At 71.6% G+C, this 44,801-nt stretch carries 43 protein-coding genes; 25 read left to right on the top strand and 18 right to left on the bottom strand.

Annotation, left to right across the window (positions count from 1 at the left end; translation table 11 throughout):
- The first annotated feature begins 68 nt into the window (after window positions 1–68).
- Window positions 69–1,175 carry a hypothetical protein gene (locus ABD205_RS01195; RefSeq protein ID WP_344041559.1) on the top strand — a complete coding sequence of 369 codons (1,107 nt, stop codon included), beginning with the start codon at window positions 69–71 and terminating at the stop codon, window positions 1,173–1,175.
- Here ABD205_RS01195 and ABD205_RS01190 read toward each other — a convergent pair.
- On the bottom strand, window positions 1,150–2,307 hold the full coding sequence (locus ABD205_RS01190; RefSeq protein ID WP_344041557.1) for a pyridoxal phosphate-dependent aminotransferase: 1,158 nt from the start codon (window positions 2,305–2,307) through the stop codon (window positions 1,150–1,152). The two genes, ABD205_RS01195 and ABD205_RS01190, sit on opposite strands and share 26 nt — an antisense overlap.
- Window positions 2,308–2,324: 17 nt before the next feature.
- Between ABD205_RS01190 and pyrE the strand changes: the two genes are divergently transcribed.
- Window positions 2,325–2,855, top strand: a complete 531-nt coding sequence (pyrE, locus tag ABD205_RS01185; protein WP_344041555.1) for an orotate phosphoribosyltransferase — start codon at window positions 2,325–2,327, stop codon at window positions 2,853–2,855.
- Window positions 2,856–2,861: 6 nt separating this feature from the next.
- Here the strand turns inward: pyrE and ABD205_RS01180 are convergent, their stop codons facing one another.
- Window positions 2,862–3,545: a DedA family protein gene (locus ABD205_RS01180; RefSeq protein WP_344041553.1), complete on the bottom strand. Its 684-nt coding sequence runs from the start codon at window positions 3,543–3,545 to the stop codon at window positions 2,862–2,864.
- Window positions 3,546–3,643: 98 nt separating this feature from the next.
- Between ABD205_RS01180 and ABD205_RS01175 the strand changes: the two genes are divergently transcribed.
- The 3 genes from ABD205_RS01175 (at window position 3,644) to ABD205_RS01165 (ending at window position 4,962) form a co-directional block, all read left to right on the top strand.
- Complete coding sequence (locus ABD205_RS01175; RefSeq protein ID WP_344044439.1) at window positions 3,644–4,291, top strand: TrmH family RNA methyltransferase; 648 nt, start codon at window positions 3,644–3,646, stop codon at window positions 4,289–4,291.
- A gap of 106 nt (window positions 4,292–4,397) precedes the next feature.
- The gene (locus ABD205_RS01170; RefSeq protein ID WP_344041551.1) at window positions 4,398–4,628 is read left to right on the top strand and encodes a ribbon-helix-helix domain-containing protein; all 231 of its coding nucleotides are present in this window, start codon (window positions 4,398–4,400) and stop codon (window positions 4,626–4,628) included.
- On the top strand, window positions 4,615–4,962 hold the full coding sequence (locus tag ABD205_RS01165) for a type II toxin-antitoxin system PemK/MazF family toxin (protein WP_344041549.1): 348 nt from the start codon (window positions 4,615–4,617) through the stop codon (window positions 4,960–4,962). Before ABD205_RS01170 ends, ABD205_RS01165 begins: the two co-directional genes overlap by 14 nt.
- A 4-nt stretch (window positions 4,963–4,966) precedes the next feature.
- Here ABD205_RS01165 and ABD205_RS01160 read toward each other — a convergent pair whose 3' ends face one another.
- Window positions 4,967–5,659: a nucleoside/nucleotide kinase family protein gene (locus tag ABD205_RS01160; RefSeq protein ID WP_344041547.1), complete on the bottom strand. Its 693-nt coding sequence runs from the start codon at window positions 5,657–5,659 to the stop codon at window positions 4,967–4,969.
- A 101-nt stretch (window positions 5,660–5,760) separates the two neighbouring features.
- Here ABD205_RS01160 and ABD205_RS01155 point away from each other — a divergent pair, with 101 nt between their 5' ends.
- On the top strand, window positions 5,761–7,710 hold the full coding sequence (locus ABD205_RS01155) for a discoidin domain-containing protein (protein WP_344041545.1): 1,950 nt from the start codon (window positions 5,761–5,763) through the stop codon (window positions 7,708–7,710).
- Window positions 7,711–7,713: 3 nt separating this feature from the next.
- On the opposite strand, the gene ABD205_RS01150 is transcribed toward ABD205_RS01155, so the two are convergent.
- The 4 genes from ABD205_RS01150 to ABD205_RS01135 form a co-directional block, all read right to left on the bottom strand.
- A complete protein-coding gene (locus ABD205_RS01150; protein WP_344041543.1) occupies window positions 7,714–8,586 on the bottom strand; it encodes a diacylglycerol/lipid kinase family protein in 873 nt (290 codons plus the stop codon).
- Window positions 8,587–8,615: 29 nt separating this feature from the next.
- Entirely contained in the window at window positions 8,616–9,107 is a 492-nt protein-coding gene (locus ABD205_RS01145) for a SigE family RNA polymerase sigma factor (protein ID WP_344041541.1), read from the bottom strand.
- Window positions 9,104–9,712: a hypothetical protein gene (locus ABD205_RS01140; RefSeq protein WP_344041539.1), complete on the bottom strand. Its 609-nt coding sequence runs from the start codon at window positions 9,710–9,712 to the stop codon at window positions 9,104–9,106. Before ABD205_RS01140 ends, ABD205_RS01145 begins: the two co-directional genes overlap by 4 nt.
- Before the next feature lie 95 nt (window positions 9,713–9,807).
- Complete coding sequence (locus tag ABD205_RS01135; RefSeq protein WP_344041537.1) at window positions 9,808–10,545, bottom strand: septum formation family protein; 738 nt, start codon at window positions 10,543–10,545, stop codon at window positions 9,808–9,810.
- Between the two features lie 212 nt (window positions 10,546–10,757).
- Between ABD205_RS01135 and fbaA the strand changes: the two genes are divergently transcribed.
- Entirely contained in the window at window positions 10,758–11,789 is a 1,032-nt protein-coding gene (gene fbaA, locus ABD205_RS01130) for a class II fructose-bisphosphate aldolase (protein WP_344041535.1), read from the top strand.
- A 63-nt stretch (window positions 11,790–11,852) separates the two neighbouring features.
- On the opposite strand, the gene ABD205_RS01125 is transcribed toward fbaA, so the two are convergent.
- On the bottom strand, window positions 11,853–13,364 hold the full coding sequence (locus tag ABD205_RS01125) for a DHA2 family efflux MFS transporter permease subunit (RefSeq protein WP_344041533.1): 1,512 nt from the start codon (window positions 13,362–13,364) through the stop codon (window positions 11,853–11,855).
- A 36-nt stretch (window positions 13,365–13,400) separates the two neighbouring features.
- On the opposite strand from ABD205_RS01125, the gene ABD205_RS01120 reads away from it, so the two are divergent.
- Complete coding sequence (locus tag ABD205_RS01120) at window positions 13,401–13,817, top strand: DUF3151 domain-containing protein (protein ID WP_344041531.1); 417 nt, start codon at window positions 13,401–13,403, stop codon at window positions 13,815–13,817.
- A 4-nt stretch (window positions 13,818–13,821) separates the two neighbouring features.
- On the opposite strand, the gene ABD205_RS01115 is transcribed toward ABD205_RS01120, so the two are convergent.
- The 3 genes from ABD205_RS01115 to lysS all read right to left on the bottom strand — a co-directional run bounded on the left by ABD205_RS01115 (window position 13,822) and on the right by lysS (window position 16,661).
- Window positions 13,822–14,298, bottom strand: coding sequence for a hypothetical protein (locus ABD205_RS01115; protein ID WP_344041529.1), 477 nt, complete (start codon window positions 14,296–14,298; stop codon window positions 13,822–13,824).
- A 19-nt stretch (window positions 14,299–14,317) separates the two neighbouring features.
- A complete protein-coding gene (locus tag ABD205_RS01110) occupies window positions 14,318–14,836 on the bottom strand; it encodes a hypothetical protein (protein ID WP_344041527.1) in 519 nt (172 codons plus the stop codon).
- A gap of 142 nt (window positions 14,837–14,978) precedes the next feature.
- A complete protein-coding gene (gene lysS, locus ABD205_RS01105) occupies window positions 14,979–16,661 on the bottom strand; it encodes a lysine--tRNA ligase (protein ID WP_344041525.1) in 1,683 nt (560 codons plus the stop codon).
- Window positions 16,662–16,768: 107 nt separating this feature from the next.
- Here lysS and ABD205_RS01100 point away from each other — a divergent pair, with 107 nt between their 5' ends.
- The 6 genes from ABD205_RS01100 to ABD205_RS01075 all read left to right on the top strand — a co-directional run bounded on the left by ABD205_RS01100 (window position 16,769) and on the right by ABD205_RS01075 (window position 24,734).
- On the top strand, window positions 16,769–17,743 hold the full coding sequence (locus ABD205_RS01100) for a LuxR C-terminal-related transcriptional regulator (RefSeq protein ID WP_344041523.1): 975 nt from the start codon (window positions 16,769–16,771) through the stop codon (window positions 17,741–17,743).
- 154 nt (window positions 17,744–17,897) lie between these two features.
- Window positions 17,898–19,181, top strand: coding sequence for an adenylosuccinate synthase (locus ABD205_RS01095; protein ID WP_344041521.1), 1,284 nt, complete (start codon window positions 17,898–17,900; stop codon window positions 19,179–19,181).
- 38 nt (window positions 19,182–19,219) lie between these two features.
- A complete protein-coding gene (locus ABD205_RS01090; RefSeq protein ID WP_344041519.1) occupies window positions 19,220–21,106 on the top strand; it encodes a PAS domain S-box protein in 1,887 nt (628 codons plus the stop codon).
- A 151-nt stretch (window positions 21,107–21,257) separates the two neighbouring features.
- A complete protein-coding gene (purD, locus tag ABD205_RS01085; protein ID WP_344041517.1) occupies window positions 21,258–22,562 on the top strand; it encodes a phosphoribosylamine--glycine ligase in 1,305 nt (434 codons plus the stop codon).
- 174 nt (window positions 22,563–22,736) lie between these two features.
- On the top strand, window positions 22,737–24,155 hold the full coding sequence (gene purB, locus ABD205_RS01080) for an adenylosuccinate lyase (protein ID WP_344041515.1): 1,419 nt from the start codon (window positions 22,737–22,739) through the stop codon (window positions 24,153–24,155).
- 78 nt (window positions 24,156–24,233) lie between these two features.
- Window positions 24,234–24,734, top strand: a complete 501-nt coding sequence (locus ABD205_RS01075) for an antibiotic biosynthesis monooxygenase (protein WP_344041513.1) — start codon at window positions 24,234–24,236, stop codon at window positions 24,732–24,734.
- 102 nt (window positions 24,735–24,836) lie between these two features.
- Here the strand turns inward: ABD205_RS01075 and ABD205_RS01070 are convergent, their stop codons facing one another.
- Window positions 24,837–25,382, bottom strand: a complete 546-nt coding sequence (locus ABD205_RS01070) for a DUF421 domain-containing protein (RefSeq protein ID WP_344041511.1) — start codon at window positions 25,380–25,382, stop codon at window positions 24,837–24,839.
- 76 nt (window positions 25,383–25,458) lie between these two features.
- On the opposite strand from ABD205_RS01070, the gene ABD205_RS01065 reads away from it, so the two are divergent.
- Complete coding sequence (locus tag ABD205_RS01065; protein WP_344041509.1) at window positions 25,459–26,346, top strand: hypothetical protein; 888 nt, start codon at window positions 25,459–25,461, stop codon at window positions 26,344–26,346.
- Here the strand turns inward: ABD205_RS01065 and ABD205_RS01060 are convergent.
- Entirely contained in the window at window positions 26,339–27,301 is a 963-nt protein-coding gene (locus ABD205_RS01060) for a sulfotransferase family protein (RefSeq protein ID WP_344041507.1), read from the bottom strand. The genes ABD205_RS01065 and ABD205_RS01060 overlap by 8 nt on opposite strands.
- 85 nt (window positions 27,302–27,386) lie before the next feature.
- Between ABD205_RS01060 and ABD205_RS01055 the strand changes: the two genes are divergently transcribed.
- Window positions 27,387–28,295, top strand: a complete 909-nt coding sequence (locus ABD205_RS01055; RefSeq protein WP_344041505.1) for a phosphoribosylaminoimidazolesuccinocarboxamide synthase — start codon at window positions 27,387–27,389, stop codon at window positions 28,293–28,295.
- 73 nt (window positions 28,296–28,368) lie between these two features.
- Window positions 28,369–29,961, top strand: a complete 1,593-nt coding sequence (locus tag ABD205_RS01050; protein WP_344041503.1) for a long-chain-fatty-acid--CoA ligase — start codon at window positions 28,369–28,371, stop codon at window positions 29,959–29,961.
- Window positions 29,962–30,070: 109 nt separating this feature from the next.
- Here the strand turns inward: ABD205_RS01050 and ABD205_RS01045 are convergent, their stop codons facing one another.
- Window positions 30,071–30,580 carry a YflT domain-containing protein gene (locus tag ABD205_RS01045; RefSeq protein WP_344041501.1) on the bottom strand — a complete coding sequence of 170 codons (510 nt, stop codon included), beginning with the start codon at window positions 30,578–30,580 and terminating at the stop codon, window positions 30,071–30,073.
- Window positions 30,581–30,660: 80 nt separating this feature from the next.
- Between ABD205_RS01045 and purS the strand changes: the two genes are divergently transcribed.
- On the top strand, window positions 30,661–30,903 hold the full coding sequence (gene purS / locus ABD205_RS01040; RefSeq protein WP_344041499.1) for a phosphoribosylformylglycinamidine synthase subunit PurS: 243 nt from the start codon (window positions 30,661–30,663) through the stop codon (window positions 30,901–30,903).
- Window positions 30,900–31,565 carry a phosphoribosylformylglycinamidine synthase subunit PurQ gene (gene purQ / locus ABD205_RS01035; protein WP_344041497.1) on the top strand — a complete coding sequence of 222 codons (666 nt, stop codon included), beginning with the start codon at window positions 30,900–30,902 and terminating at the stop codon, window positions 31,563–31,565. The genes purS and purQ overlap by 4 nt, the downstream gene beginning before the upstream one ends.
- 81 nt (window positions 31,566–31,646) lie before the next feature.
- On the opposite strand, the gene ABD205_RS01030 is transcribed toward purQ, so the two are convergent.
- Both ABD205_RS01030 and ABD205_RS01025 read right to left on the bottom strand, forming a co-directional pair.
- Window positions 31,647–33,113, bottom strand: a complete 1,467-nt coding sequence (locus ABD205_RS01030) for a glycoside hydrolase domain-containing protein (protein ID WP_344041495.1) — start codon at window positions 33,111–33,113, stop codon at window positions 31,647–31,649.
- Between the two features lie 218 nt (window positions 33,114–33,331).
- A complete protein-coding gene (locus ABD205_RS01025; protein ID WP_344041493.1) occupies window positions 33,332–34,786 on the bottom strand; it encodes an MFS transporter in 1,455 nt (484 codons plus the stop codon).
- 144 nt (window positions 34,787–34,930) lie between these two features.
- On the opposite strand from ABD205_RS01025, the gene ABD205_RS01020 reads away from it, so the two are divergent.
- Together ABD205_RS01020 and purL are read left to right on the top strand one after the other, a co-directional pair.
- Window positions 34,931–35,479: a TetR/AcrR family transcriptional regulator gene (locus tag ABD205_RS01020; RefSeq protein WP_344041491.1), complete on the top strand. Its 549-nt coding sequence runs from the start codon at window positions 34,931–34,933 to the stop codon at window positions 35,477–35,479.
- A 60-nt stretch (window positions 35,480–35,539) separates the two neighbouring features.
- On the top strand, window positions 35,540–37,834 hold the full coding sequence (gene purL, locus ABD205_RS01015; protein ID WP_344041489.1) for a phosphoribosylformylglycinamidine synthase subunit PurL: 2,295 nt from the start codon (window positions 35,540–35,542) through the stop codon (window positions 37,832–37,834).
- A gap of 179 nt (window positions 37,835–38,013) precedes the next feature.
- Here purL and ABD205_RS01010 read toward each other — a convergent pair whose 3' ends face one another.
- A complete protein-coding gene (locus ABD205_RS01010; RefSeq protein ID WP_344041487.1) occupies window positions 38,014–39,279 on the bottom strand; it encodes an MFS transporter in 1,266 nt (421 codons plus the stop codon).
- Between the two features lie 82 nt (window positions 39,280–39,361).
- Here ABD205_RS01010 and ABD205_RS01005 point away from each other — a divergent pair, with 82 nt between their 5' ends.
- The 3 genes from ABD205_RS01005 to ABD205_RS00995 all read left to right on the top strand — a co-directional run bounded on the left by ABD205_RS01005 (window position 39,362) and on the right by ABD205_RS00995 (window position 42,775).
- On the top strand, window positions 39,362–39,937 hold the full coding sequence (locus tag ABD205_RS01005; protein WP_344041485.1) for a winged helix-turn-helix domain-containing protein: 576 nt from the start codon (window positions 39,362–39,364) through the stop codon (window positions 39,935–39,937).
- Between the two features lie 9 nt (window positions 39,938–39,946).
- Window positions 39,947–40,303, top strand: a complete 357-nt coding sequence (locus tag ABD205_RS01000) for a sterol carrier family protein (protein WP_344041483.1) — start codon at window positions 39,947–39,949, stop codon at window positions 40,301–40,303.
- A 63-nt stretch (window positions 40,304–40,366) separates the two neighbouring features.
- Window positions 40,367–42,775: a phosphoketolase family protein gene (locus ABD205_RS00995; protein ID WP_344041481.1), complete on the top strand. Its 2,409-nt coding sequence runs from the start codon at window positions 40,367–40,369 to the stop codon at window positions 42,773–42,775.
- Between the two features lie 133 nt (window positions 42,776–42,908).
- Here the strand turns inward: ABD205_RS00995 and ABD205_RS00990 are convergent, their stop codons facing one another.
- Window positions 42,909–44,021: an acetate/propionate family kinase gene (locus ABD205_RS00990; protein ID WP_344041479.1), complete on the bottom strand. Its 1,113-nt coding sequence runs from the start codon at window positions 44,019–44,021 to the stop codon at window positions 42,909–42,911.
- A gap of 35 nt (window positions 44,022–44,056) precedes the next feature.
- On the opposite strand from ABD205_RS00990, the gene ABD205_RS00985 reads away from it, so the two are divergent.
- Window positions 44,057–44,801: M20/M25/M40 family metallo-hydrolase (locus ABD205_RS00985; protein WP_344041478.1), on the top strand; the 745-nt coding region annotated here is incomplete at its 3' end.

The raw sequence follows: 44,801 nt of genomic DNA, 5'->3' as shown, positions 1-44,801 counted from the left end.
ACTCGGCGCCTCCTGACTGCGAGGATGCGCCGACTCGGCGTCAGCCTGTGACCGGCACAATGGCCCCCATGGAATCAGCGCTTCCCCGACCCCGCCAGGTCACGATCGCCGGCTGGATGATCGTGGCCGGGTCGGTGACTGTCGTGCTCACCGTGTTCCAGCAGATCGCGGGGCTGCACAGCATCGACACGCGGGAGACGGTGGAGCGCGTGCTCGCACAGCCACCGTTCGACGGCATCGGGATGAGCGTCGACCAGGTGCTCGAGGTCGTCCGTGTGCTGTCCATGATCGCGGCGGCCTGCGCCACGGCGACCGCGATCCTGGGCTGGCACGTGCTCCAGCGCTCGAAGTCCGCCCGGGTCGCGCTCAGCATCCTGGGCGTCCCGCTCCTCGTCACGGGGATCGGCATCGGCGGCGTCATGTCCACGACCGTCGCCGTCGCCATCGTGCTGCTGTGGCTGCAGCCGGCGCGGGACTGGTTCGACGGCCGCTGGAAGCCGGCGCCCGAGCAGCCGCGCACGCCGATCGCAGGCCGCGCGTCACCTCCGCACGAACCCACGCGCCAGCCGCAACCGCAGCAGCAGCCGCCACCGCGGCAGCAGCCTCAGCAGCCCCCGCCGTACGCCGGCTGGCCGCCGCCGGAGGGCGTCTGGCCGCCGCCCCAGAGCGCGTGGCCGCCGCCCACCACGCAGGCGACCCCGGTCCGTGTCGTGACGCGCAGGCCGCCGGCCGTCCTCGCCGCCTCGGTGCTGACCTGGGTCTGCTCGGTGCTCCTCGGCGGCCTCTTCGTCGTCGGCGCCGTCTGGCTCATCGCCTCGCCCGGCGCCCTCATGGACCAGATGACCCGGCAGAATCCCGAGCTCGTCCGCAACGGCACGATCACCGTCGGGCTGCTGCGCGCGATGCTCGGCGTGATGGCCGGCATGATCGTCCTGTGGGTCGCGGCGGCGTGCGTCCTGGCCTTCTTCGTGCTGCGCGGCGCCCGGTGGGCGCGGACCCTGCTGCTGGTCTCGAGCGGAGCCGCCGGACTGGGCCTGCTGCTGTGCACGCTGGTCAACCCCACGATGCTGGTGCCGCTGATCGGCGCGGTCGCGGTCTTCGCGCTGCTCATGCGCCGCGACGTGGGCGCCTGGTTCCTCAGCCGCGCCGTCAGCGGGCGAGACGGGCGGCGCTGAGCCGCTCGACGGCCTCGGTGAGCACCTCCGGCCGCTTGCAGAAGGTCCACCGCACCAGCTGTCGCCCCGCGTCCGGATGGTCGGCGTAGAACCCCTGCACGGGGATGGCGACGACTCCCGCCCGCTCGGGGAGCGCGAGGCAGAACGCCGTCGCGTCCTCCCAGCCCAGGTGCGTGATGTCGCTGATCGCGAAGTAGGTGCCGTCCGGCGTGCGCGCGGGCAGGCCCGCGTCGGCCAGCCCGGTGAGGAGCAGGTCGCGTCGCGCCTGCAGCGACGCGGCGAGCTCCTTCGGGTAGTCGGCGGCCGAGGTCAGGGCGTACGCCGCCGCCGGCTGCAGCGGTGCCCCCGACGTGAACGTCAGCCACTGCTTGGCCGACAGGAGGGCGCCGACGAGGGCGGCGGGGCCGGTCGCCCAGCCGACCTTCCAGCCGGTGAAGGAGTACGACTTGCCGATCGACGAGATGGTCAGCGTGCGCCCGGCCATCCCGGGCAGCGTCGCCACCGGTGTGTGCTCCACGCCGTAGGTCAGGTGCTCGTACACCTCGTCGGTGATCACCGTCAGGTCGTGCTCGATCGCGACGGCGGCGACGCCGCGCAGCTCGTCGGGGGAGAGCACGGTGCCGGTGGGGTTGTGCGGCGAGTTCAGCAGCACGAACCGGGTGCGCGGCGTGACCGCGGCACGCAGCTCGTCGAGGTCGAGGCGGAAGTCGGGCGCGCGCAGGGTCACCGGTCGTCGTACGGCGCCTGCCATCTGCAGCATCGCGACGTAGGAGTCGTAGTAGGGCTCGAGCACGACGACCTCGTCGCCGGGCTCGACGAGCCCGAGGATCGACGCGGCGATCGCCTCGGTGGCACCGGTCGTCACGACGACCTCGGTGTCCGGGTCCCACGCGAGCCCGTAGTGACGCCGCTGGTGCTCGGCGACCGCCTGGCGCAGAGCTGGTACGCCGGGCCCGGGGGCGTACTGGTTCGCGCCGCCCTGCAGCGCCGCGACCGCCTCGGCGATGACCTCCGGCGGCCCGTCCACGTCGGGGAAGCCCTGGCCGAGGTTGACCGACCCGGTCCTGGCCGCGAGGGCGGACATCGTCGTGAAGATGGTCGGCGGGATGCCCTGCAGGCGCGACACGGTCACGTCGCTAGGTTAGGGCCGTGACCACGGATGCCACGCTCGCTGCCGACATCGACGCCACCTGCCGCCTGCACGGGGAGTTCACGCTCCGCTCGGGCCAGGTCTCCGACACCTACTTCGACAAGTACCTCTTCGAGGCCCAGCCCGCGCTCCTGGACCGCGTCGCCGCGCGGATGGTCGACCTGCTCCCGGAGGGCACCGAGCTGCTCGGCGGCCTGGAGATGGGCGGCATCCCGATCGCCACGATGGTCAGCGCCAGGACCGGCATCCCGGTGATCTTCATCCGCAAGAAGGCCAAGGAGTACGGCACCGCCAAGCTCGCGGAGGGCCCCGACTTCGCCGGCAGGCGCGTGACCCTCATCGAGGACGTCATCACCTCCGGCGGCGCGGTGCGCGACGCCGTCAACGCGCTGCGGCCCGCGGGCGCGATCGTGGACACCGTGGTCTGCGCGATCGACCGGTCGCCGGCGCCGGGCGAGTCGCTGCGCGACGTCGACCTCGAGATCCGCTCGGTGCTCACCCGCGCCGAGCTGGACGCGGTCGGCTCCTGAGGGCGGTCAGCCGACCTGCTGCGGCGCCCGCTCCTTCTTCTTCTTGCGGCGCAGCTCGATGATGATCGGCAGGACCGTGATGAGCAGCAGTCCGATCGTCACGTAGTCGATGTTGTCGCCGAGCCACGGGAACGACCGGCCCAGGTAGAAGCCGAGCAGCGTGATGCTGGAGACCCACATGATGGCGCCCACGGCGCTCCAGACCATGAACTTCGCGCGGTTCATCTGCGTGACGCCGGCGACCAGCGTGATGAACGTGCGGACGAACGGCACGAAGCGGCCGATCACCAGCGCCTTGGACCCGTGCACCTCGAAGAAGTGGGACGTCTGCTCGAGGTACTCGCGCTTGAGCAGCCTGCCGTCGCGCTCGTAGATCCGCGGCCCGAGCTTGCGGCCGATCTCGTAGCCGGCGACGTTGCCCGCGAACGCGGCCACCGTGAACAGGATCACCGCGACCACCAGGTCGACGCCGTGTGCACCGGGGACGATGTCCACCCGGTCGGTGCCGATGAAGAGACCCATCGCGAAGAGCAGGGTGTCTCCGGGCAGGAACGGGAAGAACAGGCCGCACTCGACGAAGACGATCACGAGGCTGAGCCAGAACAGCGCGGAGCCGAACGTGCTGAGCAGCCAGGTGGGGTCCATCCACTTCATGCCGAGCAGGAGCGGCTGGATAAGGTCGAGATGCACGTGCTCACGGTACCTGGCCTACCCTCGTGCGCGTGCGTGAGTACGACGACACGGCGACGGCGGCCGACCCGGGGGCCGTGCGGGCGCCGTACGACCCCATGCCGCACGGGCCAGCCGAGGTCGGCGTCGGACCGTGGCAGGGGGAGTGGCCGGACGACCCGCGCTACGACTCCGAGCTGCTGGCCAACGGCGATCGGCGCAACGTCGTCGACCGCTACCGCTACTGGTCGATGGACGCGATCGTCGCCGATCTCGACGCCCGCAGGCACGGCTTCCACGTCGCCATCGAGAACTGGCAGCACGACTTCAACATCGGCACGATCGTGCGTACGGCGAACGCGTTCCTCGCCGCCGAGGTCCACATCGTCGGCAACCGCCGGTGGAACCGTCGCGGGGCCATGGTCACCGACCGCTACCAGCACGTCCGTCACCACGCGTCGGTGCCGGAGCTCGCCGCCTACCTGCACGAGCGGCCGGGTGGTCCGGTGCGGTTGCTCGGCATCGACAACCTGCCGGGCTCGCTGCACCTGGAGACGACCGAGGTGCCGCGCGACGTCTGCTTCCTGTTCGGGCAGGAGGGGCCGGGGCTCTCCGACGCCGCTCGTGAGGCGTGCGACGGCACGTTCTCCATCGCACAGTTCGGATCGACGCGGTCGATCAACGCCTCCTCGGCCGCCGCGATCGCGATGCACACGTGGATCCGGGAGCACGCCGACCTGTCGTCGGGGGAGGCCTGGCGCGGGTAGGTCGTGGGCGACCCATCGTCCACAGGTGTCCGCGGGGGCCTGGCGCGGGCGGTGCTGTCCCGCCGTGCTGGTCGCTACAGCGGTAGGAACGAGGTAGCATATGGGTATGAAGCTCAGTGTGAGCATCCCCGACGAGGACATCGAGTTCCTCGACGAGTACGGCCGACGTGGCGGCTTTCCTTCGCGATCGGCCGTGCTACAGCGCGCCGTACACCTGCTGCGCAACGAGGGCCTCGCGGACGACTACGCGGCGGCGATCGTCGAGTGGTCGGACTCGGACGACGGGCGGGCCTGGGACTCGACGAGCGGCGACGGCGTCATCCGTGCGCCGCGGTGAGATCCGGATGGTCGGGCTCGACCCGGCCGTCGGCTCAGAGGCGTCGAAGCAACGTCCGGCCGTCATCGTCAGCAACGATCGCCTGAACACGACGGCAGCCCGCCTCGGCCGCGGCGTCGTGACGGTGGTGCCCGTGACGTCGAACGTGACCCGCGTCTTCGCGTTCCAGGTGCTGCTTCCCGCCGCGGACACGGGCCTCCCGGTCGACTCCAAAGCCCAGGCTGAACAGGTCCGCTCGGTCGACGTGGCGCGGATCGGACGCCTCGCGGGCGAGGTGCCCTGGAGCTCGATGCGCGAGCTCGACGCCGCACTCCGGCTCCACCTCGACCTGTAGGTCCCTAGCGGAGGGTCGCGGGCCGGACGACGACGTCGGCAGCGGCCCGGGTCGCCTCGACGAGCAGGGCGTTCGCCTCGTCGACCCGCTCGACCCAGGCCCGAGCCGCCTCGGGGCTCTTGCCGAACCGGACGTGCCGTTCGACGAGACGCTCGACCCGGCCCGGCGGTGACTCCACGAACCAGATCTCGTCGACGAGCCGCCGGACCCGCTCCCAGCCGCCGGTGTCGAGCAGGAGGTAGTTGCCCTCCGTGACGACGATGCGTGCGGCAGGGGTGACCGCCAGGGCGGCCGAGATCGGCTGCTCGAGGGTGCGCTCGAAGCCGGGGGCGTAGACGGTCCGTCCGGGCTCGTCGTGGAGCCGGGCGAGCGTGGCGGCGTACCCGTCGACGTCGAACGTCTCGGGCGCGCCCTTGCGGTCGAGAAGCCCGAGGCGAGCCAGCTGGACGTCGGCCAGGTGGAAGCCGTCCATCGGGACGTGCGCCACCCACGAGGCGTCGGCGCCCGCCGGGGGCTGCTCGCGGAGACGATCGAGGAGCGCGTCGGTGAGGGTGGACTTGCCGGCGCCCGGCGCGCCCGCGATGCCGAGCACCGTGCGGCCCCTGCCCGCGAGCGACATCGCCCGCTCGAACGCGGCGTCCAGGCCCGACACGACCGCGGGCTGGTCTGGCTGGGCTGGCTGGGCTGGCTGGCGCATGGAGCGACATCCTGCCGTGCTCGAAGTGGTGTGAGTCACCGCATCGGGGGTACGTAGCCGGTGAAGGCCAGGTCAGCGTGGCCGGCCGGGGAGGTCTCGGGATGCACTCCACAGCACAACGCCTGCTCGTGGCGGGCGCGGCCCTGGCGACGGCGACCGCACTGGCCACCACGACGCCGACTGGCGCGGCGAGCGGGTCGCCCGCGCACGGGCGACCGTCCGGCTCGGTCTCGGTCTGGGTGACGACGCCCGACGGCGTCCAGCGGCTGGCACCCCAGGCGCCGGTGCGCTTCACCGACGGCGGCTCGACGCGCACGACGATCACGGTCGATCCGAGCCAGACCTACCAGCGCATGATCGGGTTCGGCGGCGCGCTCACGGACTCCTCGGCGTCGGTGCTCTACGAGCTCACTCCTGCCGCCCGCGAGCAGGCCATGCGGTCGCTGTTCGGCCGCGACGACGGCATCGGCGTCAGCTTCCTGCGACAGCCGATCGGGTCGTCGGACTTCACGGCGGCGAGCCAGCACTACACGTTCGACGACGTACCGGCCGGCGCGACCGACTTCGGCCTGAGGCACTTCAGCATCGCGCACGACCGGGCGCAGATCCTGCCGTTGCTGCGCGAGGCGAAGCGACTCAACCCGACGCTCGAGGTCGTGGCCTCGCCGTGGAGCCCGCCCGCCTGGATGAAGACGGGCGACTCCCTGGTCGGCGGTCGGCTGATCGACGACCTCCGTGTGTACGACGCCTATGCCCGCTACCTCGCCCGGTTCGTGCAGGCCTACACGCGGGCCGGCGTGCCGATCGACTACCTCACCGTGCAGAACGAGCCCCAGAACCGCGCGCCGAGCGGCTACCCCGGCACCGACATGCCGGTGCGCCAGGAGGCCGCCGTCATCGAGCGCCTCGGGCCGCTCCTGCAGCGGGTCAGCCCGCACACGAAGATCCTCGGCTTCGACCACAACTGGTCCGAGCACCCGAACGACGTCGCCAACACGCCGCCGGGGGAGGACCCGGAGACCGACTACCCCTATCGGCTGCTCCGGACGCCAGCTGCCCGCTGGGTGGCCGGCACGGCGTACCACTGCTACTCGGGCGACCCCAGCGCGCAGACCGCGCTGCACGACGCGTTCCCCCGCAAGGACATCTTCTTCACCGAGTGCTCCGGCTCGCACGGCGCGACCGACACCCCGGAGCAGTACTTCCGCGGGACCCTGACCTGGCACGCCCGCACCATCACGCTCGGCGTCACCCGCAACTGGGCGCGCACGATCAGCGACTGGAACCTCGTCCTCCACCACGACGGCGGCCCGCACCTCGGCGGCTGCGACACCTGCACCGGACTGCTCGACGTGCACCCGGACGGCACGGTCACGCGGAACGCCGAGTTCTACACCATCGGGCACCTGTCGAAGTTCGTCGACAAGGGCGCGGTCCGGATCGGCTCGACCTCGTTCGGCACGACGGGCTGGAACGGCCAGATCATGGACGTGGCGTTCCGCAACCCCGACGGCACGACCGTGCTGGTGGTGCACAACGAGAACGACGACCCGCGCTCGTTCGCGGTCGCGGTCGGCGACCGGACCTTCGAGTACACGCTGCCCGGTGGCGCTCTCGCCACCTTCACGTGGCCGCGGTCGGCGGTCGGTGACGGCTCGACGCTCCGGTCGGTGCCGCTCGCCGGAGCGACGGCGACGGCGACGTCGAACCCCGGCGACGCGGGCCTGGCGATCGACGCCGACGCCTCGACCCGCTGGTCCAGCGGGACGGCGCAGGCGCCCGGGCAGTCCGTCACGGTCGACCTGGGCCGGCGTACGACGTTGCGCCGCGTGGCGATCGACGCCGGCGACAACCTCGGCGACTATCCACGTGGCTGGACGGTGTCGGCGAGCGACGACGGCGCCACCTGGCGCGACCTCGCGAGCGGCACGGGCAGCGGTCAGCTGATCAACGCCGACGTGCCGCGCACCTCCGCGCGGTTCGTCAGGGTCACCCAGACCGGGTCGTCCGGGAGCTGGTGGAGTCTCGCGGATCTGCGCCTCTACCGCTGAGCATCAGCGGATCAGGGAGTACGCCGCCTGCTCGACGCGCCAGCGACGGGCGCGGTGCGGACCGGTGAGCTCGCCGTCGACGCTGCACCAGAACCGCTCACCCGTGACCTCGACGACGTCGCCGCGGAACGTGTGGACGTCCTCGCGCAGGTGGTGGCGGCCGACCAGCAGGCCGGCGGCGTAGGCGAAGCGTGCCCAGCCGGTCGCGGGCCGCGCGATCAGCACGTCGGCGTCGCCGTCGGTCGGGTCGGCGTCCGGCGTCAGCGCGGTGCCGCCGCCGACGTACACGCCGTTGCCGACGGCGACCTGGAGGACCCGGCCGTCGTGGACCTCGCGGCCGTCGACGACGACCTTCACGCGGACCGTCGGCGGGTTGAACGCGGTGATGAGCGCGCCGACGGCGTATCCGGCGCGTCCGAGCCGCTCCTTCCACCGCTCGGCGGCGCGGGCGGCGGCTGCCCCGGCGCCGGCGTGGACGCTGTTGACGACCACGCCGTCCTCGTCGTCCACGAGCAGGTCGAGCGGCTGCGGGCGGCCGGCGAGGATCGCGGCGGCGGCCTTCGTGGGCTCCAGCGGCACCTCGAGCACGCGCGCGAAGTCGTTGCCGGTGCCCAGCGGGACCAGTCCGAGTGTCGTGGACGCCAGCTCCCCCCGGGTGTGGAGCGCGTGGAGGACGGCGTGCAGGCTGCCGTCGCCGCCGGCCACGACGAGCACGCGACCGTCGAGCCGGTCGAGGATCGCGTCCAGGTCCTCGGGCGACCCGCTCTCGGCCGACTCGACGTCAGCGCCGCCGCTGCGGAGCTCGTCGAGGACTCGATCGAGGGTGGAGCCGTCCGTGTTCCCCGCCGCGGGCGAGGCCACCATCAGGTAGCGCATGCCGCGACAGTAACCAGGTGGACCCCGGATCAGGCCCGGTCGGCCGCCTCGAGTGCGGTCCGGAGGGTCGTGAGCCCGCGTGAGGAGTGGCTCTTCACGGTGCCCTCGCCGATGCCGAGCTCGCGGGCGGTCTCGGCCACCGACAGCTGCAGCCAGTGGCGCAGGACGATGACCTTCCGCTGCATCTCGGGGAGCCGCTGCAACGCCTCGAAGAGGGCGGCGCGCTCCCCGACCTCGCCGACGGACGCCTGTTCGGGCACGCGGACGGCCCTCTCGCGACGCCAGGGTCGCCGGGTCTCGTCGATCTGTGCCCGGACGAGGATCGTCCGGACGTAGGCGTCGAGGTCGACCGCCTCGCGCCGCACCCGGGGCCAGGCGACGTACAGCTTCACGAGAGCGGTCTGCAGGAGATCGTCGGCACGCGTCGGGTCGCCGCAGATCGCGTAGGCGACGCGCCGCAGGTGCGCTGAGCGCGCGGCCACGAACTCGGTGAACCCGGCGTCACGCTCGGCGACCTTCACAGCAGCCCCTCGCCGCTGCGGTACTTCGCCTGCGCCCACGAGATGAACTGGTCCAGTGACGTCCACTGGGCCGAGTCCGCCACGTTGATGAGCTGCGGGTCGCCCTGCTCGCGCGCCACGACGTACCAGATCGTGCCGTCGGCGGCACGCACCCGCGCGGCCGCCGTGCGCACACCCGGCCCGGCGAAGCGGGCGAACGTGACGTGCGCGCGCTGGCCCAGGATCTTGGCGCCGTGAGTGGCGACGAGCCCGTCGGGGCCCCAGGTCGCATATCTCGGTCCCACCACGACCTGGTCGGCGCCCTGCGGCGTCACGACCGCGGTGACCGGCGGTGTGGCGGTCGGCGGGGGTGGAGCCGATGCCGTGCTGGTGGGCTCAGCGGCGTACGGCGCGCCGGTCTGGCCGCTGCTGCCGGGACGGAGCGCGATCGTCAGGCCGACCACCGCGACGATCGCGACGGCCGCACCGGCGCCGGTGGCGACCTGCCGACGTCGCACCGCCCGGTGGCCCGCCGCGATGACGGCATCGGGCCGGGGGCCGCCGGGCGGTGCGCCGATGGCCCGCTCGAGCAGGTCCGCCCACGAGTCTTCCGTGATGTCCGGCATGGTGCCTCCTGGTGTCATGTCGCGGTGTCGACGACCTCGACGACACCGTCACCCCCCAGGACGAACCGCAGCCGGCATCGGTTGTCCCGCGACCCCTACTTCCGCGTCTTGTCGTAGCAGACGACGGCCCGGTCGCCGGCCGACCAGGAGATCGGCCCGGGCCACGTGGCGTAGCGCCAGCTCGACGGGCAGCGCCGGGACGCGAGGCGGAGGAACTGGTCGTCCGTCGGGTAGGCAGTGCTCGTCGGCGCGAGGAACGCGGAGATCGAGCGGAAGGCGTGCGCGCGCGAGCACGTCGTGGTGAGTCCGGCGCCCGTCAGGCAGCGGCGGACGCCGTCGGTCAGTCGTTGCGGGACGACCGGTCGGGCCAGCTTCTTCGGCAGCGGGACCAGGCGGCGACCGGCCTCCAGGCCGACGTCGCAGCGGATCCAGCGCGCACCGGCGGCGATCTGCTGCGGGGTCGGGGCGAAGAAGAAGAGGCCGTAGGCCGTCATCGCACGCTTGGTCGCGGTGCGACCGAGGGCCTTGTTGAAGGCGGGGTTGCACAGTCGGACGCCGAGCTCGGTGTGCTCCGCGTCGGAGAGGCCAGCCAGGCTCGTCGGCGACGTCTTGACGGCGATCGTGACCAGGTTGTGGCGCGCGCCGCAGCGCACCGGCTTCGTCGGGTCGGCCACGGCGGCCAGCTGCCCGGACGTCAGCTGGTGGCACTGCCCGACCTTGGGCGTGCCTGACGTCGCCGCATGCGCGGTCGAGGGGAGGCCGATCGTGACCGAGAGGACGGCGGCCAGCGTGGCGGCGAGGGCGACCAGGGCGGTGCGAGCCCGAGACAGCATGTTTTTACCTTTCGACGGGAGCTGGCACGGAGTGTCACACCTGTGCGCCTCCTGTGTCACCGACTTTCGCGAAGGAAGGGACCATCGGCCCCTGCGTGGCCGTTCTCACGAGCCTTGGATCGTGCCAATCGAGATGGGCGGTTACCGAGCGCTCGGCGCGGCCCTAGATTGGCCGGAGCCGACCTGCAGTCCCGCGTCAGGAGATCCCTCGCATGCCCATCGCCACCCCTGAGAAGTACGCCGAGATGCTGGCCACCGCCAAGCAGAGTGGCTTCGCCTTCCCTGCCATCAACGTGACCTCCTCGCAGACGCTCAACGCCGCGCTGGCCGGCTTCGCCGAGGCCGGCTCCGACGGCATCGTGCAGATCTCGACGGGCGGCGCGGAGTACCTCTCCGGCCCGACCATCAAGAACATGGTCGCCGGCTCGGTCGCGTTCGCGGCGTACGCCGCCGAGGTCGCCAAGTCGTACCCCGTCAACATCGCCCTCCACACCGACCACTGCCCCCAGGACAAGCTCGACGGCTTCGTACGTCCGCTCCTCGACCTGTCGGTGGAGCGCGTGGCTCGTGGTGAGGCGCCGCTCTTCCAGTCCCACATGTGGGACGGCTCGGCCGTGCCGCTCGACGAGAACCTCCGGATCGCCGAGGAGCTGCTCGCCAAGGCCGCTCAGGGCAAGGTCGTCCTCGAGATCGAGGTCGGCGTCGTCGGCGGTGAGGAGGACGGCATCGTCGGCGCGATCGACGAGAAGCTCTACTCGACGCCCGAGGACGCGATCGCCACGGCCGAGGCGCTCGGCCTCGGGGAGAAGGGCGTCTACCTGACCGCGCTCACGTTCGGCAACGTGCACGGCGTCTACAAGCCGGGCAACGTGAAGCTGCGCCCGGAGATCCTCCGCGAGGCGCAGGCCGCGGTCGCCGCCAAGCTCGGGCTGCCCGAGGGCGCGAAGCCGTTCAACCTGGTCTTCCACGGCGGCTCGGGCTCGTCCGCCGAGGAGATCGCCGCGGCGGTGTCGTACGGCGTCGTGAAGATGAACATCGACACCGACACGCAGTACGCCTTCACCCGCCCCGTGGCCGACCACATGCTCCGCAACTACGACGGTGTCCTCAAGGTCGACGGCGAGGTCGGCGACAAGAAGTCCTTCGACCCGCGCGCGTGGGGCAAGGCGGCCGAGGCCGGCATGGCCGCACGCGTCATCGAGGGCGCCCAGCACCTGGGCTCGGCCGGCAAGTCCATCGGCTGACCTCTCTCCGCAACGTCATACGCCCTGGCTGCCTCGGCAGCCAGGGCGTATGACGTCCCGGGGTCAGTGCTCGGAAGGGGCCGCTGACGCCGCCGGGGCGGGGGCGGGCGCTCCGCCGTAGCCGGCGTGCTTCGGTGCCTCGTAGAAGAGCACCGCGATGAAGCCGATGACGTAGAGGAACGTCGGCAGCAGCATCGACTCGCTCATCGCCTGGGAGAACAGCGAGGCGACGTGCTCGTCGGGGATCTGGGACGCGCCGGCGTCGCCGTGCACGCTCGCGCCGGGGAGAAGCGCCGCGAGCCGCGCCGACATCAGGACGGCGATGGCTGCCGAGCCGATCACCGAGCCGACCTGGCGGGTGGCGTTGTAGACGCCGGCGCCGGCGCCGGCGAACTGCATCGGCAGGTTGCGCGTGGCCGTCGCGGCGGTCGGAGCCCAGATGAAGGCGTTGCCGACACCGACGATCACCATCGCGATCGCGATCTCCCAGACGTGGGCGCTCGGGTCGAGCAGCAGCGCCAGCATCAGCATGCCGACGAAGCTGGCACCGAACCCGAAGCCCATGATGATGCGCGGGTGCACCCGGTCGGTCAGGTTGCCGACGAGCCTGGCCAGGACGATCGACATGATCGCCATCGGGAAGAGCAGCAGCGCGGCCTGGGTCGGGCTGTCGCCGCGCACGGCCTGGGCGTAGAGCATCAGCGGGTAGCCGAAGGACGCGGCGACGCCGCCCATCACCGAGATGGCGACGTTGGACACGGAGAAGTTGCGGTCCTTGAACAGGCCGAGCGGCACCAGCGGCTCGCGCTTGTTGCGCGCCTGCCACAGCACGAACAGCGCGAGCACGGCGATGCCGCCGACGATCATCGCGATGATCCAGGGCGCCCAGTGCTTGTCGTGGCCCTCCTGGATGCCGAAGGCGAGCAGGAACAGCCCGATGCCCGAGAGCGCGACGCCGAGCCAGTCGAAGGAGTGCTCGTGCGTCGGCAGGGCAGGCACCAGGCGCCAGGCCAGCACGAAGCCGAGGATGCCGACCGGGATGTTGATGAAGAAGATCCACTCCCAGCCGAGGCCGTCGGTGAGGACGCCGCCGAGGATCGGGCCGACGACCATCGCGACGCCGGCCGTCGCGCCCCACACCGCCATCGCCTTCCCGCGCTCGGCGGCGGGGAAGATCCGGGTGATGATCGCCATGGTCTGCGGCGTCATCATCGAGGCGCCGAGGCCCTGCACGACGCGGGCCACGATCAGCATCTCGATGGTGCCGGTCAGGCCGCACCAGAGCGAGGCGAGGGTGAAGACGCTGAGGCCCGCGAGGTAGAGGTACTTCGAGCCGAACCGGTCGCCGAGTCGGCCGGTGATCAGCACGGGCACCGCGTAGGCGAGCATGTAGGCGCTGGACACCCAGACGACCTGGTTGACGCTCGCGTTGAGCTTCTCGATGATGGTCGGCGTCGCGACCGTGACGATGGTCAGGTCGACCAGGATCATGAAGAAGCCGAGCACCAGCGCGAACAGCGCCGGCCACGGGCGCACGTCGGTCTGCGCCTGCTGCGGGGTGGTTGTCGAGGTCACCGGTTCAGTCAACACCAAGCCGGGGACAATGGCGCCATGACTATCCACCAGGACCTGATGGCCGGCCCGCCTCCCACGCTGCTCCCCGAGGACCCGGCTGCCGCGGAGCTGACCCCGGACGCGGACGTCAAGGCCGTCGTACGCCGCCATCCCGCCTCGCCGATCGCGTGGGGCACCCTCGCGTCGCTGGCCGCCTCGCACGGTGAGGACCCCGTGACGGTCTACGCCTACTCGCGGGTCGGCTACCACCGGTCGCTGGACATGCTGCGCCGCAACGGCTGGAAGGGGCACGGCCCGGTCCCGTGGGAGCACGAGCCCAACCGCGGCTTCCTCACCTGCCTGGCGATCCTCGCGGAGTCGGCGAAGGCGATCGGCGAGGACGAGGAGTACGAGCGCTGCGCGACCTTCCTGCGCGACAGCAGCCAGACCGCCTACGACACACTCCTGGGGTGAACCGCTACGGGCTGTAGTCGGTCCAGGTGATCGCCCACTCGACGCCGGGGTCGGCGACGACGTGGTACGCCGCGTGGCGCCCCTCTCCGACGTAGCGCATGCGCGAGGTGTAGCCGGTGCACGGAACGGGCGTCTCGGACCCGTCCGACGACACGACGGTCATCTCGGTGCCGCCCGCGCAGTCGGCGTAGAACATGAAGCTCCCGTCGGTCTCGAGCCGCTGGGGGCGCGACATGGTGCCGGAGCCCGAGTTCTTCGCGAGGACCGCGTTCGCGGGATCGATCTCGGGCGCAGCGAGCGTCGAGCCGGACGTGGTGGGGTCGGGCACCCCTGGCGATGGCGCCGCCGACGTCGGCGTCGGCCGCGTCGTGGGTGTCACGTCGGCCGGAGCCGGCTGCGACTCGGAGTCTGAGTCGCAGCCGGCGCCGACGAGCGCGATCACGGTCCCCAGCAGGAGGGCGACAGGGATCGAGGACTTCACGTGATCAGCCCTGCGCTTCCTAGATCGACTTCTGGCGGTACTGCCACATCACGGCGCTCGGCGCACGCACGGTGAAGCTCACCGGCGTGATCGCGTGCTGCCCGGACGAGCCGGTCTTGCGCACCGAGCCGACGTACGTGTAGACGCCGCGGTCGCAGTAGAGGACCGTGTGCGCGGGCACGGTCTTCTCGACCGTGGTGCCGCGCGTGACCGACACGCTGGCCGTGATCGACGCCGACACGGAGGCGTCCATGTGCGCGATCACCCACGCCTTGACGCCGGCGCTGACCGTGGTCGAGACCGTGGCCGAGTAGCCGACCGTCTGCGTGACCGTGCAGGTGAGCTTGGCAGGCTGGCCGGTCGGGTTCCGGACACCGTCGGTGAAGAGCGTCCGGAACGTCGACTGCTTGGTGGACAGCAGCTGGTAGCAGGTGGTGGTGGTGCCGCTGCTCCAGCACCTGGCCGTCGCCGCCTCCGCGGCTCCGGAGTGGGCGATGACGCCCATGGCGAGCAGAGGCGCGACGAGCGCGCACGTCAAGAACCTTCTGAACAACTCGTTCCCCCGAGATTCGTCGGCCGGGAGGGGTCCTCCCGGACAGCATCATTGGACGGCCCAATGAATTGGGGATCAAGGTAAACGACGTCCCCGATCGGGGCAAGAGGTGGCTCTTGCCTGACCGCTAGGCCGGCGTGAGCAGCGACCGGACGGTCTCAGGGCCCAGCGCCAGGAAGAGCGTGGGCAGCCGCGGGCCGCGGTCGGCGTCGACCAGCAGGTTGTAGAGCAGCTTGAAGAACGCCTTCTGGTCGGCCTTCACCTCGTCGGTCGGCGCGTCGTCGAGCGAGAGGCCGCGGGTCAGCTTGGGCACCCCGTAGATGAGCGAGGTGACCGGCTCGAGCTCGAAGGACGCCGGCAGCTCGGCGAGCAGCGTCCGGAGCCAGGCCGCCTCCTCCTCGGTCAGCGAGGACAGCCGCGACGACGGCGTCGTGCGCACGGTGGTGCGGTCCGCCTCGCCGACGTACTCGGTCATCCACGTCGCCGCCTTCGACAGCCGCGGCTCGAGGTCGGCCACGCCGTCGTGGGCGAAGCCCGACTCGGTGACGACCCGCGAGATCAGCTCGTGCGAGCCCGCGGTCACGTCGGCCACCGAGGACAGGAGGCGGAACGGCACCGTCACCTCGGGGCGCGGCAGCACGCCCGCGGTCGCCGTGGCGACGGCCCGCTCGTAGGCGAGAACCTGTGCGTCGCGCTTCGCCGGGTCGGCGGCCTTCTTGGTGAGCGCGTCCCACTCGTCGTAGAGCCGCACCACCTCCGGCCCGAAGTCGATGTTGAAGGCCTGCTTCGGCTGGCGGCGCACGTAGAGCCAGCGCAGCATCGGCGCCTCGAGGACGCGCAGCGCGTCGGCCGCGGTCGGCACGCCCCCGGCCGACGACGACATCTTCTGCATGCCGGCGAAGCCCACGAACGCGTAGGCGACGTACGACGGCGCGCGGCCGCCGAAGATCTCCTTCACCAGCTCCTTGCCGACCGTGTACGACGAGCCCGGCGTCGAGTGGTCCAGGCCGCCGGGCTCGAAGTCGACGCCCTCGAAGGCCCAGCGCATCGGCCAGTCGACCTTCCAGACGAGCTTGCCCTCGTCCTGGGTGGCCAGGTTGGTCACGCCGTCGAACGAGCAGGCGTTGCAGTGGTAGGCGAGGTCGGTCGTCTCGTCGTCGTACGCCGTGATGGTGGTCGTGTCGCGACCGCAGTCGCGGCAGTAGGGCTTGAACGGGAATCGCCCCAGGTCTCCCGCTGCGACGTCCTCGTCCTCCTCGGCGACGGAGTCGGCCAGCGCCTCCGCCTCCTGGGCCGACTCGACCACGGGCGCGGCGGCCTTCGTGCGGTAGCGCGCGAGCACCGCGTCGATGCGGTCGCGGTTGCGTACCGCGTGCAGCACCTGCTCGCGGTAGGCGCCGGCCCGGTACTGCTCGGTCTGGCTGATCTCGTCGATCTCGACGCCCATCGCGGCCAGCGCGTCCTGCAGCGGCGCCTTGTAGTGCGCGGCCCACGAGTCGTGGCACTCCCACGGGTCGGGGACGGCCGTCAGGGGCCGGCCGATGTGCGTCGCCCACTCAGCGGGTACGCCGGCCGGCACCTTGCGGAACCGGTCGTAGTCGTCCCAGCTGTGCAGGTGTCGCACCGGCACCCCGCGGCGGCGCAGCTCCTCCGCGACGAAGTGCGGGGTCAGGAACTCGCGCAGGTTGCCCAGGTGGATCGGCCCCGAGGGGCTGGCGCCGGAGGCGACCGTGACGGAGTTCCCGGGGCCGGCGTGGCGCACGGCGTCGTCCGCGGCGCGGGTCACCCAGTCGGTGGGTTCGGTGGACATGCTGCTCCTGCGCTCGTGGAGTCCGGGGATCGGCGTCCCACGCTAGCGGACGGCGTACCTGGCTCCGTCCCCGGCCGGAGAGCGCCAGTGGCACTAAAATGCCACCCATGCCCCATGAGGACTCGCTGATGAGCGCGCTGGGCCTCAGCCAGTCGTCGGGCCGGCTCTACGAGCGACTCGTGCACCAGTCGGGCGAGGGCCTCGTCGAGCTCGCCGAGGACTTCGAGCTGTCGGTCGACTCGCTGCTCGACAGGCTCCAGCCGCTCATCGACTACGGCGTCGTCACGATCGTCGGACAGCGGGTGGACGTCACGCCGCCCGCCGAGGCCGTGAGCCGCCTGATCAGCGACACGGCCCGCAGCGCGGCGCGGGCACACCAGCGGCTCCAGGAGATCGCGGCTGCCCTGCCCTTCATCGCGGGCTCGGGCGGCCGTGCCCCGGAGCGTGCCGACGGGGCCGAGCCGCTCGACGGCGAGCTGGTCCTGGGCAACCTCGGGCCCGAGGAGCTGCGGTCCCTCATCAGGCAGACCACGGGCGACATCCTGCTGCTGCGGCCCGACCAGTGGACGCTGCCCTACGAGGACGAGCTGTCCGAGCCGATCGCGGAGGCTGTGGCCGCGGGCCGCCGTTGCCGGGCCGTCTACCCGGTCCGGGTGCTGAGCGAGGCGCCGGGGGTGATCCGGCACCGCGCCGGCATCGGCGAGGAGATCCGCCTCCTGCCCGAGCTGCCCACGAGGTTGATCGTGCTCGCGACCACCCACGCGACGCTGCCCGAGCCGCTCGGGCTCACGTCCTCGCCGCGGGTCATGGTGCGCCAGCGCGGCATCGTCGAGCTCGCGACCCTCTACTTCGAGCACCTCTGGACCGAGGCCGCGCCCCTCGACGACCCCGGAGCATCCGCCGACCAGCGGCGCTTCCTGCTCGAGCAGCTCGCCACAGGCGCGCAGGACGAGCAGATCGCGCGCCGCCTCGGCCTGTCGCTGCGCACGGTGCGCCGCAGGGTCGCGGAGCTGATGGCCGAGCTCGGCGCGACCTCGCGATTCCAGGCCGGCGTCGAGGCCACCCGTCGGGGCTGGCTGTGAGCCGCGGTTGGCCCCGGACGGCCCGCTCCTCTAATCTTTGGGCGCAAGAGCCCCGGTGTCTTGCCGGGGCTTCTTGCATTCTGTTGTGACAACCAGGTGCGTTGAGCAGCCGCTGAGAGGCGGAGGGACTCCGTCCATCGCGAAGGAGTGAGAGATGCCCGCGATCGCCATCATCGGAGCCCAGTGGGGTGACGAGGGGAAGGGCAAGGCCACCGACCTGCTCGGCAGCTCGGTCGACTACGTCGTCAAGTTCAACGGCGGCAACAACGCCGGCCACACCGTCGTCATCGGCAGCGAGAAGTACGCCCTCCACCTGCTCCCGTCAGGCATCCTGACGCCGGGCTGCACGCCGGTCATCGGCAACGGCGTCGTCGTCGACCTGGCCGTCCTCTTCGAGGAGATCGACGGCCTCGAGGAGCGCGGCATCGACACCTCGGCCCTCAAGATCAGCGCCAGCGCCCACGTGATCGCCGAGTACAACCGGCAGATCGACAAGGTGACCGAGCGCTTCCTCGGCTCGCGGCGCATCGGCACGACCGGCCGGGGCATCGGGCCGACGTACGCCGACAAGATGAACCGGATCGGCATCCGCATCCAGGACCTCTTCGACGAGAAGATCCTGCGCAGCAAGGTCGAAGGCGCCCTCGAGCTGAAGAACCAGGTCCTCACCAAGGTCTACAACCGACGCGGGTTCACCGTCGACGCGATCGTCGAGGACCTCCTGCAGTACGCCGACCGCCTCGCGCCGTACGTCTGCGACACCGGGCTGCTGCTCCACGAGGCCCTCGAGCGCGGCGAGACGGTCCTGCTCGAGGCCGGTCAGGCCACGCTGCTCGACGTCGACCACGGCACCTACCCGTTCGTCACGTCCAGCAGCGCGACCGCCGGCGGCGCGTGCACCGGCTCGGGCATCGCACCGGCGCGGCTGACCCAGGTGATCGGCATCGTGAAGGCGTACACGACGCGCGTCGGGGAGGGTCCGTTCCCGACCGAGCTGGTCGACGACAACGGCGAGTTCCTCCGCAAGGCGGGCTGGGAGTTCGGCACCACCACCGGTCGCCCGCGCCGCTGCGGTTGGTTCGACGCGGTGATCGCGCGCTACGCCGCGCGGGTCAACGGCGTGACCGACTTCGTGCTCACCAAGCTCGACGTGCTGACCGGCCTCGAGCAGGTCCCGGTCTGCGTGGCGTACGACGTCGACGGCGTGCGTCACGACGAGATGCCGGTCAACCAGACCGACTTCCACCACGCCGTCCCGATCTACGAGCTCCTCCCCGGCTGGTCGGAGGACATCTCCGGGGCGCGGACGTTCGAGGACCTGCCGGCCAACGCGCAGGCCTACGTCAAGCGCGTCGAGGAGCTGTCCGGGGCGCGCATGTCCGTGGTCGGCGTCGGACCCGCGCGCGACGAGAGCGTGATCGTCCACGCGCTGGTGTGACGCATGAGTCAGGCGGGTCCTGGTTACCGGCGGAAGTTGTGACGGACACCAGCGGGGACGGCCGTGAGCTCGGTCGACGGCCGACCCTGGTGATCGTCGACGACTCCGACGAGGTCCGCTCCATCGTCCGCGCGGTGCTGGAGTCCTCGGGCCTCTTCGAGGTCGTCGGCGAGGGCGCGGACGGGGCCGAGGCGATCGCGCACGCCTACCGGCTGCAGCCCGACCTGCTGCTGCTCGACACCTCCATGCCGACCATGGACGGCCTGGAGGCGCTGCCCGCGATCCTGACCCTCTCGCCGCAGACCCGCGTCGTGATCTACACCGGCTTCGAGGAGCGCGGGCTGGCCGACCGGGCCCGCGAGTACGGCGCCGCCGACTTCATCGAGAAGTCGATCCCGATCCGTGACCTGCCCGACCGGCTGTGGCGGGTGGTCGGAGGCACCGAGCCGGCACCGTCGTCCCCGCCGTCGCGCTCGGCGCTCCGCGTCGTGGGGGACGCCGACCAGCACGCCCCCCACGTCGCCGCCGAGCAGCAGGTGCTCGACGAGCACCTCGAGCGCTTCCGCGAGGTCTTCGAGCAGGCGGCGATCGGCATGGCGACGCTGACGCTCAACGGCAGCGTCGTACGGGCCAACAACGCGCTCGCCGCGATGATGGACTGCGACGCCGTGGAGCTCGTCGGTGTGGACTACGGCGTGCTGATGCGAGGTCACGGCGACCTGCTCGACGACGGGCTCGCCTCGGTCGTCGAGCTCGGCCGTGACCTGGTCAGCTTCGAGCACCCGCTGCCGGTCGGCAGCGACCCGGGCACGGTCAGGGTGACTCTGGCGCCGGTGAGGGACTCCAAGGCCCAGCCGCTCTACGTCTTCGCGCAGGTCGAGGACATCAGCGCCCAGCGCCGTGCCGAGGACGAGCTGCGGCGCAGCGAGGAGCGGTTCCGCCTGCTCGTGACCGCGGTCCGCGACTACGCCATCTTCATGCTCGACCCGTCGGGCCACGTGATGAGCTGGAACGCGGGGGCCCGCCGGATCAAGCAGTACACCGCCCGCGACATCATCGGCCAGCACTTCCGGGTCTTCTACCCGCCCGAGGACCAGGCCGCCCTGCACCCCGAGCACAACCTCGAGGTCGCGCTGCGCGAGGGCTCGTACGCCGAGGAGGGCTGGCGGGTACGCCGCGACGGCACCCGGTTCTGGGCGAGCGTCGTCATCACGGCGGTGCACGACGCGACGGGTCGTCACATCGGCTTCACGAAGGTGACCCGCGACCAGACCGAGCAGCAGCAGGCGACGGAGCAGCGCGCCCACCTGCTCGCGGTGACCGCCCACGAGCTCCGCTCTCCGGCGGCCGCGATCGATGGGGCGGCCTCGCTCCTCGCCGAGGGGTGGGACCGGCTCGACGACGCCCGGCGTACCCGTCTGCTGGGCGCCATCTCCGCCAGCGCGCACCGGCTGCACCGGCTGGCCACGGACCTGAGCACGGCCGCCCGTCTGCAGTCGGACACGCTCGCCCTGGAGCGCGAGGACGTGTCGCTGGCGCGGCTCCTGTCCTCGGCCGTCGAGCGGGCCCAGGCCGCCGACCCGAGCGTCGATGTCGACGTCGCGGCCGACGACGTGACGTTCAGCGGTGACCCGGCACGTCTGGGCCAGGCGATCGACAACCTGCTCGACAACGCCGTGCGGCACGGGCGGACGCCGGTCGCGGTGTCGGGGACGGCGACCGACGGCAGGGTGCGCATCTCGGTCCACGACGCGGGCGGCGGGGTCACCGACGAGCTGGCTCGACGGCTGTTCGAGCGCTTCGCCGCCGGGTCCGACGGGGGGACGGGGCTCGGCCTCTACCTCGTGCGCGAGATCGCCCGGCGCCACGGTGGCGAGGCGTCGTACGAGGATCCCGCGACGTTCGTCATCGACCTCCCGAGCTGACGTGCGGGCTGCCTTCCGGGCGCGCCACGTTTTACCTGTCCCCGCCTTGGGCAACTGAAGAGTGCCGTGCGTCCTGCCCCGCGGTGGGGCGTGGGTCGGGGCGCACGGTGCATCTCCGGGTTGCTCCCGGGGTCCTCTAGGGTGATCGCCCGTGAGGATCCTCGTCATCGGCTCCGGCGGGCGCGAGCACGCGCTCGCCCTCGCGCTCGCGCAGGACAGCGAGGTGTACGCCGCGCCCGGCAACCCCGGCATCGGCGCGGTCGCGACCCTCCGCGACGTCGACGTCCTCGACGGTCGGGCGGTCGCTGCGCTCGCGAGCGAGCTCGCCGTCGACCTGGTCGTGGTCGGCCCCGAGGCGCCGCTCGTCGCGGGCGTCGCGGACCCGGTGCGGGCGGCCGGGATCCCGGTCTTCGGGCCGTCGGCGGACGCGGCCCGGCTCGAGGGGAGCAAGGCCTTCTCCAAGGACGTCATGCTCGCGGCGGGGGTGCCGACGGCGGGGTCGCGCACGTGCGCCACCACCGACGCGGTCGCGTCGGCGCTGGACGAGTTCGGGGCGCCGTACGTCGTGAAGGACGACGCGCTCGCCGCCGGCAAGGGCGTGGTCGTCACCAACGACCGCGCCGAGGCGCTCGCGCACGCGGACCTCTGCCTGACGCAGGGGAGCGCGCAGGTCGTGGTCGAGGAGTTCCTCGCCGGCCCCGAGGTCTCGCTCTTCGCCGTGTGCGACGGCACCACGGCGTACCCGCTGCAGCCCGCCCAGGACTTCAAGCGGATCTTCGACGGCGGCCGCGGACCCAACACCGGCGGGATGGGCTCCTACAGCCCGCTGCCGTGGGCACCCGCCGACCTCGCCGCCACGGTCATGGCGTCGGTCGTGCAGCCGACCCTCGACGAGATGGGCCGCCGCGGGGCGCCGTTCGTCGGCTGCCTCTACGTCGGCCTCGCGCTGACGGCCGCCGGGCCCCGGGTGATCGAGTTCAACTGCCGCTTCGGCGACCCCGACATCCAGCCCGTGCTGGCGCTGCTCGACTCCTCGCTGGCCGAGCTCCTGCACGCCGCGGCGACCGGCTCGCTCGCGACCGTGCCGGCGCCTGTCTTCGCGGACGGGGCGGCCGTGACGGTGGTGCTCGCGTCCGCGGGCTACCCCGAGTCCTCGTCGAGGGGCGACGTCATCCGTGGCGCCGGGGCGGCCGACGGCGTCAACGACGTCGACGTCATCCACGCGGGCACGGCGATCGTCGACGCGCCCGAGCCGGGCGATCCGGGGCACCGGCACCTGGTCACCGCCGGCGGCCGGGTGCTCGCCGTACGCGCCCGCGGCTACGACATCGAGGACGCCCGGTCCCGGGCCTACGCGGCCGCGGACCTGATCTCCTTCGACGGTCTGCAGCGTCGCTCCGACATCGCCGCTGAGCCGCTCGGTGTCGTGGAAGGTGCTGCGGTCCTCGAGGACTGAGCCGGCGCCCTTCAGGGGTAACCGTCTGTTCGGTACAGGATCCGACAGGTAGCCGTCTGTTCGATACGCCACCTGACCCTTTCAACGGTCATCTGGCGTGTCGAACAGACGGTTACCCCCGTATCGAACAGACGGTTACCCCCGCTGGGACCCCCCATGGGATGATCGGGCACCGTGACGGTCCCCAATGTCCTCGCCACCCGCTACGCCTCCGCCGAGCTCGCCCGGATCTGGTCCCCGGAGCACAAGATCGTGCTCGAACGGCAGCTGTGGATCGCCGTCCTGCGTGCCCAGAAGGACCTGGGCATCGACGTGCCCGACGGCGTTGTCGAGGCCTACGAGAAGGTCGTCGACAGCGTCGACCTGGGGTCGATCGCGGCGCGCGAGAGGGTCACCCGTCACGACGTGAAGGCCCGCATCGAGGAGTTCTCGGCCCTGGCCGGGCACGAGCACGTCCACAAGGGGATGACCTCCCGCGACCTCACCGAGAACGTCGAGCAGCTGCAGATCCTGTCCTCCCTGCGGCTGGTCCGCGACCGCGCCGTCGCCGCGCTCGCCAGGCTGGGCCGGCTCGCCGCCGAGCACGAGACGACGGTCATGGCGGGCCGGTCGCACAACGTCGCCGCGCAGGCGACCACGCTCGGCAAGCGGTTCGCGACCGTCGCGGACGAGATGCTGGTCGCGCTCGACCGCATCGAGAGCCTGCTGGCCCGCTACCCGCTGCGCGGCATCAAGGGCCCCATGGGCACGGCCCAGGACATGCTGGACCTGCTCGACGGCGACGCCGAGAAGCTCGCCCGGCTCGAGGAGCGCGTGGCGCAGCACCTGGGCTTCGAGCACGTCTTCACCAGCGTCGGCCAGGTCTACCCGCGCTCGCTCGACTTCGACGTGGTCAGCTCGCTGGTCCAGCTGGTCGCCGGCCCCTCCAACCTGGCCACGACGATCAGGCTGATGGCCGGCAACGAGCTGGTCACCGAGGGCTTCAAGGAGGGCCAGGTCGGCTCCTCGGCCATGCCCCACAAGATGAACTCCCGCTCCGCCGAGCGCGTCAACGGGCTCTCCGTGGTCCTGCGCGGCCACCTGTCGATGGTGGGCGAGCTCGCCGGCGACCAGTGGAACGAGGGCGACGTCTCCGACTCCGTCGTGCGGCGCGTCGCGCTGCCGGACGCGTTCTTCGCCGCGGACGGCCTGTTCGAGACGTTCCTGACGATCCTCGACGAGTTCGGCGCCTTCCCGGCCGTGATCCAGCGCGAGCTCGACCGCTACCTGCCGTTCCTCGCGACGACGAAGGTGCTGATGGCAGCGGTCCGCAACGGCGTGGGCCGGGAGTCGGCGCACGAGGCGATCAAGGAGGCCGCGGTCGGGACCGCGCTGGCGATGCGCAAGGGCCAGGGCGAGAACGACGTCTTCGCCAAGCTGGCCGCCGACCCGCGGCTGGGGCTGACCGAGGACCAGCTCGGCAGTCTCGTCGCCGAGCCGATCGCGTTCACGGGTGCGGCCGTCGCGCAGGTGCAGGCCGTCGTACGCCGGATCGAGGCCGTGGCGGCGGAGCACCCCGAGGCTGCGGCGTACACCCCCGGCGCCATCCTCTGATGCCTCGGACGTCATACGAGGTGGTCGCGGCAGCCGCCAACTCGTATGACGTCCCGCCGGGGACGCAGGATGTGACACATGACTGAGCCGATCACCGTGACGATCGCCCGACGCGTGTCGACCGACCGCTCCCAGGAGATGGTCGCCTGGATGCAGGCCGGGATGCGTCTGGCGAGCGACTTCCCGGGCTTCCTCGGCTCCGGGTGGGTGCGTCCGGCGGCCGACTCCGACGAGTGGCACCTGCTCTACCGCTTCGACGACGCGGCCACGTTGCACGACTGGGACAGCAGTCAGCAGCGCGCGTGGTGGCTCGGCGCCGGTGAGCCCTTCGTCGAGGAGACCCGCGTCGAGCGGCGTACCGGCATCGAGGGCTGGTTCGACCCGCCGCACACCTACGACGTCGAGGCGGTCAGCGGTGTTGCGTCGGCGCCGGCGCGGTGGCGCCAGACGGTGACGATCTTCTGCGTCTTCTTCCCGGTCAGCCTGCTCGCGCGAACTGGCTGCTCGGCCCGCTCTTCGCCGGCTGGCCGCTGCCGCTGCGCGTGCTCGGGACGATGGTCTTCACGCTGCCCTTCATGACGTACGTCGGGCTGCCGTGGATCACCCGCAACCTCGAGTGGTTCCTGCAGGGGAGGCCGGCGCCGTGGAGCCGGTCCGCGTCCCCGGATCGGTGACGCGGCCTCACTGACGCAGCAGCGCGTCCAGCTTGGCCTCGAGCCGCTCGATGTCGGCCCTCGTCGCCGACTGCGCCTCCGGACGCAGCTTCGCGACCATCGAGCCGCCCGGCTCGATGGAGAGCGACTCGAGGTCCTTGACGCTGGTGGCGTTCTGCCGGCGCATGGCCGACTCCGCGTCGGCGCGGCGCAGCCCCTCGGCCCGGAGGGCGCCGGCGTCCCACTCCCCGTCGCGGGCGATGACGGTCGGGGTCCCCTCGACGAGCCGAGCGAGCCGGTCGCTGCGGCGGATCGTGCGGACGACGGCCGAGTCGGTGACCACCAGCGTGACGGCGCCGATCGCGCCGCCGATGAGCGAGTCGTCGTTGCCGATGATCGCGTTCTGCACCACGTTGGACAGCAGCAGCATCACGACGAGGTCGAGGGAGTTGAGCTGCGCGAGGTCACGCTTGCCGGCGACCCGCAGGATGACCGCGATGAGCGCGTAGACCGCGACCGTCCGGATCAGCTTCTCGGCGAACGGGATCTGCAGCTGCATGAGGTCGTTCCACATGCGCACAGTGTGTCGGCCGGGGCGCGCGGGGCCTCGCATTTCAATGTCGAGCATCGCACTCGACTATCCTGGTCGTATGACGGTCACGCTGCTGCCCCACCTCCCGTCGTACGACGGCGCCGAGCTCGTCGTCCCGGCGCCGGGCGACGGCCCGGGCAACTGGGCGGGCGCGGCCAGCGCGGTGCTGCACGAGGGCGTCTTCTGGCTGACCTGGCGCAACCGCCGCCCGCTGGCCGAGGGCCGCGGAGTCACCGTCGATGTCGCCCGGTCGACCGACGGCGTGCACTTCGAGACCGTGGCCGAGGTCCACCGCGACACCTTCGGCTGCGAGTCGCTGGAACGGCCGGTGCTGCTGCCGCTGCCCGACGGCTCCGGCTGGCGCCTCTACCTCTCGTGTGCGACCTGGGACTCGAAGCACTGGTGGGTCGACAGCCTCACCGCGGCGACCCCCGACGAGCTCGGCTCGGGTCACCGCCAGGTCGTCCTCGCCGGGGACGACACGGTCGCCGTCAAGGACCCGGTCATCACCATCGGGCCCGACGGCTGGGAGATGTGGCTGTGCTGCCACCCACTGACCGAGCCGGGCCACGAGGACCGGATGACCACCCGCCGGCTGGTCAGCCCCGACGGGCTCGTGTGGACCGACCTCGGCGAGGTGCTCGCCGGCCGTCCCGGCGAGTGGGACGCGCGCGGGGCCCGGGTCACCGCCCGGCTCGCCGACGGCTCGTTCCTCTACGACGGCCGCGCCGACGCCGCGTCCAACTGGTTCGAGACGACCGGCCTCGCCCGGTGGGACGGCTCCCGGCTGGTCGCCGACGCGACGGTGCCGCCGATCTCGTCGCCGTACGCCGACGGCGCGTTCCGCTACGCCACCGCGGTCGCCCTCCCCGATGGCCGCACGCGGTTCTACGTGGAGGCCGCCCGGCCCGACGGCGCCCACGACCTGGTCACGGTCCTCAGGTAGCGGCGCGCTGCGCGAACGACCCGCGGCTGGCCGGCGAGAGCCAGGCGGAGTAGTCGTCGCCGGTCAGCGACGACAGCAGGGCGATGTCGTCGGCGAACACCGACAGCAGCTCCTCCCGCTCGTCGGCCGTCAGGTGCGGCCGGACCGCCTCGTGGTGGCGAACGAGGTGCCGGGTGACGGACGGTGACACCGACCGCCACACCTCGGGGCGCGCGAACTGCCCCGCCCATGCGCCGGCCCGCACGACCGGCCCGAGGACGCGGGGGCGCCAGCCCGGGGAGACGTACGCGCGCGAGTTGTCCTTCGGGATCGACGGGACGGCGCCGGTCGCGACGCCGAGGAAGGCGCACGCACGGTCGACCGCCTCGGTCGGGGTGTCGACCAGCTCGCGGTAGCGCATCACCAGCACCCGCTCGGGGTCGACGTGCCGGTAGAGGTGGTCCAGCTGCGCGCCGTACAGCCCGAGATCGCGGTAGCGCCAGAACGGCGCGTAGCCGCGCGCGATCCGCTCCTGCTCGAGCCCGAAGGCGGTCGGGAAGTCGGAGACCGGCTCGAGCCCGTCGCACCACAGGTGCATCCAGTTGGAGTACGCGCGGTCGATCGGGTCGCGGATGATCGCGATGACCCGCACCTCGGGCAGCGCCTCGCCGATCCGCCGGTGCGCGCCACGGCTCCACAGGTAGAACGGCGTCGACTCGCCACGGACCTGGTCGTCGCGGGCGCCGGCCCACAGGGCGTCGTACTCCGCGCGCCGCCAGATCCACTCCTGCTGCGAGTGCCGGTCGCCCGGGCCGGTGTAGTGCGGCGGGGGAGCGTCGTCGCAGAGCCAGTACTTCGCCTCCTTCGGCGTGGAGACGAAGATCTGCGGATGGCTCGCCAGCGCGGCGTGCAGCGCCGTGGTGCCGGCCTTGGGCGCGCCCGCGATGAGGAAGTCGGGTCGTGGTGAGCGGGCCATGTCTCCCCTTCTCGGCGGCTACATCTAGTGCGTCAGTCTACTTAGGCGAGAAATCGGTGGGAAGCCGATCTCATAGGCTGTGCCCGTGCCCGAGCTGAACATCCCCCAGGCCCCTGCGATCGACGGTGCGCGGCACGTCCATTCCGGCAAGGTCCGTGAGCTCTACGAGCTCGAGTCCGGCCCGTACGCCGGCGAGCTGCTGATGGTCGCCAGCGACCGCATCTCCGCGTTCGACCACGTGCTGGACTCCACGATCCCCGACAAGGGCGAGATCCTGACCCGGATGAGCCAGTGGTGGTTCGAGCAGCTCTCCGACCTGGTGCCCAACCACGTGCTCTCCACCGACGTGCCGGAGGCCGTCAGGGGCCGTGCGGTGATCGTCCAGCGGCTGCACATGTTCCCCGTCGAGTGCGTCGCCCGCGGCTACCTGACCGGGTCCGGGCTGCTCGACTACCAGGCGACCGGACACGTGTGCGGCGTCGCGCTGCCTCCCGGCCTGATCGACGGGAGCAGGCTGCCGAGCGCGATCTTCACGCCCGCGACCAAGGCGGAGCTCGGCGACCACGACGAGAACGTCAGCTACGAGGCCGTCTCCCACCGCATCGGGGCCGACGACGCCGCGGAGCTGCGCCGGCTCACCCTCGCCGTCTACCACCGCGCCGACGAGATCGCCCGCGGCGTCGGGCTGATCCTGGCCGACACGAAGTTCGAGTTCGGCGCGCGGCAGAGCGATCTCGGCGTGCGTGCGATCGTGCTCGCCGACGAGGTCCTCACGCCCGACTCCAGCCGGTTCTGGGCGGCCGACGAGTGGCACCCCGGGCGGTCGCAGCCGTCGTACGACAAGCAGATCGTGCGCGACTGGCTGCTCTCGCCGGAGTCCGGGTGGGACCGTCACGGCGACGAGGCTCCGCCGGCGCTGCCGGCCCGGATCGTCGAGCGCACCCGGGCGCGCTACATCGAGGCCTACGAGCTGCTCACCGGCCAGAGGTTCTGACCCGCGAACGGCTCGCGCGGTCATGGTGTCGCGGCTAGGTTGACGCCAACCCGACCGTGATGGAGGCCACCACATGCCGTCGTACAACCTGGCTGCGTTGCTCGAGGGCAGCGCGTCGACGTACCCCGAGCGCACCGCGATCGTCTTCGGCAACGCACGGCTCAGCTATGCGCAGGTCGACGGCGCGGCCAGCCAGATCGCGAACCTGCTGGTCTCCCGCGGCATCCGGCCGGGCGACAAGGTCGCGCTCATGTGCCCGAACCTGCCGTACTTCTCGCTCGTCTACTGGGGGATCCTCAAGGCCGGCGCGACGGTCGTCCCGCTGAACGTGCTGCTCAAGGGCCGCGAGGTCGCCTACCACCTCGCCGACTCCGACGCGAAGGCGCTGTTCGCGTTCGAGGGCACGCCGGAGCTGCCGATCGGCAAGGCGGCGTACGACGGCTTCTCGGTCACCGACGCCACCGAGCACTTCTTCGTGATCACCGCCGACCCGGCGGCGCCGAGCCCGATCGAGGGGACCGGGACCCTCGGCCAGGGGATGAGCGGTCAGCCGCCGACGTTCGAGACGGTGCGATGCGACGAGGACGACACCGCGGTCATCCTCTACACCTCCGGCACGACCGGTCAGCCCAAGGGTGCCGAGCTGCGGCACCGCAACATGCGCGACAACGCGCTCGCGGGTGATGTCCTCTTCGGTGCCGACGCGAGTCGTCCGGACACCTACCTCTGCGTCCTGCCGCTCTTCCACTCCTTCGGCCAGACCGTCATCCAGAACGGCGCCGCGGCGTACGGCGGCACGGTCGTCATGCTGCCGCGATTCGAGGCCGGACCTGCGTTGCAGCTGATGCTGCGCGAGGGCGTGACGTTCTTCGCGGGCGTTCCGACGATGTACTGGGGGCTGCTCGGGGCGCTGGACACCGCCGAGGCCTCAGCCCAGGACGCCGGGGGCGTCGACGTCTCGACCATCGCCCGCAACCTCCGCGTGGCAGCGGCCGGTGGCTCGGCGCTCCCCGTCGAGGTGCACCACGAGTTCGAGAAGCGGTTCGGCGTGACGATCCTGGAGGGCTACGGCCTGTCCGAGACCAGCCCCGTCGCCAGCTTCTCCCCCTTCGGGCAGGGGGTGAGGGTGGGCTCGATCGGCATCCCGATCCCGGGCGTCGAGATGGAGCTCATCAAGCCCGGCACCTGGGAGCCCGTCGACTGGACCCCGGACGCCGTCGGCGAGATCGCGATCAAGGGGCACAACGTCTTCAAGGGCTACTACGGCAGGCCGGACGCGACGGCCGAGGCGATCAACGAGTACGGCTGGTTCCGCTCGGGCGACCTCGCGCGTCGGGACGAGGACGGGTGGTACTACATCGTCGACCGGGCCAAGGAGATGATCATCCGCGGCGGCTTCAACGTCTACCCGCGCGAGATCGAGGAGGTCCTCCTCACCCACCCGGCGATCTCGCTGGCCGCGGTGATCGGCATCCCGCACCCCAGTCACGGCGAGGAGATCAAGGCGTTCGTCATCCTCAAGCCCGGCGCGAGCGCGAGCCCGGACGAGATCGTGGCGTGGAGCAAGGAGCAGATGGCGGCGTACAAGTATCCGCGCTTCGTCGAGGTCGTCGACTCGCTGCCGATGACCGCCACCGGCAAGATCCTCAAGCGCGAGCTCTCCTGACCGTCGCCGAGATCCGGGTTGTGGCTCGTCGAGATCCGGCTTCGGGCGCGGCCGCGCGCCCGAAGCCGGATCTCGACGAGCCACAACCCGGATCTCGGCAAGGGGGAGGTCAGGCGAACGGGTTCGGCAGCGCCCCCGGCAGCCCCGCCAGGAGCTCGCGTGCCCGGGCGGCGACCTTGTGCTCGACGAGCACCTCGTACTTCGTGGCGACGACCTGCGTCACCGACGAGAAGTCGCGCTGTCCACGGGTCGCCGCGTAGCCGACGAGAGCCCAGATCAGGCCGAACACCGCGCCGAACAGCATCGTCGACACGATCTGGCCGAGCGCGTTGCCGGTCGTGAAGAGCGTGAAGAGCACGCCGATCAGCAGTCCGAGCCACAGCCCCGTGAGGAGGCCGCCGAGGGCCACGCGCCCGGTGGTCAGCCGGCCGGTGATCCGCTCGACGCGCTTGAGGTCGGTGCCGACGATCATGCAGTTCTCGACGGGGAACTCGTTGTCGGACAGGTAGTCGACCGTGCGTTGGGCGGCCGCGTAGTCGTCGTACACGGCCAGCGACTGAGGGAACTCCAGCTTGAGCGGGCTGGCGCCCGGGCGCGGCGCACCGAAAGGTGTGGTCATGGGGCCAGTGTGGCGCGGTGTGCCCACGGGCGACTACTGCGGATGCGGGCGGCCCGCCGGGAGGACCCTAGAATGCCGCCATGCCTCGAGTCGTCGTCGACGTCATGCCCAAGCCCGAGATCCTCGACCCGCAGGGCAAGGCGGTGCTCGGCGCGCTGCCCCGGCTCGGCTTCACCGGCGTGACCGAGGTGCGCCAGGGCAAGCGGTTCGAGCTCGAGGTCCCCGAGGTCACCGACGCGGTGCTCGCCGACATCGAGAAGCTCGCCGACAGCTTCCTCGCCAACACGGTGATCGAGAACTACACGGTCCGGGTGGAGCAGTGAAGGTCGGGGTCGTCACCTTCCCGGGCACGCTCGACGACGTCGACGCCCAGCGCGCGGTGCGCATCGCCGGCCACGAGGTCGTCGCGCTCTGGCACGGCGACCACGACCTGCAGGGCGTGGACGCCGTCATCCTGCCGGGCGGTTTCTCCTACGGCGACTACCTCCGCTGCGGCGCCATCTCGCGCTTCGCGCCGATCATGACGGAGGTCGTCGCAGGCGCCGAGGCGGGTCTGCCGGTGCTCGGCATCTGCAACGGCTTCCAGATCCTCGTCGAGGCGCACCTGCTGCCCGGCGGCCTGCTGCGCAACGACCACCGCAAGTTCATCTGCCGCGACCAGCGCCTGCGCATCGAGAACGCCGCGACGCCCTGGACCAGCTCCTACGACGAGGGCCAGGAGATCGTCGTCCCGCTCAAGAACGGCGAGGGGCAGTACGTCGCCGACGCCGAGACCATCGCGCGTCTCGAGGGGGAGGGCCGCGTCGTCGCGCGCTACCTCGAGGTCAACCCCAACGGCTCGCTCAACGACATCGCCGGCATCACCAACGAGCGTGGCAACGTGGTCGGCCTGATGCCGCACCCCGAGCACGCGGTCGAGGCGCTCACCGGCTCCGGGACCGACGGGCTGGGCTTCTTCACGTCCCTGGCCGGCGTACTCGCCTGACGCCTGGCAACGCCGCCTGACGCCTGCAACGTCATACGAGTCGGTTGCCCCGGCAACCACCTCGTATGACGTCCGACCGGGTCAGAACCTGCCGGCCGCGAGCAGCCGCCACGCGCTCTGCGCAACGACGCCACCCGGCTTGAGGCCGACCCGCGCCTTCCAGAGCCGGAGGATCACCTGGGTGCGGGCGTCGAGAGTCCCGTTCACGGGGAGGTGTGCGGAGAGGTTCGCCGCGTTGAGGGCGCGCTGCACGTCGCGGACGTCCTTCGAGACGGCGCCCGGGCGCAGCGTCGGCCGCGCGCCCGAGGCGAGGAGCTCCATCCACATCGCCCGCGTCCAGACCGCGTTGACGCGCATGCCGCGGGCCTTGCGCCAGCTCTGGATCGCGGTGACGAGCGCGGGCCCGAAGCCGTTGCCGACGACCCCGCGGAAGCCGGCCCGCTCGCGCAGCAGGCACTTCAGCGCGAGCACCTGGTCCATCGGCGGGCGGTAGGTGGGGGTCGGCTTCTTGATCGCGACGTACGCCGGCAGGTCGACCTTCACGCCGCCGCAGTGCGACTCGACCGGAGCCGACGGAGGCGCAGGCGGCGTCGCGGCCGGCGTCGGGGTCGGTGTCGGGGTCGCCGGGGGTGCTGGCGGCTTCGGAGCCGTGCGGAGGTCGAGGTAGTTGCGGTCGATGTTGATCGTGACGCCACCCCACTTCTCGCTGTGGCCGCCCTGGAACTGCTTGACGCGGTTGCCCGCCCAGCCGGCGTCCGACAGGTATTCGGGTGAGGAGGTGTTGGCCTTGCCGTCGTAGCGCGCGAGCCAGAGCTGGTCGGGGAGCACCACGCTGGGGAGCGGGCTGAGCCGCTGGCGCTCGAGCATCTTCACGCCCGATCCGACGCTCGAGTAGACGCCGGAGCGGTAGCCGAGCTTGTGGATCTGCACGGTCCACGCCGACAGGAAGCGCAGGGCGGACTCACGGCAGCCGGCGTTGGTGTAGTCGAAGCCCTCGAGGTCGTAGAACATCGTGCTGCCCGGCACGATGCCCAGGGCCTTCGCGGCCGAGACGGTCTTGGAGGCCTCGGTGGCGCCCATCGACCGCGCCGCGGCGTAGTCGCCGGCCGGCTTGGCGCTGATGCGGTAGTCGTTGCCGTAGCGCGGGTAGCGCGGCTGGCAGGACGCCTGCGGGCCGAGCGTGATCGGCAGCAGGTGCCAGCCCGCGGCCAGCTGGGCGGCGACCCAGGTCGACGTGAGGTTGGGCTGACTGCGGCACGCGCGGGAGTAGCCGGCGATGTAGATGCCGACCGCTCGGAACGGGCTGGACCGGCGCCACGCCGTCATCGCCGCCTGGCTGGGCGCCAGGCACTGGTCGAACCCGAGGCCGGTGAAGACGCCGGGCGTGACCGGGTTGCTGCCGGACATCGTGCGCGCCTTGTCGTCGTGGTGGCTCGGCAGCGCCAGCAGTACGGCGGCCAGCAGGCCGACGACCGTCGTGATGACCACGGCGCGCAGTCCCAGATCGACTCTCGTCGGGTCGGTCGGGGTGGTGGCTGGCGCGGTCATGTCGGGTCTCCGGGTGTGCTCTCGGCGGCGTCTGGCATCGGCTCGGCCGAGTCACCATAACCTCAGTTTTCACACCAGTCACAGGTGTTACACGGAACTACAGGCGTGTACTTCTCGGCGCGCCGGCGCGAAAACGCAGGACAGCTCCCTGTTCGACACCGCGGGCCGCCCCCTGAGGGGTCTTCCGCGTGCAGAACAGGGAGCTGCCCTGGGTCAGGTCAGTCCAGCTGCGTGACCGGCACGACCCGTGGCCGGCGTACGGCGACCGTGAGCGCGCTGGCGAGCGCGATCGCCGTCAGGGTGGCCGCGGTGATGAACCCCGCGCGGGCACCTGACAGGAAGTCCGCGTCGACGGCGTTGGCGGCGAAGACCGACGCGACCACCGCCAGGCCGACCGACCCGCCGAGCTGCTGCATCGTCTGGAGCAGCCCCGACGCGGCGCCGGCGTGCTCCGGCTCGACGTCGCGCAGCGCCAGCGCGGTGATCGGCATGAAGCTCAGGCCGCCCGCGAGGCCGGCGACGAGGAGCGACGGGAATGCGCCCGTCCAGTAGCCGCTGCCGGCGTCCAGCTGGCTGAGCCGCAGGAACGCGAGCGTCATGGCGGAGGTGCCGACGATGACCAGCGGGAGAGGCCCGAAGCGACCGACCAGCCGCGGGCTGAACCGCGACATCGTGAAGACGCCGAGCGGCATGGGCAGGAAGGCCAGGCCGGTGGTCAGCGGGCCGAAGCCGAGCTGGTCCTCGAGGAACTGAACCATGAGGAAGAACATCGCCATCATGCCGCCGAACATCGCGGACATGCTCGCGAGCGCGCTCAGCCGGGAGTGGCTGCGCAGGAGCGCCGGCCGCAGCAGGGGGTGCGCGACCCGGGTCTCGGTGATCGCGAGGACGGCCACCAGCAGGAGGCCGACGGCGAGGCCGCCGATGGTGCGGACCGAGCCCCAGCCGTGGTCGGGTGCGCCGATCAGCGCCCAGACGATGCTGACGGCCGAGCCGGTCGCCGCGATGGCGCCGATGACGTCGAAGCGGCCGGGGCGGCGCGGGGTCTCCGCGACGAGGCGGCCGACGACGGCGAGGATGGCGAGCCCGATCGGGACGTTGATGAACAGCGTCCAGCGCCACGAGATGAGGTCGGTGAGGACCCCGCCGAGGATGAGGCCGAGCGCGCCGCCGCCGGAGGACACCGCCGAGAAGAGGGCGAGGGCCCGGTTGCGGGCGGCGTCGTCGGGGGCGCTCGTCGTCAGCAGGGCGAGGACGGACGGTGCGGCGAGAGCGGCGCCGACACCCTGGAACGCGCGGGCGGTGACGAGCATGCCGGGCGAGGTCGACAGACCGCCGATGAGCGAGAAGGCGATGAAGACGGCGAGGCCGATCTGGAAGAGGCGCAGCCGTCCGAAGACGTCGCCGAGCCGGCCGCCCAGGAGCAGCAGGCCGCCGAACGCGAGGGTGTAGCCGTTGAGGACCCACGAGAGCCCTGCCGGTCCGAATCCGAGGCCGGTGGCGATGTGGGGGAGCGCGACGTTCACGACCGTCGCGTCGAGGACGAGCATGAGCTGGGCCAGCAGCACCACGAAGATCCCGGCAGCCGCCTTGCCCGCGTGCGGCGGGAGCTCGGTCGGTGCCTGGTTCCGGATGTGCTCGGCCGGGGCGCGCGAGATCACGGTGGAAGACATGAGGGGTTTGTCCTGTTCTGGCCTGGTGGGCCGACGTAGACTGAATCGGAGGATGACTCCGGTTATGTCCTCTACGATACGGAGACAGTCTCCGGTTTGCAAGTAGTAAGTTCCTGCGAAGCCAGGAAGTAGGAGGATCGCCCCATGCGCGCCGACGCCAAGCGCAACTACGACAGGATCGTCGAGGTGGCCGGGCTGACCTTCCGCGAGAAGGGGTACGACGCTCCGCTCGACGAGATCGCCAAGCGGGCCGACGTCGGTCCCGGCACCCTCTACCGGCACTTCCCGACCCGTGAGGCCCTCATCGACGCGGTGATGCAGAACTGGATCGCCAGCGTCAACGAGTCGGCCGACAAGGCGCTGGCGCACGAGGGCGACGCGCGCGAGCGGCTGATGGCGTGGTTCGAGGAGTACGCCGCCCGGCTGACCGTCCACAAGGGCGTCGCCGCCAAGATCACCGCTGCGCTCGGTGACGAGACGTCCCCGATGAAGAACAAGTGCCAGACCTACGCGGCCGCCAACGCCAAGGTCGTCGAGGCCCTGCGCGCGGAGGGCGCCGTACGCGCCGGCGTCGAGCCCCTCGAGGTGCTGCGCCTCATCGGCGGCATCGCGACCGTCGCCGACCAGGGCAACCTCCCCGCCGAGGCCGTGCGGCCGATGCTCGCCGTCGTCGCCGACGGCGTCCTGCGCTGAGGCGTTCCACGGGTCGTCGCCGACTCGGGGATCACGGTGCCGCGCCGGTAGATTGACGCCGTGACCTCGGCCCCGATCAGCGCCCTCGACACCATCAGCGTCGCCGCCTCCGATCCGGACCGGGCACAGCCCTGGGCCGAGCTCGGGCTCAAGGAGGACGAGTACGACGCGATCAAGCAGATCCTCGGCCGTCGTCCGACCGGTGCCGAGCTCGCGATGTACTCCGTGATGTGGAGCGAGCACTGCTCCTACAAGTCCTCGAAGGTGCACCTGCGCCAGTTCGGCGAGATCCCGCAGGAGACGCCGGCCGGCCGGATGCTCGCCGGCATCGGTGAGAACGCCGGCGTGATCGACGTCGGCCAGGGCTACGCGGTCACGTTCAAGATCGAGTCGCACAACCACCCGTCGTACGTCGAGCCCTACCAGGGCGCCGCGACCGGCGTCGGCGGCATCGTCCGCGACATCCTCGCCATGGGCGCGCGCCCCGTCGCCGTGATGGACCCGCTCCGCTTCGGCCCGCTCGACGCCGAGGACACCCACCGGGTGCTGCCCGGGATCGTCGCCGGCGTCGGCGGCTACGGCAACTGCCTCGGGCTGCCCAACATCGGCGGCGAGGCGGTCTTCGACGAGACCTACCTCGGCAACCCGCTCGTCAACGCGCTGGCGATCGGCGTGCTCAAGCACGAGGACCTCCACCTCGCGAAGGCGTCCGGCGCGGGCAACCTCGTCATCATGTACGGCGCCCGCACCGGTGGCGACGGCATCGGCGGCGCCTCCATCCTGGCGTCGGTCGAGTTCGACGAGGACGGCCCCGCCAAGCGGCCGTCGGTCCAGGTCGGCGACCCGTTCATGGAGAAGCTGCTCATCGAGTGCACCCTCGAGCTGTTCGCCGCCGGCATCGTCCGCGGCATCCAGGACTTCGGCGCGGCCGGCATCTCGTGCGCCACCTCGGAGCTGGCCGCGGCCGGCGACGGCGGCATGCACGTCGAGCTGACCCGCGTCCCGCTCCGTGACTCCACGCTCGCTCCCGAGGAGATCCTCATGAGCGAGTCGCAGGAGCGGATGATGGCCGTCGTCGCGCCCGAGGACGAGGCGGCGTTCATGGCGATCTGCGCGAAGTGGGAAGTCGAGGCCGCGACGATCGGCACCGTCACCGGCGACGGCCGGCTCGTCATCGACTGGAACGGCGAGACCATCGTCGACGTCGACCCGCGCACCGTGGCCCACGAGGGCCCGGTCTACGAGCGCCCGCTCGCGCGCCCCGACTGGCAGGACGCGCTCCAGGCCGACGCCGCCGAGAAGCTCGCGCGCCCCTCGTCCGCCGACGAGCTGCGCGCGACCTGGCTGCGGCTCGTCGCGTCGCCGAACCTGTGCGACAAGTCCTGGATCACCCAGCAGTACGACAACTACGTGCGCGGCAACACCGTGCTCTCGTCCTCGGCAGACAGCGGCATGATCCGCGTCGACGAGTCGACGAACCTCGGCGTGGCCGTCTCCACGGACGGCAACGGCCGCTACGCCAAGCTCGACCCGTACGCCGGCGCGCAGCTCGCCCTCGCCGAGTCCTACCGCAACGTCGCGACCGTCGGGGCCACGCCGCTCGCGGTGTCCGACTGCCTCAACTTCGGCTCGCCGGAGGACCCGGCGGTGATGTGGCAGTTCGCCGAGGCCTGCCGCGGCCTCAAGGACGCCTGCCTCGAGCTCGGCATCCCGGTGACCGGGGGCAACGTGTCGCTCTACAACCAGACCGGCGACGTCGCCATCCTGCCGACGCCCGTCGTGGCGGTCCTCGGTGTGATCGACGACGTGACCCGGCGGACGCCCTCGCGCTTCGTGGCCCCCGGCGAGCGGATCTTCGTCCTCGGCGAGTCCGGCGAGGAGCTGTCCGGGTCCGAGTGGGCGCACGTCGTGCACGGCCACCTCGGCGGCCTGCCGCCGCGCGTCGACCTGGCCGCGGAGAAGTCGCTCGCCGCGCTCCTGCGAGCCGCGTCCGACGTCGTCACCTCCGCCCACGACCTGTCCGACGGGGGCCTCTCGCAGGCGCTCGCCGAGGCGGCGATCCAGTCGGGCATCGGTGCCCGGGTCGCGCTGGACGGCGACCCCTTCGTCGCGCTCTTCGCCGAGTCCGCCGGCCGCGTGCTCGTCACGACGCACCTGCACGACGGCGCAGCCCTCCTGCGACTGGCGTCCGAGCACGACGTCGTCGTGACGGAGATCGGCGTCACCGGCGGCGACGTCCTCGCGGTCGAGGGCCCCGCAGACGGCCGCGTCGAGATCCCCGTCGCCGAGCTGGCCGAGGCGTGGCGCGCCACCCTCCCCGCGGCCCTGAACGCGGAGTTCACCCCCGACGCCTGACGAGTCGGCGCGTCCTCGCACCTGAGAGGTGCCGAGTCGGCGCATCCTCGCACCTGAGAGGTGCCGAGTCGGCGCATCCTCGCACCTGAGAGGTGCCGAGTCGGCGCATCCTCGCAGTACGCCTGCGAAGATGCGCCGACTCGACCCCTGTGGAGTGCCAGGTTGCGCCGACTCGGCCGTCAGGCGGCGGCCACCGTTTCGGCGGGTACGCCCGGCGCTGACTCGAGCGTGACCCACTCGGAGGGGCGCGGGAGGGACCGTACGGAACGGGACAGCGTGGGGATCAGCGCGACGACCGCGGTGAGGACGCCGAGGGCGAGGATCGCGTCGCGTCCGCCGAGCCAGGCGAGCAGCGCGCCGGCGAGCACCGGCGCGAGCGGCATCGTCACCATCGAGGTGAACTGCATCGCGGACTGCACGCGTCCGATCAGCTCGGGCGGGGTGATCGCCATCCGGTAGGAGCCGGTGCCGGCGTTCCCAGCGGGGTTGAGCAGCAGGATGACGCCCAGCGCTGCGGCGATGACCAGGGGCGTGTTCCAGAACGCCATCGGGAGCATCACCGGCAGCATGCTCCACACCACCGCGAGGGTGAGCCGGCCCGTCGGCATCCGGTCGATCAGCCAGGGGGCGAAGATCGCCCCGACGATCCCGCACACGCCGCCGATGACCTCGACGAGGGCGATCGCGGTGGGCGCCGTGCCGGCCTGGATGAGCCGCAGGATCGCGACGAAGAACAGCGCGTTCATCGTCAGGTTGACCAGGGGCGACCAGACGAGGATCACCCGGAGGAACGGGTGCGACCAGGTGAAGCGCGCTCCCTCGGTCAGGTCCTGCAGGGGACGTCGGGCAGGGCCGGGCTTCGCCGAGAGGTCGGCGCGGATGCGGCCGAGGAACACCCAGGCTACGGCGTACGACAGCGCGTCGAAGACGAACGGCGCCCACCGCGTCAGCCCGAACAGGAGACCACCCAGGGGTGCTCCGAGGAGTCCGGCGACGTGCTGGCGCGCCTGCTGCTGCGACAGTGCCGTCGGCAGGTCGTCGGTCGCGACGACGGTCCTGATCGCCGACGTCTCGGCCGGGGAGAAGAGCCCGCCCACGACGCCCGTGGCCAGCGCGACGGCCAGCAGCTGGACGATCGTGAGCACGCCGAGCGCGCCCGCGACGACGAGCGACGCGTACAGCACCGCGCCGATCGCGGAGGAGAGCCGCATGATCCGGAGCCGGTCGTAGCGGTCGGCCAGCACGCCGGAGGGGAGCAGCATCCCGGCGAGCCCGAGGAGGTACGCCGCCTCGGCGGCCGCCGACCACATCGCCGACCCGGTCAGCGCGTAGGCCAGCAGCGGGAACACGAAGGTGCTGACGCGGGATCCCAGGTCGGAGATCGTCTGGCCGACCCAGAGGACCGTGAAGTCGTGGTTGCGGGAGAGCGAGCGGAAGCCTGTCATATCCGCACCATATGTTGCGCAACTCAAAGTGCGCAAGACATGTTGCGCAATAAATCGTGCGGGATTCGCTAGGATCACGACCATGGCGAAGTACGACGACCCGCGCATCCTCCGCGCGATCGCCCACCCGGCGCGCAACCGGATCCTCTCCGAGCTCTGGGCCAGCGGGTCGCTGCGCGCGGCCGACGTGGCGCGGATCCTCGACATCCCGGCCAACCAGGCGAGCTTCCACCTGCGCCAGCTGGCCAAGTACGGACTCGTGACCGAGGCACCGGAGGAGGCGCGCGACAAGCGGGACCGGGTCTGGAAGCTCGCCTCCGACGACGGCATCTCGTTCCGCAGCCAGGACATGCTCTCCCGGCCGGGCGGCGAGGCGGCGATGGAGGTCTACCAGCACAACGCCCGCGCCTGGGGGCATCGGCTCGTCGACCTCTCGCTCGCGACCGACGAGCCCGGGGCCGAGAAGTACATCAGCCAGGGCTCGCTCCGGTTCACCCAGGAGGAGGTCGCCGAGTTCGCCGAGGAGTTCCACGAGCTCCAGAACCGCTGGCGCGAGCGGACGCTCGGCCACGACGACGGCAGGACGACGTACTCCATCTACCAGCTGGTGCAGCCCTACCCCGACCTGCCGGAGCCGGGCGACGACACCGCGACCTAGGGTGTGGACGTGCCCGCCCGTCTCCGCACGGCCGACCCCGCCAGCGTCGCCGCCGCCCTCGCCGCCGTCCGCGACGGCAGCGCCACCAAGGACGACCTGCGGCTGCTGACGAAGCACTACCTCGCCCTGCTCGAGGCCAAGGCGCCGGGCCGCAGCGTCGAGGTGCGGGTGCCGCCGTACGCCGCCGTGCAGTGCGTCGAGGGCGTGCGCCACACCCGGGGCACCCCGCCGGCGGTGATCGAGACCGACGCGGCGACGTGGATCGCGCTGGCCGCCGGTGAGATCGCGTGGCACGAGGCCGTAGACCGGGGCAGCGTCAGCGCCAGCGGCGAGCGGACCGACCTGACGCCCTACCTCCCGCTCTGAGCCGTCGGCCTCACCCGGATCGACCCTGTTCGGCCTGGGGTCGCGGAGGGCAGAGTAGGCGCCATGGGAGCTCTGAGCGAAGCCGAGATCTCGTCGCTCGACGCCTGGTGGCGCGCGGCGAACTACCTGTCGGTCGGGCAGATCTACCTGCTCGACAACCCGCTCCTCGAGCGGGACCTCGAGCCGGATGACATCAAGCCACGACTGCTCGGCCACTGGGGCACCACCCCGGGCCTCAACCTCGTCTACACACACCTCAACCGGCTGATCCGCGAGCGCGACGTCAACGCGATCTTCCTCGCCGGTCCGGGCCACGGAGGCCCTGCGGTGGTCGCCCAGGCGTGGCTCGAGGGGACCTACTCCGAGCTCTACCCACGCATCTCCTACGACAAGCTGGGCATGCTCCGGCTCTTCTGCCAGTTCTCCTTCCCGGGCGGCATCCCGTCGCACGCGGCGCCCGAGACGCCGGGCTCGATCCACGAGGGCGGCGAGCTGGGCTACGTGCTCTCCCACGCGTACGGCGCCGCGCTGGACAACCCCGACCTGCTGGTCGCCGCGGTCGTCGGCGACGGCGAGTTCGAGACCGGGCCGTTGGCGGCGTCCTGGCACTCCAACAAGTTCCTCGACCCCGTCCACGACGGGGCCGTGCTGCCGATCCTGCACCTCAACGGCTACAAGATCGCCAACCCGACGGTGCCCGCGCGGATCCCCCGCGAGGAGCTGGTGAGCCTGCTGAACGGCTACGGCCACGAGGTGCTCACCGTGGAGGGGTCCGACCCGCACGACGTCCACCAGCAGCTCGCCGAGGCCATGGACACCGCGCACGACCGGATCCGTGAGATCCAGCGGGCAGCGCGCGACGGCGAGGAGTGGCAGTGGCGGCCGTGGCCGATGATCCTGCTGGTCACGCCGAAGGGGTGGACCGGCCCGCACGAGGTCGACGGCAAGCTGGTCGAGGGCACCTGGCGGTCCCACCAGGTGCCGCTGTCCGAGACGCGGAACAACGCCGCCCACCGCCGTCAGCTGCAGGAGTGGCTGGCGTCGTACGTGCCGGGGGAGCTGTTCGGGGACGACGGCGTCCCGGTCGAGTCGGTGCGCTCGCTCGCGCCGGCCGGCGTACGCCGGATGAGCGCCAACCCGCACGCCAACGGCGGCCTCCTGCGCAAGCCGCTCGTGCTCCCCGACTTCCGCGACCACGCGGTGGAGGTGACCGAGCCAGGCGCCTCCGTGCACGAGGCGACCAGGGTGTTCGGGCAATACCTCGTCGACGTCGTGCGGGACAACCCCGACACGTTCCGGATCTTCGGTCCCGACGAGACGGCCTCGAACCGGCTCGACCCGGTCTACGCGGTCACCGACAAGGTCTTCCAGGGCGCGATCTGGGACGTCGACGAGCACCTCGCCCGGTCCGGCCGGGTGATGGAGATCCTGTCCGAGCACACGTGCCAGGGCTGGTGCGAGGGCTACCTGCTCACCGGTCGGCACGGGATCTTCAGCTGTTACGAGGCGTTCATCCACCTCGTCGACTCGATGCTCAACCAGCACGCGAAGTGGCTCAAGACGACTCGCGGGATCGGCTGGCGCGCCGACATCTCCAGCCTCAACTACCTGCTCACCAGTCACGTCTGGCGCCAGGACCACAACGGGCTGAGCCACCAGGACCCCGGCTTCATCGACCACGTCGTGAACAAGAAGGCCGAGGTCGTCCGCGTCTACCTCCCCCCGGACACCAACACTCTGCTCTCGACGATGCAGCACTGCCTGGCCTCGACCCACTACGTCAACGTGGTGGTCAGCGGCAAGCAGCCGGCGTTCGACTGGCTCACCGCCGAGGAGGCCGACCTGCACTGCGCCCGCGGCGTGGGGATCTGGGACTGGGCCTCCAACGACGGCACCGAGTCGGGGGCCGAACCGGACGTCGTCATCGCCGCCGCCGGTGACGTGCCCACCCTCGAGGCGCTGGCGGCGGTCTCCCTGCTGCGCACCCACCTGCCCGAGGTCAAGGTCCGCTTCGTCAACGTCGTCGACCTGATGCGCCTGCAGGACGACACCGAGCACCCCCACGGCCTGCCGCACGCAGAGTTCGACGGCATCTTCACGGCCGACAAGCCGGTCATCTTCGCCTACCACGGCTACCCGTGGCTCATCCACCGGCTCACCTACCGCCGCTCCAACCACGCCAACCTGCACGTGCGCGGCTACAAGGAGGAGGGCACCACCACGACGCCGTTCGACATGGTGATGATGAACGACCTCGACCGCTACCACCTGGTCATGGACGTCATCGACCGGGTGCCGGGGCTGGGCCAGTCCGCGGCCGCCGTACGTCAGCTCATGGTCGACACCCGGCGCCGCGCCCGGCAGTGGACCCGCGACAACGGTGAGGACCTCCCCGAGGTCCGCGACTGGACCTGGACGGGCGACGTCGAGCCGGGCCGCTCACCGTCGGTGGACACCTCGGCCGACTTCTGACCCGAGACGTCAATCCAGACGGTCCGAGACGTCAATCCAGACGGTCCGAGACGTCAATCGGTATCCGCGCAGCGGATCGGATTGACGTCTCGGACCGTCTGGATTGACGTCTCGGCGAAAGTCAGGTGGGCGGTCAGAGGAGGGCGGTGACCTGGCGCGCGATCTCCAGCTCCTCGTCGGTGGGTACGACGAGCAGCTGGACGGCCGCGCCCGGGGGTGAGATCTCCCGCGGGCCGTCGGTGGCCAGCTCGTTCGCGGCCGCGTCGAGGGTGAGCCCGAGCGCGGAGAGCCCGGCGACCGCGGCCGCCCGGACCGCTGCGGCGTGCTCGCCGACGCCGCCGGTGAAGATCAGCTGGTCGGCGCCCCCGAGCACGGCGAGGTAGGCCCCGACGTACTTGCGGAGGCGGTGGGCGTAGACGTCGAGCGCGAGCCTCGCGGCGTCGTCGCCGTCCGCGATCGCGGCGAGCAGGTCGCGCATGTCGTGCCGACCGGCCAGGCCCTGCAATCCGGAGCGGTGCTGGAGCAGGTCGTCGAGCTCCTCGACGGAGAGCCCGGCCCGCAGCAGGTGCATGAGGACACCGGGGTCGACGTCTCCGGCGCGAGTGCCCATCACGAGCCCCTCCAGCGGGGTGAGCCCCATCGAGACGTCCAGGGGGCGGCCCGAGCGCAGCGCGGCCGCCGACGCGCCGTTGCCCAGGTGGAGCACGATCTGGCGCAGCCCGTCGAGCGAGCGCCCGGCGAAGGCGGCGGCGGCGACGGAGACGTAGCGATGGGAGGTGCCGTGGGCGCCGTACCGCTTGATGCCGTGCTCGGCCGCCACCGTCGCGTCGATCGCGTAGGTCGAGGACGCGGCGGGGAGGGCGGCGAAGAAGGCCGTGTCGAACACGGCGGCGTGGGGCAGGTCCGGGAACTCCTCGCGCGCGGCCCGGATGCCGGCCACGGCGGGCGGGTTGTGCAGAGGGGCGAACCGCGCGAGGTCCTCGACGGCGGCCACGACCGCGTCGGTGAGGAGCACCGGCTCGGTGAAGTCCGGTCCGCCGTGCACGACCCGATGGCCCACGGCGGACAGTGAAGCCGCCGTCAGCCCGGCCGCGTCTAGCTCGCGGGTCATCCGCTCGAGCGCAGCGGGGAAGCCGGTCTCGTCGACCCGCTCCACCAACCCCTTCACGTGGCGGGTGCCGTCGTGCTCGACGACTTGGTACTTGAGCGACGAGGACCCCGCGTTGAGCACCAGGACGGCCACCATGCGGACACGTTAGAGCGCGTCCTACGCTGATGCCCATGACCGTGAACCCCGCAGAGCTCGGCACCCGCGTCGATGCCGTCCTCCCCGCCCTCCTCGAGGACCTGAAGGACCTCGTCCGCATCGAGTCCGTCAGCGCCGACCCAGCGCGCCTGGGCGAGGTCGAGAAGAGCGCCGAGAAGACGCTCGAGCTCTTCGTCGCCGAAGGTGTCGACGCCCGCATCGTGCGGGCTTTCGAGGGCGCCCCGCCGGCGGTCATCGGTGAGAAGAAGGGGCCCGAGGGGGCGCCCACGGTCCTGCTCTACGCCCACCACGACGTGCAGCCTGAGAACGACCCGGCCGACTGGGACTCCGCGCCGTTCGAGCCGACGGAGCGGGGGATGCGCCTCTACGGGCGGGGCGCCGCCGACGACAAGGCCGGCATCGCCGCCCACCTCGGGGCCCTGCGCGCCCTCGGCGACGACCTGCCGGTGACGGTCCGCCTGTTCATCGAGGGCGAGGAGGAGGTCGCCTCGGCGACCCTCCCGCAGCTCCTCGAGCAGCACCAGGAGGACCTGCGCGCCGACGTCATCGTCATCGCCGACTCCGGCAACTGGGACATCGGCGTCCCGGCGCTCACCACCAGCCTGCGCGGCCTCATCCGCGTGGACGTCGAGCTGCGCACCCTCGACCACGCCGTCCACTCCGGCATGTGGGGCGGTCTCGCGCCCGACGCGATCATGGCCCTCATCCGCCTCCTCGACACCCTGTGGACCGAGGACGGCGGCCCGGCCGTGACCGGCC

Origin of the sequence: Nocardioides panacihumi (assembly GCF_039530925.1) — a bacterium.
GTDB classification, from domain to species: Bacteria; Actinomycetota; Actinomycetes; order Propionibacteriales; family Nocardioidaceae; genus Nocardioides; species Nocardioides panacihumi.
Note: the sequence above shows the minus strand (reverse complement) of the source record. Positions and strands in the feature narration are given on the sequence as shown.

Excerpts from the sequence above, each read along its gene's own strand:
- ABD205_RS01195 (WP_344041559.1), top strand. The coding sequence starts at position 69 with ATGGAATCAGCGCTTCCCCGACCCCGCCAGGTCACGATCGCCGGCTGG.
- ABD205_RS01175 (WP_344044439.1), top strand. The coding sequence starts at position 3,644 with ATGCCGCACGGGCCAGCCGAGGTCGGCGTCGGACCGTGGCAGGGGGAG.
- ABD205_RS01170 (WP_344041551.1), top strand. The coding sequence starts at position 4,398 with ATGAAGCTCAGTGTGAGCATCCCCGACGAGGACATCGAGTTCCTCGAC.
- ABD205_RS01160 (WP_344041547.1), bottom strand. The coding sequence starts at position 5,659 with ATGCGCCAGCCAGCCCAGCCAGCCCAGCCAGACCAGCCCGCGGTCGTG.
- ABD205_RS01155 (WP_344041545.1), top strand. The coding sequence starts at position 5,761 with ATGCACTCCACAGCACAACGCCTGCTCGTGGCGGGCGCGGCCCTGGCG.
- ABD205_RS01150 (WP_344041543.1), bottom strand. The coding sequence starts at position 8,586 with ATGCGCTACCTGATGGTGGCCTCGCCCGCGGCGGGGAACACGGACGGC.
- ABD205_RS01140 (WP_344041539.1), bottom strand. The coding sequence starts at position 9,712 with ATGCCGGACATCACGGAAGACTCGTGGGCGGACCTGCTCGAGCGGGCC.
- ABD205_RS01135 (WP_344041537.1), bottom strand. The coding sequence starts at position 10,545 with ATGCTGTCTCGGGCTCGCACCGCCCTGGTCGCCCTCGCCGCCACGCTG.
- fbaA (WP_344041535.1), top strand. The coding sequence starts at position 10,758 with ATGCCCATCGCCACCCCTGAGAAGTACGCCGAGATGCTGGCCACCGCC.
- ABD205_RS01120 (WP_344041531.1), top strand. The coding sequence starts at position 13,401 with ATGACTATCCACCAGGACCTGATGGCCGGCCCGCCTCCCACGCTGCTC.
- lysS (WP_344041525.1), bottom strand. The coding sequence starts at position 16,661 with ATGTCCACCGAACCCACCGACTGGGTGACCCGCGCCGCGGACGACGCC.
- ABD205_RS01100 (WP_344041523.1), top strand. The coding sequence starts at position 16,769 with ATGCCCCATGAGGACTCGCTGATGAGCGCGCTGGGCCTCAGCCAGTCG.
- ABD205_RS01095 (WP_344041521.1), top strand. The coding sequence starts at position 17,898 with ATGCCCGCGATCGCCATCATCGGAGCCCAGTGGGGTGACGAGGGGAAG.
- ABD205_RS01075 (WP_344041513.1), top strand. The coding sequence starts at position 24,234 with ATGACTGAGCCGATCACCGTGACGATCGCCCGACGCGTGTCGACCGAC.
- ABD205_RS01070 (WP_344041511.1), bottom strand. The coding sequence starts at position 25,382 with ATGTGGAACGACCTCATGCAGCTGCAGATCCCGTTCGCCGAGAAGCTG.
- ABD205_RS01065 (WP_344041509.1), top strand. The coding sequence starts at position 25,459 with ATGACGGTCACGCTGCTGCCCCACCTCCCGTCGTACGACGGCGCCGAG.
- ABD205_RS01060 (WP_344041507.1), bottom strand. The coding sequence starts at position 27,301 with ATGGCCCGCTCACCACGACCCGACTTCCTCATCGCGGGCGCGCCCAAG.
- ABD205_RS01050 (WP_344041503.1), top strand. The coding sequence starts at position 28,369 with ATGCCGTCGTACAACCTGGCTGCGTTGCTCGAGGGCAGCGCGTCGACG.
- ABD205_RS01045 (WP_344041501.1), bottom strand. The coding sequence starts at position 30,580 with ATGACCACACCTTTCGGTGCGCCGCGCCCGGGCGCCAGCCCGCTCAAG.
- purS (WP_344041499.1), top strand. The coding sequence starts at position 30,661 with ATGCCTCGAGTCGTCGTCGACGTCATGCCCAAGCCCGAGATCCTCGAC.
- ABD205_RS01030 (WP_344041495.1), bottom strand. The coding sequence starts at position 33,113 with ATGACCGCGCCAGCCACCACCCCGACCGACCCGACGAGAGTCGATCTG.
- ABD205_RS01025 (WP_344041493.1), bottom strand. The coding sequence starts at position 34,786 with ATGTCTTCCACCGTGATCTCGCGCGCCCCGGCCGAGCACATCCGGAAC.
- ABD205_RS01020 (WP_344041491.1), top strand. The coding sequence starts at position 34,931 with ATGCGCGCCGACGCCAAGCGCAACTACGACAGGATCGTCGAGGTGGCC.
- ABD205_RS01010 (WP_344041487.1), bottom strand. The coding sequence starts at position 39,279 with ATGACAGGCTTCCGCTCGCTCTCCCGCAACCACGACTTCACGGTCCTC.
- ABD205_RS01005 (WP_344041485.1), top strand. The coding sequence starts at position 39,362 with ATGGCGAAGTACGACGACCCGCGCATCCTCCGCGCGATCGCCCACCCG.
- ABD205_RS00995 (WP_344041481.1), top strand. The coding sequence starts at position 40,367 with ATGGGAGCTCTGAGCGAAGCCGAGATCTCGTCGCTCGACGCCTGGTGG.
- ABD205_RS00990 (WP_344041479.1), bottom strand. The coding sequence starts at position 44,021 with ATGGTGGCCGTCCTGGTGCTCAACGCGGGGTCCTCGTCGCTCAAGTAC.